General features: G+C 67.8%; 47 protein-coding genes. 7 read left to right on the top strand and 40 right to left on the bottom strand.

Annotated features, from left to right (window positions below; all coding sequences use genetic code 11):
* Positions 1 to 57 precede the first annotated feature (57 nt).
* The 20 genes from pstB to EFAMC2_RS08580 form a co-directional block, all read right to left on the bottom strand.
* Positions 58 to 861 carry a phosphate ABC transporter ATP-binding protein PstB gene (gene pstB / locus EFAMC2_RS08680; protein ID WP_154028635.1) on the bottom strand — a complete coding sequence of 268 codons (804 nt, stop codon included), beginning with the start codon at positions 859 to 861 and terminating at the stop codon, positions 58 to 60.
* Between the two features lie 3 nt (positions 862 to 864).
* Positions 865 to 2805 (bottom strand): phosphate ABC transporter permease subunit PstC, encoded by a 1941-nt coding sequence (gene pstC, locus EFAMC2_RS10390; RefSeq protein ID WP_261980219.1) that lies wholly within the window; start codon positions 2803 to 2805, stop codon positions 865 to 867.
* Entirely contained in the window at positions 2802 to 3731 is a 930-nt protein-coding gene (locus EFAMC2_RS08665) for a phosphate ABC transporter substrate-binding protein (RefSeq protein WP_410054806.1), read from the bottom strand. Before EFAMC2_RS08665 ends, pstC begins: the two co-directional genes overlap by 4 nt.
* Complete coding sequence (locus tag EFAMC2_RS08660; protein ID WP_154028631.1) at positions 3644 to 4567, bottom strand: polyphenol oxidase family protein; 924 nt, start codon at positions 4565 to 4567, stop codon at positions 3644 to 3646. Before EFAMC2_RS08660 ends, EFAMC2_RS08665 begins: the two co-directional genes overlap by 88 nt.
* On the bottom strand, positions 4567 to 5673 hold the full coding sequence (gene ftsZ, locus EFAMC2_RS08655; protein ID WP_154028629.1) for a cell division protein FtsZ: 1107 nt from the start codon (positions 5671 to 5673) through the stop codon (positions 4567 to 4569). Before ftsZ ends, EFAMC2_RS08660 begins: the two co-directional genes overlap by 1 nt.
* A 225-nt stretch (positions 5674 to 5898) precedes the next feature.
* A complete protein-coding gene (locus EFAMC2_RS08650) occupies positions 5899 to 6729 on the bottom strand; it encodes a cell division protein FtsQ/DivIB (RefSeq protein WP_261980217.1) in 831 nt (276 codons plus the stop codon).
* 370 nt (positions 6730 to 7099) lie between these two features.
* Positions 7100 to 8020: a UDP-N-acetylmuramate dehydrogenase gene (gene murB, locus EFAMC2_RS08645; RefSeq protein WP_154028625.1), complete on the bottom strand. Its 921-nt coding sequence runs from the start codon at positions 8018 to 8020 to the stop codon at positions 7100 to 7102.
* The gene (murC, locus tag EFAMC2_RS08640) at positions 8017 to 9459 is read right to left on the bottom strand and encodes a UDP-N-acetylmuramate--L-alanine ligase (RefSeq protein WP_154028623.1); all 1443 of its coding nucleotides are present in this window, start codon (positions 9457 to 9459) and stop codon (positions 8017 to 8019) included. The genes murB and murC overlap by 4 nt, the downstream gene beginning before the upstream one ends.
* Positions 9460 to 9599: 140 nt before the next feature.
* Positions 9600 to 10721, bottom strand: coding sequence for an undecaprenyldiphospho-muramoylpentapeptide beta-N-acetylglucosaminyltransferase (gene murG / locus EFAMC2_RS08635; RefSeq protein ID WP_154028621.1), 1122 nt, complete (start codon positions 10719 to 10721; stop codon positions 9600 to 9602).
* Position 10722: 1 nt separating this feature from the next.
* Positions 10723 to 12282: an FtsW/RodA/SpoVE family cell cycle protein gene (locus tag EFAMC2_RS08630; protein ID WP_154028619.1), complete on the bottom strand. Its 1560-nt coding sequence runs from the start codon at positions 12280 to 12282 to the stop codon at positions 10723 to 10725.
* Complete coding sequence (murD, locus tag EFAMC2_RS08625) at positions 12279 to 13706, bottom strand: UDP-N-acetylmuramoyl-L-alanine--D-glutamate ligase (RefSeq protein WP_154028617.1); 1428 nt, start codon at positions 13704 to 13706, stop codon at positions 12279 to 12281. The genes EFAMC2_RS08630 and murD overlap by 4 nt, the downstream gene beginning before the upstream one ends.
* Positions 13707 to 13968: 262 nt before the next feature.
* Complete coding sequence (mraY, locus tag EFAMC2_RS08620; protein WP_154028615.1) at positions 13969 to 15000, bottom strand: phospho-N-acetylmuramoyl-pentapeptide-transferase; 1032 nt, start codon at positions 14998 to 15000, stop codon at positions 13969 to 13971.
* A gap of 1 nt (position 15001) precedes the next feature.
* Positions 15002 to 16498 (bottom strand): UDP-N-acetylmuramoyl-tripeptide--D-alanyl-D-alanine ligase, encoded by a 1497-nt coding sequence (murF, locus tag EFAMC2_RS08615; protein ID WP_154028613.1) that lies wholly within the window; start codon positions 16496 to 16498, stop codon positions 15002 to 15004.
* A 43-nt stretch (positions 16499 to 16541) separates the two neighbouring features.
* Positions 16542 to 18320, bottom strand: a complete 1779-nt coding sequence (locus EFAMC2_RS08610; RefSeq protein ID WP_154028611.1) for a peptidoglycan D,D-transpeptidase FtsI family protein — start codon at positions 18318 to 18320, stop codon at positions 16542 to 16544.
* A 40-nt stretch (positions 18321 to 18360) separates the two neighbouring features.
* Positions 18361 to 18969, bottom strand: coding sequence for a hypothetical protein (locus tag EFAMC2_RS08605; RefSeq protein ID WP_154028609.1), 609 nt, complete (start codon positions 18967 to 18969; stop codon positions 18361 to 18363).
* A gap of 177 nt (positions 18970 to 19146) precedes the next feature.
* Positions 19147 to 20103, bottom strand: coding sequence for a 16S rRNA (cytosine(1402)-N(4))-methyltransferase RsmH (rsmH, locus tag EFAMC2_RS08600; RefSeq protein WP_154028607.1), 957 nt, complete (start codon positions 20101 to 20103; stop codon positions 19147 to 19149).
* 15 nt (positions 20104 to 20118) lie between these two features.
* The gene (locus tag EFAMC2_RS08595; RefSeq protein ID WP_154028605.1) at positions 20119 to 20562 is read right to left on the bottom strand and encodes a division/cell wall cluster transcriptional repressor MraZ; all 444 of its coding nucleotides are present in this window, start codon (positions 20560 to 20562) and stop codon (positions 20119 to 20121) included.
* Between the two features lie 427 nt (positions 20563 to 20989).
* Positions 20990 to 21889 carry a site-specific tyrosine recombinase XerD gene (gene xerD / locus EFAMC2_RS08590; RefSeq protein WP_154028603.1) on the bottom strand — a complete coding sequence of 300 codons (900 nt, stop codon included), beginning with the start codon at positions 21887 to 21889 and terminating at the stop codon, positions 20990 to 20992.
* A gap of 162 nt (positions 21890 to 22051) precedes the next feature.
* Positions 22052 to 23710 carry a CTP synthase gene (locus EFAMC2_RS08585; protein WP_154028601.1) on the bottom strand — a complete coding sequence of 553 codons (1659 nt, stop codon included), beginning with the start codon at positions 23708 to 23710 and terminating at the stop codon, positions 22052 to 22054.
* A 266-nt stretch (positions 23711 to 23976) separates the two neighbouring features.
* Positions 23977 to 25458, bottom strand: coding sequence for a DUF1846 domain-containing protein (locus tag EFAMC2_RS08580; protein WP_154028599.1), 1482 nt, complete (start codon positions 25456 to 25458; stop codon positions 23977 to 23979).
* A 441-nt stretch (positions 25459 to 25899) separates the two neighbouring features.
* On the opposite strand from EFAMC2_RS08580, the gene EFAMC2_RS08575 reads away from it, so the two are divergent.
* From EFAMC2_RS08575 to EFAMC2_RS08565, 3 genes are all read left to right on the top strand, one after another.
* Entirely contained in the window at positions 25900 to 26790 is an 891-nt protein-coding gene (locus EFAMC2_RS08575) for a ThiF family adenylyltransferase (protein WP_261980216.1), read from the top strand.
* A gap of 43 nt (positions 26791 to 26833) precedes the next feature.
* On the top strand, positions 26834 to 27604 hold the full coding sequence (locus tag EFAMC2_RS08570) for a TatD family hydrolase (protein ID WP_154028597.1): 771 nt from the start codon (positions 26834 to 26836) through the stop codon (positions 27602 to 27604).
* A 269-nt stretch (positions 27605 to 27873) separates the two neighbouring features.
* Positions 27874 to 28806 (top strand): SPFH domain-containing protein, encoded by a 933-nt coding sequence (locus tag EFAMC2_RS08565; RefSeq protein WP_154028595.1) that lies wholly within the window; start codon positions 27874 to 27876, stop codon positions 28804 to 28806.
* A gap of 184 nt (positions 28807 to 28990) precedes the next feature.
* Here the strand turns inward: EFAMC2_RS08565 and recN are convergent, their stop codons facing one another.
* From recN to uvrC, 7 genes are all read right to left on the bottom strand, one after another.
* Positions 28991 to 30625, bottom strand: coding sequence for a DNA repair protein RecN (gene recN, locus EFAMC2_RS08560; RefSeq protein ID WP_154028593.1), 1635 nt, complete (start codon positions 30623 to 30625; stop codon positions 28991 to 28993).
* On the bottom strand, positions 30622 to 31485 hold the full coding sequence (locus tag EFAMC2_RS08555; protein WP_154028591.1) for an NAD(+)/NADH kinase: 864 nt from the start codon (positions 31483 to 31485) through the stop codon (positions 30622 to 30624). The genes recN and EFAMC2_RS08555 overlap by 4 nt, the downstream gene beginning before the upstream one ends.
* A gap of 116 nt (positions 31486 to 31601) precedes the next feature.
* Positions 31602 to 32270, bottom strand: coding sequence for a CpsB/CapC family capsule biosynthesis tyrosine phosphatase (locus EFAMC2_RS08550; RefSeq protein ID WP_154028589.1), 669 nt, complete (start codon positions 32268 to 32270; stop codon positions 31602 to 31604).
* 15 nt (positions 32271 to 32285) lie between these two features.
* On the bottom strand, positions 32286 to 33359 hold the full coding sequence (locus EFAMC2_RS08545) for a CpsD/CapB family tyrosine-protein kinase (protein ID WP_222838576.1): 1074 nt from the start codon (positions 33357 to 33359) through the stop codon (positions 32286 to 32288).
* 3 nt (positions 33360 to 33362) lie between these two features.
* Entirely contained in the window at positions 33363 to 34025 is a 663-nt protein-coding gene (locus tag EFAMC2_RS08540; RefSeq protein WP_154028587.1) for a YveK family protein, read from the bottom strand.
* Positions 34026 to 34281: 256 nt separating this feature from the next.
* Positions 34282 to 35169 (bottom strand): DegV family protein, encoded by an 888-nt coding sequence (locus EFAMC2_RS08535; RefSeq protein WP_154028585.1) that lies wholly within the window; start codon positions 35167 to 35169, stop codon positions 34282 to 34284.
* Positions 35170 to 35207: 38 nt separating this feature from the next.
* Positions 35208 to 37364 (bottom strand): excinuclease ABC subunit UvrC, encoded by a 2157-nt coding sequence (gene uvrC, locus EFAMC2_RS08530; RefSeq protein WP_154028733.1) that lies wholly within the window; start codon positions 37362 to 37364, stop codon positions 35208 to 35210.
* Positions 37365 to 37662: 298 nt separating this feature from the next.
* On the opposite strand from uvrC, the gene EFAMC2_RS08525 reads away from it, so the two are divergent.
* Both EFAMC2_RS08525 and EFAMC2_RS08520 read left to right on the top strand, forming a co-directional pair.
* Entirely contained in the window at positions 37663 to 37971 is a 309-nt protein-coding gene (locus tag EFAMC2_RS08525; protein WP_154028582.1) for a hypothetical protein, read from the top strand.
* A gap of 180 nt (positions 37972 to 38151) precedes the next feature.
* On the top strand, positions 38152 to 39162 hold the full coding sequence (locus tag EFAMC2_RS08520) for a lipid II:glycine glycyltransferase FemX (protein ID WP_154028580.1): 1011 nt from the start codon (positions 38152 to 38154) through the stop codon (positions 39160 to 39162).
* Between the two features lie 308 nt (positions 39163 to 39470).
* On the opposite strand, the gene EFAMC2_RS08515 is transcribed toward EFAMC2_RS08520, so the two are convergent.
* The 11 genes from EFAMC2_RS08515 to EFAMC2_RS08465 form a co-directional block, all read right to left on the bottom strand.
* Positions 39471 to 40157 carry an N-acetylmannosamine-6-phosphate 2-epimerase gene (locus tag EFAMC2_RS08515; protein ID WP_154028578.1) on the bottom strand — a complete coding sequence of 229 codons (687 nt, stop codon included), beginning with the start codon at positions 40155 to 40157 and terminating at the stop codon, positions 39471 to 39473.
* Positions 40158 to 40169: 12 nt separating this feature from the next.
* The gene (locus EFAMC2_RS08510; RefSeq protein ID WP_154028576.1) at positions 40170 to 41132 is read right to left on the bottom strand and encodes an ROK family protein; all 963 of its coding nucleotides are present in this window, start codon (positions 41130 to 41132) and stop codon (positions 40170 to 40172) included.
* 259 nt (positions 41133 to 41391) lie between these two features.
* Positions 41392 to 42312, bottom strand: coding sequence for a dihydrodipicolinate synthase family protein (locus EFAMC2_RS08505; protein WP_154028574.1), 921 nt, complete (start codon positions 42310 to 42312; stop codon positions 41392 to 41394).
* Positions 42313 to 42427: 115 nt separating this feature from the next.
* Positions 42428 to 43336, bottom strand: a complete 909-nt coding sequence (locus EFAMC2_RS08500) for an acetylxylan esterase (protein WP_154028572.1) — start codon at positions 43334 to 43336, stop codon at positions 42428 to 42430.
* Positions 43329 to 44384 carry an acetylxylan esterase gene (locus EFAMC2_RS08495; RefSeq protein ID WP_261980215.1) on the bottom strand — a complete coding sequence of 352 codons (1056 nt, stop codon included), beginning with the start codon at positions 44382 to 44384 and terminating at the stop codon, positions 43329 to 43331. Before EFAMC2_RS08495 ends, EFAMC2_RS08500 begins: the two co-directional genes overlap by 8 nt.
* Positions 44385 to 44597: 213 nt before the next feature.
* Complete coding sequence (locus EFAMC2_RS08490) at positions 44598 to 45428, bottom strand: ABC transporter ATP-binding protein (protein WP_154028570.1); 831 nt, start codon at positions 45426 to 45428, stop codon at positions 44598 to 44600.
* Positions 45429 to 47528: a dipeptide/oligopeptide/nickel ABC transporter permease/ATP-binding protein gene (locus tag EFAMC2_RS08485; protein ID WP_154028568.1), complete on the bottom strand. Its 2100-nt coding sequence runs from the start codon at positions 47526 to 47528 to the stop codon at positions 45429 to 45431. It lies immediately after the preceding gene.
* Between the two features lie 4 nt (positions 47529 to 47532).
* Positions 47533 to 48489, bottom strand: a complete 957-nt coding sequence (locus tag EFAMC2_RS08480) for an ABC transporter permease (protein ID WP_154028566.1) — start codon at positions 48487 to 48489, stop codon at positions 47533 to 47535.
* A 129-nt stretch (positions 48490 to 48618) separates the two neighbouring features.
* The gene (locus EFAMC2_RS08475) at positions 48619 to 50223 is read right to left on the bottom strand and encodes an ABC transporter substrate-binding protein (RefSeq protein ID WP_154028564.1); all 1605 of its coding nucleotides are present in this window, start codon (positions 50221 to 50223) and stop codon (positions 48619 to 48621) included.
* Between the two features lie 433 nt (positions 50224 to 50656).
* Positions 50657 to 52225 (bottom strand): FAD-binding protein, encoded by a 1569-nt coding sequence (locus EFAMC2_RS08470; protein ID WP_261980213.1) that lies wholly within the window; start codon positions 52223 to 52225, stop codon positions 50657 to 50659.
* Positions 52226 to 52374: 149 nt separating this feature from the next.
* Positions 52375 to 53289, bottom strand: a complete 915-nt coding sequence (locus EFAMC2_RS08465) for a MurR/RpiR family transcriptional regulator (protein WP_187325252.1) — start codon at positions 53287 to 53289, stop codon at positions 52375 to 52377.
* 516 nt (positions 53290 to 53805) lie between these two features.
* On the opposite strand from EFAMC2_RS08465, the gene EFAMC2_RS08460 reads away from it, so the two are divergent.
* Complete coding sequence (locus EFAMC2_RS08460; protein ID WP_154028558.1) at positions 53806 to 54723, top strand: PHP domain-containing protein; 918 nt, start codon at positions 53806 to 53808, stop codon at positions 54721 to 54723.
* A 425-nt stretch (positions 54724 to 55148) separates the two neighbouring features.
* Here the strand turns inward: EFAMC2_RS08460 and hisE are convergent, their stop codons facing one another.
* Together hisE and hisI are read right to left on the bottom strand one after the other, a co-directional pair.
* Positions 55149 to 55466, bottom strand: a complete 318-nt coding sequence (gene hisE, locus EFAMC2_RS08455; protein WP_154028556.1) for a phosphoribosyl-ATP diphosphatase — start codon at positions 55464 to 55466, stop codon at positions 55149 to 55151.
* A 413-nt stretch (positions 55467 to 55879) separates the two neighbouring features.
* Positions 55880 to 56344, bottom strand: coding sequence for a phosphoribosyl-AMP cyclohydrolase (hisI, locus tag EFAMC2_RS08450; RefSeq protein WP_154028554.1), 465 nt, complete (start codon positions 56342 to 56344; stop codon positions 55880 to 55882).
* Between the two features lie 534 nt (positions 56345 to 56878).
* On the opposite strand from hisI, the gene EFAMC2_RS08445 reads away from it, so the two are divergent.
* Entirely contained in the window at positions 56879 to 57034 is a 156-nt protein-coding gene (locus EFAMC2_RS08445) for a hypothetical protein (protein ID WP_187325251.1), read from the top strand.
* Positions 57035 to 57671 lie beyond the last annotated feature (637 nt).

Here is a 57671-nt window from a genome sequence, read left to right as displayed (position 1 = left end):
AATGCGTGGGAATGTGGGATGCCTGACGTGGCGGGCCGAGGCGTGCGCCCCCTCCCGCTAGCCGAAGCGGCCGGTGATGTAGTCCTCGGTGCGGCTGTCCTTGGGCGAGCTGAAGATCTCGCGCGTGTTGCCGTACTCCACGAGACCCGCCGGCTCGCCGGCATGCTCCTGCAGGAAGAAGGCCATGTAGTCTGACACGCGGGCCGCCTGCTGCATGCTGTGGGTGACGATGATGATGGTCATCTCGTCCTTGAGCTCGGCCATGAGGTCCTCGACGCGCTGGACGCTCGTGGGGTCGATGGCCGAGCAGGGCTCGTCCATGAGCAGGACATCGGGCTGCACGGCGAGGGTGCGCGCGATGCAGAGGCGCTGCTGCTGGCCGCCGGAGAGCGCAAGGCCGTTCTTGTCCAGCTGGTCGGCAACCTCCTTCCAGAGGTTGGAGCGCTTGAGCGACTCCTCGACGATGCCATCGAGGTCGCTCTTGGAGGTGACACCCAGCAGGCGCGGACCAAAGGCCACGTTCTCGTAGATGCTCTTGGGAAACGGGTTGGGCTGCTGGAAGATCATGCCCACGCGGCGGCGCAGGTCCACGGGGTCGACGCCGGCGGCGTAGATGTCGGAGCCGTCGAGCTGCATGGTGCCCTCGCAGCGTGTGCCCTCGATGAGGTCGTTCATGCGGTTCATGCAGCGCAGGAACGTGGACTTGCCGCAGCCGGACGGGCCGATGAAGGCCGTGATGGCGTTGGGGGCCACGTCCATGGTGACCCCGGTGAGGGCGTGGAAGCTCCCGTACCAGAAGTCGAAGCCCTCGACGTGGATGCCCTCTCCGTGGTTCTCGGGCGCGTGGCGATAGACGGTCATGGCCTAGTTTCCCTTCGACTTCTGAGCGCTCTTGCGCGAGATGTGGCGCGCAAAGAGGTTGAACGCGAGAATCATGATCATGAGCAGCAGGGCCGTGCCGTAGGCGGCCTGCATGTTGATGCCCTCGTTGGCAAGCTGGTAGAGGTGGATCGTCATGGGACGGCCCGAGTCAAGCGGCGTCACGGGCAGGTTGATGGCCTGGCCCATGGTGTAGAGCACCACGGCCGTCTCGCCGATGGCGCGGCCGATGGCGAGCACGATGCCCGTGGCGATGCGCGGGAAGGCGCTGGGCAGCACGATCTTGGAGACCACCTGCCACTTGGTGGCGCCCAGACCGTAGGCGCCCCAGCGAATGTAGCGAGGCACGGCGCGGATGGCCTCCTCGGTGGTGCGCATGACGATGGGCAGCATCATGAGCGCAAGCGCCAGAGCGGCGGAGAGCATCGAGAGGCCGAAGCCCATCGCCTCGACGAACATCGCGTAGCCAAAGAGGCCCATGACGATGGAAGGCACGCTGGAGAGGGTGTCGGCCGCATAGCGGATGAAGGTCACGAGCCTGCCCTGCTTGGCGTACTCGGCGAGGTAGACGGCCGCCAGCACCGCCACCGGCGTGCAGATGAGCATCGCGAGCGCCGTGACGTAGATGGTGGAGACGATCGTGGGGAAGATGCCGCCCTCGGCGTTGACGCCGTGGGGCCAGCCAAAGATGAAGTCGAGCGACATGACCGGCAGGCCGTTCACGGCCACGAAGGCGATGATGAGCACGAGCACGAGCGTGGTGAGCACGCCGGCGGCGCGGAACACGCCGAGCATGACGTCGTTGGTACGGCCCTTGTTTGCGCCGCTCGCGCTTCCGGAGGACAGCAGGCGCTTGATGCGGGCGCGGGAGCCCTCGCGCGAAATGGTCTCGACGCCAGTCACGGGCGTCACGGAGTCTGCCGCGAGCTTCTGCACGGGCGCATGGTCGGCCGTTCCCTCGGCGTGGTTGAACGAGACGCCCACCGCGTTCACCGCACGGTCGGCGGCCTTGGCGCGACGATGCCTGGATCGGCCGCGACCCCCCTCGCGGGCGGCCGAGAGGGCACGCACGATGCCCACGAGCCCGGCCGAGATGAGGAACAAGACGACGCCCATGCCAAAGAGGGCGCTCCTGTGCAGGCCGCTCGAGTAGCCCATGTCGAGCGCAATCTGGCTCGTGAGCGTGGAGAGCGGGCTTGCGACGGACGCGGGGATGACGGGCGCGTTGCCCACCACCATGAGGACGGCCATGGTCTCGCCGATGGCACGGCCCATGCCGAGCACCACGGCGTTGACGATGCCCATCTTTGCCGCCGGGAGCACCACCTTGTAGATGGTCTGCCAGCGCGTGGCGCCCATGGCAAAGCTTGCCTCGCGAATGCCCATGGGAATGGAGCGCAGCGCGTCCATGGTGAGGGTGGTGATGGTGGGCACGATCATGATGGCAAGCACGAGCCACACCGTGAGGGCGCCAAAGCCCAGGCCGCCCGTGGCGCCGGCGATGAGCGGGCGCAGCACCACAATGCCAAAGAAGCCGTAGACCACCGAGGGCACGCCGGCAAGCAGGTCAACCGCGGTGCTCACTATGCCGGCAAGGCGCTTGCCCGCAATCTCGGTGAGGAAGACGGCGCAGCCCACCGCGAGCGGCACGCCAATTGCCAGCGCGCCCACCGTCACGATGCCCGAGCCCGCGAGCAACGCGAGGATGCCGTAGCGCCCCTCGGTGGGCGCCCAGTCGAGGCTGAAGAAGGCGGGAAGGCCAATCTGGGTGATGACGGGAATCGCCTTCCAGAAGGTGAAGACGAAGATGAGGACGACGGCCAGCACCGCCACGCAGGCGCAGGCGAGGAAGAGGTTCCTGAGGGCCGCCTCCTTCACGCGCGTGGCCGCCGATACCTGCTTGAGGTTGCTTGCCGTGTCGCTCACTGGTCGCTCCCCTCGCCGCGGCCGGGAATCGAGTTATAGGCCGGGATGTAGCCTGCGTCGCGGATGACCTGGTCCATGCCATCGGAGAGCACGTAGGAGATGTAGTCGTAGGAAGTGCCCTGCGGGTCGCCGTTCGTGAAGAAGTAGAGCTCACGCGAGATGGGATAGGAGCCGTCCTCGACGCTCTCCTCGGTGGCCTCCACCCCGTCGATGGGAAGGGCGCGCACCGTTGTGGTGGCGTAGGCGCTCTCCACGAAGCCGATGGAGATGTAGCCGATGGCGCCCGGCGTGCGGCTCACGACGTCGCGCACCTGGCCGGTGCCGGGAAGGACCGCCGCCGAGCGGTCGAACTCCGAGCCGTCCATGACGATGGAGCGGAAGGCCTCCCGCGTGCCGGAGGCCTCGTCGCGGTTCACCACCTGGATGGCGAGGTCGGGGCCACCCACCTCACTCCAGTTGGTGATCCGGCCGGCGTAGATGCCGCGGAGCTGCTCGGTGGTGAGGCCAGACACGCCGTTGGCCGGATTCACGATCACGGCGATGCCGTCGTGCGCGATGACGGTGGCAACGAGCTCATGGGAGGCCTCCTCTGCCGTGAGGTCACGGCTGGAGGTGGCGATGTCGGCCGTGCCGTTCGAGACGGCCTCGATGCCGGCGCTGGAGCCCAGGCCGCTCACGAGCACGTGCGTGCCCGTCTGCCCCTCGAAGCCCTCCGCCGCCATCTCGGCGATGGGTAGCACCGTGGTGGAGCCCGCCACGGTGAGCGTCTCCGAGCTCGCGCCGGAGCCGCAGGACGCAAGCGCCATGACCACAAAGAGGGCCGCTGCTAAAGCGGCCCCTAGAGGTAGGCGATGGCGGCGTGACGGCCGGTCTTGCCGGCTTCGGCCCGATAGGAGAAGAAACGGTCTACGTGCGTTGCGGTAGATACCCGCGCATCTGCGATCTGGCAAGGCTTCACCCCGGCGTCTACGAGCGATGAGACGATGGCGTTCGTGAGGGAAAGATACCTTAACATTCCCTTAACATGGACTATCGTACCAAACTCGGCAACAAACCGGTCGAGAAGCTCCTCGGAGACCTCGTAGTCCTCCCCCTCGATGTGCGGGCCGATGTAGACCGACACGTCCCGGGGACCGCAACCCGCCTCCTCGCAGAGCACGCGGAGCGCCTTGGCGCTGATGCGCGCGAAGGTGCCTCGCCAGCCCGAGTGGATGACGGCAAAGGCGCCGGGCGCCGCGATGACGACGGGCACGCAGTCCGCGAAGCACAGGAGCACCGGCACGCCGGCGGCCGTGCACACGATGGCGTCCGCCCCGGCCTGGGCCTCGGCACGGGCGCGCTCGAGCTCGGCGGGGGTGGCCGGTGCGGGGAGCGTAACGCCAGGGGCTGGCCCCTCTGCCACACGCCCCCTGCGTGACAAGGTGCCTGTCCCCGGCACCGCGCTGCCCGGCATCGAGGAGCCAGTCCCCGGCGTCATGCCGTTGCCGTGGATGATGACGATGTGGTCGCCGTGCACCTGCTTGGGCTCCACAAGGTTGTGCGCGATGTCGGCCGCACCGGCCGCGGCAAGCGCGCGGGCTCGGTTCTCGGCCACCGCCGCGGGGTCGTCCCCGCAGTGGCTCCCCAGGTTCAGGCTCGCGTACGGCGGCTGGGAGACACCGCCCGTGCGCTCGGTGAAAACGAGCGTGACCCCACCCGGGCGAGCATCGTCGCCGAGCAGGGCCACGCCGTCACGCACGTGCCTGGTGAGAGAAGGCGCCATTAGAGGCGGGCGCGCTTCAGGAAGTCGGGGATGTCGAAGTCCTTGCTGCCGGTGGCAGAGGCGGCGGGCTTCGACGCGGCGGAGGGAGCCGGCGTGGCCGGGGCGACGGGAGCGCGGAAGGCGTCTGTCGGCAGGGTCGGCTGGGCGTTGGCGTCCTGGAAGCCGGTGGCAATGACGGTGATGCGCACCTGGTCGCCAAGGCTCTCGTCAACTGTGGTGCCGAAGATGATGTTGGCCTCGGGGTCGACGTTGGAGGCAACGAGGTCGGCGGCGTCCGAGATCTCGGTGATGCCGAGGTCCTTGTTGCCGGCGATGGAGAGCAGCACGCGCGTGGCGCCGTCGATGGAGCTCTCGAGCAGTCGGCTGGAGATGGCCTCCTGGGCGGCGTCGGTGGCGCGGGAGTCACCGGAGGCGAGGCCGATGCCCATCATGGCCGTGCCGGAGCCGCGCATGATCGTGCAGACGTCGGCGAAGTCGAGGTTGATGAGGCCAGGGACGGTGATGAGGTCCGTGATGCCCTGGGTGCCCTGGCACAGCACGTCGTCGGCCATGCGGAAGGCCTCGAGCATCGTGGTCTTCTTCTCGGCAAGGTCGAGCAGGCGGTCGTTGGGGATGACGATGAGCGTGTCGACGTTCTCGGCGAGATTCTCGACGCCGGAGAGGGCGTTGGTGGAGCGCTTGCGGCCCTCGAAGGTGAACGGCTTGGTGACGACGGCGATGGTGAGCGCGCCCACGTCGTTCTTGGCGATGTCGGCCACGACGGGCGCGGCGCCCGTGCCCGTGCCGCCACCCTCGCCCGCGGTGATGAAGACCATGTCGGCACCGGCGAGCGCGGCCTTGATCTCATCGCGGCTCTCCTCCGCGCACTCGGCACCAACCTCTGGCACCGCGCCTGCACCCAGGCCCTTGGTGATGTCGGTGCCGATGTGGACCTTGATGTCCGCGTCGGAGAGGGCCAGTGCCTGGGCATCCGTGTTCACGGCGACGAACTCGACGCCGCGGATGCCCTCCTCGATCATGCGGTTCACGGCGTTCGTGCCACCGCCGCCCACGCCGACGACCTTGATGACGGCCAGGTAGTTGCTGAGGGTGTCGCTTGCGCTCATGGGTCCTCCTTGCGTGCGGGCGTCGCGGGTGGCGCGACTCTTGCGTTGGGTGGTGCTGGTCCTGCTGGTGGTGCGGGCTTTGCTCGCAGTGGTGCTTTGGTTCTGCATGCTCTCAAACTCTCAAGCTCAGGTTTAGCTCTACGGCAAGCGTAAAGCGGCACATAATGGCACGTTCTTGCGGGGCGAGTCAACTAAAAGAGATTGATTCCTCCCTGAATCTTCAAATCAGCTGGTCGAGCCACCGTGGCCGGAGGCGCCAGAGCCGCCTGTGGAATCGGTGCCGGCACCGTAGGAGCTACCCGACACCTTGCGATAGGTGGGCTTCGTGGGCACGCGCACGTTCACGTAGGTGAGCTGGTCCGGATAGGTGCTCATGATCTGGGTGAGCGCCGCCTGCTTGGAGGAGACGTCGGAGGGAGTTCCCAGCGATACCTCGAGGCCGCTCTTGAGCACCATCGAGATGCTGCCCGTGCTGCTCGCGTAGTAGGTCTGCACCTGCGAGGCGAGGTCCTCCGAGAAGGTGCGCTGGTAGGTGAGCACCGCCTGGATGACATCGTCTGTGGCGGCAGAGCCCTGCGAGGGGTCGACCGTGGAGGGCACCTGAGAGATAAGCAGGCATCCTAGCTCCCGGGCCTTCGCGAGCGCCGCGGCAGAGAGGTCGCCGGACTCGTCCGGGGTGACCTGCACGGGCTCGATCCAGGTGCCGTCGTCTCCCAGCGCCCACACGCTCGCGCCCGAGCCGATGAGCACCACCGCCCAGATGCCGCGCTCCTCCACCGAGATGCCAAGCGTGTCCGGGAACTCGCGCGTGACGTTGACCTTCTTGACCCAGGGGTTCCTCTTCACGTTGGCCTGGATCTGGGGCACGTCCACCGAGAGCAGGGTGGTTCCCTCCTCCACCGCGGCAAGCTTGGCGATGGAGTCAGAGGAGACGTGCTCGGAGGCCTGTGCGTCGATGCCGGTGATGGTGAAGACGGGCAGGTGGCTCATGACCAGGAGCGCCACCACCGCGACGAGGGCCACGACGCCCACGGCAACGGCGGCACGAAAGGCCAAGGTGATGCGGCTTGCCGAAGAGCCCGCCTCGAGCCGGGCCGTGCGCATCTCCGCGCGACGAGCCTCCAGACGCGCACTCCCCTGCCCCGACCGAGAACCGGAGCCCCCGCCCCTGGGCGCGCCCATGAGCGGGCGGCCCGAGGCCGTGCGCCCCGTCGTGGCGCGCCTCGAGGCCTCGAGGCGCGAGGGGGCCGCCGGGGCACGCAGGCTGCCCGACGAGCGCAGGGAGTGCGCCTCGGGGCGAAGGCTGCCGCGTGGGCGAGCGCTGGGGCGGGCCGCCGAGCCGCGAAGCCCGCCGCGGGAGCCCAGGCCCTGCGAGGCCGGTCGGGAGCCGCGCGGTGTGGCGCCGAGCCCCTGGCGCTTCGTCGCCCTAGGACGCGAACCCGAGGAACTTGACTTCCGGTTGGAGGTCGACACCTTCGACCTCCCTCACCTTGTCATGCATGGCGCGCATCACGGCGAGCACGTCGGCGGCCGTGGCGGCTCCGTTGTTGACGACGAAGTTGGCGTGGGTCTCGGAAACCTGGGCCCCGCCCACGGCATAGCCCTTCATGCCGCAGGCCTCGAGCATCTGGGCGGCGCCCCTGGAGCCGGCGGGGTTGCGAAACACCGAGCCGCAGCAGGGCTTTCCCATCGGCTGCGTGGCGCGCCTGCGGGCAAGGCGGTGCTCCATGTCGGCGGCAATGCTTGCGCGCTCGCCCCTCTCGAGGAAAAGCGTGGCCTCGAGGACGATCTCGCCCAGGCCGAGCCCGCTCCAGCGGTAGCCCCACTCGATGTCGCCCCCGGCATGGCGCCTGAGCCCCTCGCCGGGCACGAAGGTGACGAGCGTGGAGATGCGCGGGCCTATCCACTCGCGGCGGGTGCCGGCGTCCATGGAGACGGCGCCGCCCAGCGTGCCGGGGATGCCGCAGGCAAACTCGAGCCCCGTGAGCGATGCCTTCATGGCGGCGTTGACCACCTTGGAGAGCGGCGTGGCGGCGCCGGCCGTGATGGTGGCGTCTGCCGCGCAGACCTCGATGCGCGAGAACTCGCGGCCAAGCACGATAACGCAGCCGTCGAAGCCATCGTCGGCCACGAGCACGTTCGAGCCCTTGCCCATGAGGACCCACTCGACATCCTGGGCCGTGAGGACCTCCACCACTCGTGCGATGGCGGACGGCGTGTGGCACACGGCGAGCATGGCGGCAGGACCGCCGATACGGTAGGACGTGCGGTGCGCGAGGCGCTCGCCCCGCGTTATGTCTGCGTCGACCGCCCCGGAGAGGGACAGATAAGCGTTGGCCAAGCTCACGCGCGCGTGTCCTCCTCGCCGGCCTTGGCGTCGGCCTCCTTGCGGGCCTCGACGAAGGCGGGGCCAACGAGGGTCACGTCGCCCGCGCCCATGGTGATGAGCAGGTCACCGGGACGGAGCTCGGAGACGAGGGTCTTGGTGAGCTCGCGGCGGCTCGGGACGTAGCGGACGTCTGCCACCTTGCCCTCGGAGACGACCTCACCCACGACGGTCTTGCCGGAGATGCCGGGGATGGGCATCTCGCCGGCAGAGAACACGTCCATCACGAGCAGGACGTCGGCGTTGTCGAAGGCCGGGCCAAAGAGCGGCGCCAGAGCGGCGGTGCGACTGTAGCGGTGCGGCTGGAAGACCACGACCACGCGGTCGTAGTTGAGGTCGTGGGCGGCCGAGAGGGTCGCGGCGATCTCGGTGGGGTGGTGGCCGTAGTCATCCACCACGGTGATGCCGTCGATGTCGGCCACGTGGGTGAAGCGGCGGCGCACGCCCTGAAACTCGGAGAGCGCACGGGCGGCCTTCTCGACGTCGAGGCCGAGGACGTCCGCGCAGGCGATGGCGGCCGTGGCGTTGAGCATGTTGTGGCTGCCGGGGTTGGACTTGATGGTCACCTTGACCTCGCGCCCGCCGGGAAGGGCCACGGTGAGGTGGCTCTCGATGGTGTGGTGCGTGGGCTCGGGCGTGCAGGCGTAGTCGAACTCACCGTCGCCGGCAAAGCCATAGGAGACGAAGCGCTTGCCGCTCTGACGGGCAAGCTCGAGGTTGTGAGCCTTCTCGCCGCAGATGACGACCGTGCCGTCATCGCCCACGGTCTGCATGAACTGCACGAAGGCGCCCTCGACGTTCTCGAGCGAGCCGTAGTGGTCCAGGTGGTCGGCCTCGATGTTGGTGATGACCACCACGTTGGGGTCGAAGTGGAGGAACGACCCGTCGGATTCGTCGGCCTCGGCCACGTAATAGGCGCCCTTGCCGCTGTGGGCGTTGGTGCCGTAGCCCTCGACGATGCCGCCGATCAGGAAGGACGGGTCAAGGTCCATGTGGTCGAGCATCGTGGCCACCATGGAGGACGTGGTGGTCTTGCCATGGGTGCCCGAGACGGCCACCGTGGTGTGGCCGAGCGAGAGCACCGGCAGCATCTTGGCGCGCGGCCAGACCTCGATGCCCAGCTCGCGGGCGCGGATTACCTCGGGGTTAGTCTCGGGGATGGCCGTGGAGACGGCAATGACGTCGGGCTTGACCTCGTCGATGGTGGCGGCGTCGTGGCCCACGAAGACCTTGATGCCGGCAGCCTCGAGCTCGCGAACGTAGCGGGAGCTCTTGAGGTCGCTGCCCGTGACGGTGCAGCCGCGGCCATGGAGCACGAGCGCGATGGCGCTCATGCCGGCACCTCCGATACCGACGATGTGGACGCGACTGAACGGCAGGTTCTGGGCGGTGGTTGCCATGTGATGGCTCCTCGAGGTCGATCCGGCGGCGTCCCGTGCGCCGCGCACATTCAATCTCACTACTTTAGCCCAAGGCGCCGCGGTGCGCGCCCCCATGCATCAAAAGGGCATGCACCGCGGCGCCTGCGCAAGGATGGCCGCTAGCCGCGGACGACGCCCTCGAGCTGGTCGGCGAGCTTGGCCGCCGCCTTGTCCTGCGCCAGGCCCGAGGCAGCCTCGCGCATAGCGGCCCGGCGCTCGGGGCTCTCAACGAGACCCACGAGCTCGTCGGCGAAGCGCTCGCCCTTGACGTCCTCATCCTTGAAGAGCACGGCGGCGCCGGCATCGGTGAGGTAGCGGGCGTTGGTGGTCTGGTGGTCTGCCGTGGCAAAGGGGTACGGCACGAGCACGGCGGGCACGCCCAGCGCCGCAATCTCGGCGATCGAGGAGGCTCCGGCGCGCGAGAGAACGAGGTCCGCAGCAGCCAGGACGTCTCCCATGTTGTCGATGTAGGGCATGACGCGCCAGCGCTTCTGCTCGTCGGGCGTGAGCGCGAGGGCATCCACCGTGGCCTCGAAGCCGTCCTTGCCCGTGGAGTGCACCACGTAGAGGCCATCTGTGGCAAGCAGGCGGTCCTTGAGGCCGGCCATGCCCTCGTTGATGGTCTTGGCGCCGAGCGAGCCGCCAAAGACGAGCAGCATCGTGGCGTCGGCCGGGATGCCGAGGGCCTCGCGGCCGGCCTCGCCGCTCGCACAGATGACGCTCTGGCGCACGGGGTTGCCCGTGAGCACCACGTGCGAGGCGTCGCCCTCGCGCGCGAAGACCTTCTCGGCGGCGGGCACGGAGATGCAGACGCGCGCTGCGTGCGGCGCCATCATCTTGTTGGCGAGGCCCGGCACGGAGTTCTGCTCGTGGAGCAGGTAGGGCACGCGATGGGACTTGCACCACCGCAAGAGCGGCACCTCCACGTAGGCGCCAAAGCCGATGGCCACGTCCGGCGCCCCCTGGGCCTTGAAGCGACGGCCGAGGGCGCGGCCCGCGGCGGCCACGCGCGCGAGCGACGAGAGGGCCGTCCAGGGACGAGAGCGGTCGAAGCCCGTGACCTCCACCGGCACGAGCTCGAAGCCGGCCGCCGGCACGAGCCTGCCCTCGAGCTTGCTGGGCCGGCCGTAGAAGGTCACGTGGTGCCCGCGGCCGCGCAGCTCCTCGGCCAGCGCCAGCGCCGGGTTGATGTGACCGGCCGTGCCGCCGGCGGCAATTGCCACCTCGAGTGACTTGGCCATGCTATCTCCTCCTCGTCGGGCGACGCGAGCCGCCCCTCGACTGCCTCTCGAACCTGCCGTTGCGCGCGGCGGCGCCCATGTGCACCTCGGGACCCTGGTCTTGGGTCCTCAGCCTGTCTGCGGCAGACGGCCCCAGGTCGATGCGGTCCCTGCCCGCGCCGGCGCCGCCCTCCACCACGCGAAAGCCCCGACGGGCCTCCTCGGGCGAGGAGAGCGGCACGGAGCCGCCCCGCCGGAAGCCGCCCTGGAGGGGCACGGACGATGGGCGGGACGCAGACGACGGACGGGCAACGGACGTGCCGCCCGTCGCCGGGGTGCCCAAGGGAAGGCCTCCGTAGCCACGCCTGGGCCTGGCCGCCCCCATGCCCGTAACGTCCTCAGGGGCCTCGGGTGCGAGCGTCATCGCGCGGCGGCGCGCGTCGTGCACCGTCTCCGGCAGCGCGGAGTGGCGCGAAACGTTCACGAGCAGGCCCACCATCATGAGGCAGCTCATGATAGACGAGCCGCCGTAGGAGAGGAACGGCATGGGCTTGCCGGAGAGCGGGGCGAGGCCCGTGACGCCCATCGCGTTCAGGAAGAACTGCACCGCGAGCAGGGTGGTGGTGCCCAGCGCTATGAGCCTTCCGGGCAGGTCGCTCGCGTTCTTGGCAATCTGGTAGCCAAAGTAGAGGAGCGCGGAGAACAGGGCGAGCACCGCAAGGGTGCCCACGAGGCCAAGCTCCTCGCCAACGATGGCAAAGATGAAGTCGTTATGGGCCTCGGGCAGGTAGGAGTACTTCATGCGGCTCATGCCCAGTCCCGAGCCAAAGAGCCCGCCCGAGCCAAACGCCATGAAGCCGCGCGTGAGCTGGTAGCCCGCGCCGTACGGGTCGCTCCACGGGTCAAGGGCCGTGAGGATGCGCTGGCGGGAGTAGTCGTCGCCGAGCGAGGCGCCAAGGAAGAGGATGACACCAACGGCGCCAAGGGCGAGCACGGCGGCAAAGGGAACGATCCTCGCCGACACGAGCATGGCCGCCAGCACCACGACGATGATGCCCGTGCTGCCCTTGTCGGGCTGGATGAAGATGAGCGCGAGCGGTGCCCCGATGCAGAGCAGCACGTGGCCCACCATCGAGGCCCCCGACGTGAAGCGGTCCTCCCGGAAGTCGTCCATGAGCCAGGCCCCGGCCACGACGAGCGAGAGCTTTGCGAACTCGGACGGCTGCAGGCGGACGGGGCCGATCTCGATCCAGCGCGTGGCGCCGTTGGCGCCCGAGCCGGCGACCTTGACCGCCAGCAGCATGAGAAGCGTGGCCATCATGAGGCCAAAGAGCGCGCGGGCCCTCACGGCGTGGTAGTCGATGGCGGCGACGAGCGCCGCCCCCGCGAGCCCCATCACGATGAACAGCGCCTGGCGCTTCACGTAGTACGCCGCGTCACCCATCTCGGAGAAGGCCTCCGCGGACGAGGCGGAGAAGATCATCACGAGACCGAAGCAGGTGAGCACGGCAGCTATGGCGATGGTGAGGAGCCTCGGCCGCATGATGCTTGCCGGGACCCCAGAGACGGACCTGGAACTCACGCGCGCTCCTTCTTGGCGATGCGGGCGGCCACGAGGCGCTTGAAGACGTCGCCGCGCTCTTCGAAGCCGCTGAACTCGTCAAAGGAGGAGCAGGCCGGCGAGAGCAGCACCGTCTCGCCGGGGCGGGCGGCCGCCATGCCGGCGTCGAGCGCCTGCTCGAGGTGCGCCGCCTCGAGAACCTCGAGCGAGCCGCCCTGGGCGCGAAGGGCCTTGGCCATGCGCGCTCCGGCCTCGCCGAAGCAGACGGCCACGCGACAGGTGCGCGCGACGTCTGCCGCCATGTCGGAGAGGTCCGTGCCCTTGTCGTGCCCGCCGAGCAGGATCACGATCGAGCCGGCCGGGAAGGCCGTGAGCGCCTTGCTCACGGCATCGGTGTTGGTGGCCTTGGAATCGTTCACATAATGGACGCCCGCAGACTCGCCACACGGCTCGATGCGGTGCTCGAGCGGGCGGAAGGCCCTGAGGCCCGCGCGCACGTCCTCGGCGTCGACGCCGCAGGCGAGCGCGGCGGCGGAGGCGGCCAGCGCGTTCTCGACGTTGTGCTCGCCCTTGATGGAGAGCGCCTCCTTGTTGACGAGGCGGGTGTCGGCGCCGTCGATGCGCACCACGAGCGTGCCGTCGGTGTCCTCCCAGGCACAGCAGGCCTCGTCCGCCCGGGGGCTCTCCCCCGCCTGAAGCAAGCGGCAGACGCGCAGGCCGCGCGCGCGGGCGCGCCCTGCGATGGCACGGCAGAAGTCATCGCCATCGGAGATAACCGCGAGGTCGCCCGCGTCAAGGTTCCGGAAGATGCGCTCCTTGGCGGCGGCGTAGTTCTCCATGGTCTTGTGCCAATAGAGGTGGTCTGGCGTGACGTTCAGCAGCACGGCCACGTGGGGGTGCAGCTCGCGCGAGCCGGCCAGCTGGAAGCTCGAGAGCTCAGCCACGAGCCACTCGCCCGGCGCGCGGTGCGCCACCTCGCCGATGGCCATGCGGCCGATGTTTCCCACGGCCTCGGCCGCCAGGCCGCCCGCGCGCAGAAGGTCGCGCGCGAGGGTGGTCGTGGTGGTCTTGCCGTTGGTGCCCGTGATGCCCACCCAGCGCTCGGGGCTCTCGCGCCACGCGAGCTCGGGCTCGCCGAAGATGGCGTCGCTCGCCGCGTCGGCGCTCCTGCAGAAGTCGCTGAACTCGGAGATGCCGGGGCTCGCGATGCACGTGTCGTAGTGGCCCTCCACCTGCTCGGTGCCACAGACCACGCGGACGCCGGCACGCTCGAGCTCCTCGGTGACGGGACCGGGCTGGCTCTTGGCGCCGCCGTACAGCACGACCGAGCTCACGCGCCCGCCCTGGACGAGGCCGGCCATGTAGCCGGCGACGGCGTCGCCCGTCTTGCCCAGGCCCAAGACCAGCACGTCACCGTATGTGCGCACCCTTGAAGTGTCACTCATGGGAAAGCCCCCTCGACTCAGTTTTCGTACGCCCCATCCTATCGCCCCGCGCCGCCGCGCGATGCCCCGTCAGGCATGCTCCAAAGAAAAAGGGGCCGCCTCGCGCGAGGCGACCCCGTAGGCCACAAATCGATGCCGCGCCCCATGCGCGATATGGCGACGCGTCGTCACCCGACGGCTCCAGCGTCACCGGCGATGCGGCGGCGGGGCGCCGGCGCACGACTGGACAGCCACGCCCAGGCGCCGAGGGCTCCAAGCGAACCTAGCGCAGCTGGAAGTAGAGCGCAAACCCCACCGCGGCGAACATGGCGCTCACGATCCAGAAGCGAATGACCACCTTCGTCTCGCTCCAACCCTTCTTCTCGAAGTGGTGGTGCAAGGGGGCCATGAGGAAGATTCGCTTGCCGGTGAAGTGGAAGCTCACCACCTGCATCATCACCGAGAGGGCCTCCACGATGAACAGGCCACCCATCACGAGCGAGGTGACCTCGGTCTTGGTGAGCACGGCCAGGGCGGCGAACCCGGCGCCCAGGGCCAGCGAGCCCGTGTCCCCCATGAAGATGGAGGCAGGGTAGCAGTTGTGCCAGAGGAAGCCCACGCAGGCACCCGAGCAGGCGGCGGCAAAGACGGCGAGGTTGATCTCGTCGTAGCTGAAGGCCACCATCGCCATGACGAGCATGACCACCATCACGGTGCCGCCGGCGAGGCCGTCGAGGCCGTCCGTGAGGTTCACGGCGTTGGAGAGGCCCGCAAGCAGCAGGAACACGAAGATGACGTAGAGCCACGGCACCCGGACGCCCCAAATGGTGGTGGTGAGCACGCCCAGGTCGATGGAGAAGCCGCCCGGGAACTCGATGGCCGGTGAGATGCCCACGCAGTTCACGGCCACAAGGCAGAAGGTGACGGAGATGACGATGAGGCCGACCATCTTCTGCGAGGGCGTGAGGCCGAGCGAGCGCCCGTGGCTCACGGACTCGATGTCGTCCAGCAGGCCCAAAAGGCCGGTGGCGATGGTCGCCACCACGCACAGGATCATGTCGGGCGTCCACTGGGCGAAGAGCACGCAGGTCACCAGCACACCCGCCAGGATGATGACGCCGCCCATCGTGGGCGTCCCCTGCTTCACGAGGTGCGTCTGCGGGCCGTCCGCTCGCACCTGCTGGCCGATGCCGTCCTTGCGCATGAGCCTGATGAAGGGCGGCATGAGCAGGGCTGTGATGAGACCCGCCACGATCAGGGTGACGAAGACCTGGTAGGTGGGGTACTGGGTGCCAATGAGCAGTTGGGTGAGCATGCTAGCTCCTCACCGCCTTTACGAATCGGTCGAGGTACGCGGCACGGGAGGCCTTCACGAGCACGAGGTCATTGGGCTCGAGCACGGGCGCCACGACCTCGATGAGCGCCTCGACGTCTGCCACGCGGACGATCTTGTCCTCGGAGAAGCCGAGGAGCCGCGCCGCGCGCTCCATGTGGTCTGCCCGGTCCGTACCCACTATCACAAGCAGGTCGATCGGCTTGGCGGCAGCGTAGGCGCCCACGAGCTCGTGGAGGCGGTCCTGCTCGGCGCCCAGCTCGCCAATCTCGCCGAGAATGGCGACACGACGGCCACCCTGGGCCACGCGCATGCTCGAGAGCGCGTCCAGCGCGGCGGCCGTCGAGTCGGGGCTCGCGTTGTACGAGTCATCGATCACGCGGCAACCGCACGCGGCGCGCACGACCTCCTGGCGCATGTGCGTGCTCTCGAGCGCCTCGAGCGCGCCCGCGCAGGCCTCGGGCTCGACGCCAAGGTGCAGGGCGGCGGCGAAGGCGAGCAGGAAGTCCGGCACCACTTGGGCGCCCGTGAGGCGGAGTGTCTCGCGGAAGGTGCTGCCGGCGCGGCCAGCCCCGAGGTCGGCCTCGAGGGTGACGTCGAAGCTCGGGTGTGCCTCGTCGTCCAACGCCACGTGGCAGGCGCGGACACAGGAACCCTCGCCCGGGCCCACGAGCGTCACCGGGACGTTGGCCGGGGCGGCAAAGTGCTCCACGATGAAGGGGGTGTAGTCATTGTCCGCGCACAGGAACAGGCGTGGCTCGGGCGCCACCGTGCTCTCGGGGGCGCAGGCGAGCGGCGCCGCTATTTCGCCCTTGGCCCGGGCGATGTTCTCACGCGAGCCCAGAAGGCCGATGTGGCTCGTGCCCACGTTGGTGATGACGCCCACGCGCGGGCGGGCCACCTCGGCCAGCCGCGAGATCTCGAGCGGGTGGTTCATGCCCATCTCCACCACGAGCACCTGGGCATCCTCGGGGGCTTCGAGCAGCGTGATGGGCACGCCGATGAGGTTGTTGTAGTTGCCGGCCGTCGCATGCACGCGGTACTTCGTTGCCAGGGCTGCCGCAAGCATGTCCTTCGTGGTTGTCTTGCCCACCGACCCCGTGACGCCCACGACGCACCAGTCGTGGCGCGCGCGCCACCAGGCGGCAAGGCGAAGCATGAACTCGCCGGCGTCGTCCTCAACCGGGGCCTGGGCAGCTCCCTCGGCCACGCGGATGACGGCGCAGCCGGCGTCCTCGGCGCAGGCGAGCAGCTCCGGGGTGGGCTCGCGCGTCAGCGCCACCGCCGCGGCACCGGCGCAGACCGCCTTGGGCGCAAAGTCATTACCGTCGACGCGCTCTCCGGAGAAGGCCACGAACAGGCCGCCCTCCCCCACCTTGCGCGAGTCGATGGCGACGCCGGCCAGGTGCCGGTTGCCGTCACCGGAGACGAGCGTGGCTCCCGTGGCCGCGCATAGGTCTGAGACAGTGCACTCAATCATTGATAGCTCTCCCGTCGATGGGCCGTCCGGCCGTGCCCCGCGGCTACTCGGCCTTGACGCCGAGGTCCGCGAGAGCCTCACCCATGATAGCCGAGAAGTAGGGCGCGGCCGCCGTAGCGCCGTGCTGCGAGGTGCCGTAGATGCCCACGTACACGAGTGCCTTGGCGTCGTCTGCGTTCGCGAATCCGATGAAGGAGCTCAGGAAGAGGTCCTTCGCGTAGCCGCCCTCGCTGGAGGCCTGCTCGCCCGTACCGGTCTTGCCCGCAACGGAGTAACCCTTCACCTGGGCGTTCCTGCCCGTGCCCGAGGTGACGACGCCCTCCATGTCACGCGTGACCGCGGCGGCGGCCTCCTCCGAGACGGCGCGCGAGCCCTCGCCCCAGTCAACGGTCTTTCCACCCTGCTGGACGAGGAAGTGCGGCGTGGTGAGCACGCCCTTGTTGGCAACGGCCCCCACCGCGCGCACGAGCTGGATGCTCGGGAACGCGATGCCCTGGCCAAAGGCGGTGGACCCCACGGTGGCTCCGGTGTAGTCCTCGCGCTTGGTGACGAGGCCGGAGACCTCTCCGGGGTAGTCGATGCCCGTGGCCGAACCGATGCCACACCTCTCCAGGCCCGAGGCGAGCTTGTCCGCGCCGATTGCCTGGCCCACCATGGCGGCGCCCGTGTTGGACGAGCGGCGCATGATCTCGTAGGGCGTCATGTCCATCGTGTAGTCGCGGCCGTCGTCGTCGGTCACGTAGTCGTCACCCACCTTGACCTTGGCGGGAACGGTGAACGTGGAGCTGCCGTTGATGGTGCCCGTGTCGTAGCCGATGGCCATGGTCAAGATCTTGAAGGTGGAGCCGGGCTCGTAGGAGTCGGACACGCTCGCGAGCTTGAGGGCCTCGTTCGTGAGGGTCGAGGGGTCCGTGGGGTCATAGAGGGGCGTGGAGGCCGCGGCGAGGATCTCGCCGGTGCCGGGGTCGGTCACCACCACGTTGCCGCTCTCGGCCTCGGAGTCGCCCACGGCCTGCGTGAGCTGCTCCTCGGCAACCTGCTGGATGCTCACGTCGAGCGACACGATGATGTCCTCGCCGTCCTTGGCCTCGCTGATCTGGGCGGCGCCGCCGGCCACCGGCGTGCCGTCGAGGCCCCGCTCCATGACCACCTCGCCATCGGTGCCAGAGAGGACGTCGTCGTACTGGAGCTCGAGGCCGGAGAGGCCATGGCCATCCGCGCCGATGAAGCCGAGCACCTGGCCGCCCGTGGCGCCATAGGGGTAGACTCGCTTGGTGTCCGCCACGGAGTAGATGCCGTCGACCTTCATGGAGGAGAGGTCGCTCAGCACCTGCGTGGCGGCATCGGTGTCGGCCTTCTTCTTGAGGTAGGCGAAGGTGGTGTCCTGCGAAAGGACGTCCATGTAGGTGGAGGCGTCGCCACCAAGCTGGCTGGCAAGAAGGTTCGCGACGTCCTGGCGCTTGTCCGCATCGACGGCCTTGGGGTTGCAGTACAGCGTGCGGCACTCGACGCTCGAGGCGAGCACGTTGCCGTTGCGGTCGTAGATGGTGCCTCTTCGCGCCGACACCGTGACGGTGCCCGTGTGGACCTGCTCGGCCTTGGCGGCAAGGTTGGGGCCGTCGATGACCTGGAGCCACACCAGGCGGCAGGCAAGGACCGCGAACAGCACGAGGAGGAGCCCCGGGATGGGCAGGCCACCGTGGCCGCCGCGCCTCAGGCGGGCGTCGCGGTCCCTGGCCTCGTCGTAAGACGAGCGGGCCTGGTCGCGCGAGCCGTAGCGACGGCGGCGACCCTGGTTGTGTCTTCTGTCTTGTCTAGGCATAGGAAGTGAGTCTACGCGACCCAGAACGGCATGGCCGCGCTTAGCCGATCGAATCCATCGTCACTGCATTGGAACCGGCGGTGGAGCCGTCGCCGTCGGTCTGGGCGACGTTGCCCAGCGAGGCAGCGGCGCGGGCGGAGGTGTCGGTGCCCGCAGAGGCATCGGAGCTCGCGGCCACGTCGCCAGGGGTGGCGTCGGAGTCGGAGCTGGACTCTGCCCCGGAACCGTCGGCCGCAGGGGCCTCGGTGGAGCCGGCGACCATCTGCTCGGGGTCATCGGCGGCGACCATGCCGTAGGACTGGGTCGCGATGCGGCCGATGCGGGTGCTGCTGGAGAGCACCGAACGCTCTACGCGGAGGTCGCCCTGCGTGGAGCGGGCATCCTTGATGTCGGAGCGAATCGAGGTGTTGTCGGCCAGCACGCTCACGGCGGCGGAGTAGATGCCCACGCGGGCAATGCCGAGGAGCGCAAGGGCGCACACAACTGCCGCGAGCACCCTCAGGCGCGTGACAAGCTGCGAGGAGACGCCGCGACGAGCCTGGGCGTCAAGGCCCCTGCCCTCGAAGACCTCGAAGGAAGGCGCGGAGTTTTGAGCAAGCGCCCCCTCTCCGGGAGCGTCGAGACGGTAGGCCTCGGAACCCTGGTACATGAGCTTCATCCCCGTTGTGCGAAGTAGCGTGTGTGTGATGCGGTGGTGGTGCGTTTAGGCTGCGGTGTGGTGCGTGTGGGTGCGTTGGTGGTGCCTGGTGGTGTGTTTGCGCTGCGAGGGTGTCGCGGCGGTGGTGCTATGCAAAGACGGCGCGGGGCCGAGGTTGCCATGGGTGCGCTAGGCGTCGAGCTTGACCGCCACGCGCGTCTTGGCGCTGCGGGCGCGTGGGTTGCGCTCGAGCTCCTCCTCGCCCGCCACGAGTGGCTTGCGAGTCTTCACGCGAATGATCGGCACGTGTCCGCACACGCAGACCGGCAGGTCTGGCGGGCAGGTGCAACCCTGGGAGAACTCGTGGAAGAGGTGCTTCACGATGCGGTCCTCAAGCGAGTGGTAGCTGATGACGCAGATGCGGCCACCGGGGTTTGTCCAGCGAACCGCCGCCTCCAGCCCCCGCTCGAGCACCTCGAGCTCGTGGTTAACCTCGATGCGCAGGGCCTGGAAGGTCTTGCGCGCCGGGTGCCCTCCCTTGCGGCGTGCCGCCGCGGGGATGCCGGCCTTGATGGCGTCGACGAGCTGCAGGGTCGTCTCGACGGGTTCCTTCTCCCTGCGGCGGCACACCTCGCGCGCAATGCGCGGGGCAAACCGCTCGTCACCATAGACGGAGAGAATCCGGGCGAGGTCGGCTTCGTTGTAGGTGTTGATGACCTCTGCTGCGGTTAGGGTGTTGTTGCCCGGATCCATCCTCATATCGAGGGGCGCATCCTCGTGGTACGAGAAGCCCCTCTCGGGTATGTCGAGTTGCGGGGAAGAGACGCCGAGGTCGAACAGGAAGCAGTCCACGCCGGGAACCTCGGCCTTAACCAGGAGCGTGTCCAGGTCGCCGAAGTTGCCCTTGAGGAAGTGGTGCCGGCCCTCCGGAACCTCGCGCTCGAAGCGCTCGGTGGCGGCGGCCAGCGCCATGTCGTCCTGGTCGATGCCGATGGAGAGGCCGTCGGGCGCCACGCGCTTGGCGAGTTCGACCGTATGACCAGCCCCGCCCAACGTGCAGTCGCAGACGACATCCCCGGGCTTGGGGTCCAGCTCCCGCAGGACCTCCCCCAGCATCACGGGTACGTGCCGATATTCGTCTGTCAATGCCCTCACCCCTCGCTAGTCCTCGTCATCCAGCAGAGCGTCGAGGTCATCCTCGAGCTCGGCCTGCTCCTCAGCCCACTTCTCCGTGTTGTAGACGGCGATGTGGTCCGCGTCGCCGACAACGACGACCTCGCGTCCGAAGCACAGCTTCTCAAGGTCGGACTCGGGCATCTTGCCAAGCGCCACGCGCCCGGACTTGTCGATGTCCACCGTCACCGTCTTGGCGTTGAGCGCCAGGCGGAGCTTTTTGTCCTTCTTGCTGCGCGGGTTGAAGCCCTCTGGAAAGCAGCTCTCCACCCACTCCCTGTGCCCCTCGGGGGTAAAGCCCCACAGCGCGCCCTTCACGAGGATGAGACAGACCTTGTTTCCGGACTCCTTGAAGTCCTCGCGATAGTCGGCAGGAAGGGTGATGCGACCCTGGGCATCCATGGAAACGGTCTTGGAGCCCGTCAGGTACATCTACTCACTCCCCCTCGGCGTCGCGTGCCGGCGTCCCGGCCTGCTCGTCCGCGCTTGCGCGCGACGCGCCCACGAGTCCGGTCGGCCCCGCTGGCGCGTACAAGAATACTAAGGCCCTCGGAGTGACTGGGCAACCCTAAATCCGACTATTTGCCCCTATGGGCCACTCACCGAAACCTAGAGGCCACTTTGGGCAAAGACGGTGTCTCTAGGACTTGTGGGAACATGCGTTTGCAACACAGGTGATGGTGGCAGGGGCATCCAGGGGCGCCCAGGGAGAGGATTTTGTAAGCCTCAAGCAACCCTCAAGCTTTTGAGGAAATCATGAAGCCGCAGCTAGAGATAGGTATTTGTAGCAACGCCCCAGCTCAGGGGCCAAACAAGCTCCACCCTTGCGAGACCACCCGCGCACGGCCGGCCCTTCAGGTCACGAGTGCGCGCGCGGGTGCGCCTCGAGGTACACCTCTCGTATGTGCGTGCGGTCGAGGTGCGTGTAGAGCTGCGTCGTGGAGATGTCCGCATGGCCAAGCAACTCCTGCACCACGCGCAGGTCTGCCCCACCCTCGAGCATGTGCGTCGCAAAGCTGTGGCGAAGGGTATGGGGATGCAGGCCCTCGATGCCCACCACGACCCCTGCGCGCGCCACGATGGCGTGGACGCTCTGACGGGAGAGGCGGCGACCTCGGTTGTTGAGGAAGACGGCGGAGGTGGAGACGCGCGGGTTCACGAGCTGCGGGCGCCAGTGCTCGAGGTAGTCCTCCAGCACGACGGCGGCGGTGCCCACGATGGGAACGATGCGCTCCTTGTCGCCCTTGCCCAGCACGCGCAGCACCTGCTCGTCAAAGAGCACGCGCCTGAGGTCGAGCCCGCAGAGCTCGGAGACGCGCAGGCCGCAGCCATAGAGCACCTCGAGGATCGCGCGGTCGCGCTGGCCGGCGGGCGTCTCGGGGAGCGGCTGGTCCAGCAGGGCGTTTGCCTGGTCTTGGCTGATGACGCTGGGAAGGCGCGCGGGCTTCTTGGGCAGCGGCAGGTCTGCCGCGGGATGCGACGTGGTGATGCGCTCGCTCACCATGAAGCGGTGGAAGCCCTTGATGGCGGAGATGGCGCGCTCCACGCTGGAGACGGCCATGCCGCTCTCGCGCAGACGGTGAATGTGGGCCTCGATGCGCTCGCGGGTGATCTGATCTGGCCGGGTGACGCCCTCCCTGCCAAGGCCGGTAAGGTAGTTGCGCAGGTCACGGCCATAGGCCAGCACGGTGTTGCGCGAGCACCCGCGCTCGACGGCAACGTAGTTCAGGTATTCCTTGAGTGCGCGCGCAAGATCCACGGCCCGCCGCCCCAATCCGCAACCAACTGCCAACCCGTGCCGAGGCACGAAAACGCCCCGGGCCAACGTGTGCGCCGGGGCGTAAAATTCTACGCTTTTTGATTGGGCCGCTCTGTCGCCCGTGGCGAAAGCTCTGGAAGAACAGGGCGGTCGGCGCGGGCCCTAGGCCTCCTTAGCCGGCGCCTCCACGTCGTGACGGTTCACGCCCTCGTGGTTGGCGATGGCCGCACGCACGAACTCGCGGAACAGCGGCTGCGGGTGCGTCGGGCGGCTCTTGAACTCCGGGTGGAACTGGGCGGCAACGAACCAGGGGTGCACATCCTCGGGAAGCTCGACCATCTCGACGAGGCGGTCGTCGGGAGAGACGCCGGAGAAGGTGAGGCCGGCCTCGCGCAGGCGATCACGGAAGGCGTTGTTGACCTCATAGCGGTGACGGTGACGCTCGTAGATGAGGTCCTCGCCGTAGGCCTCGTGGGCAAGGGTGCCGGCGGCAACCTTGCACGGGTAGGCACCGAGGCGCATCGTGCCGCCCTTGGCCGTGACGTCCTCCTGGTCCGGCATGAGGTCGATGACGGGATATTCGCAATCAGGCACGAACTCGGTGGAGTTGGCGCCGGGCATGTCGGCGACGTTGCGGGCGTACTCGCAGACGGCCACCTGCATGCCAAGGCAGATGCCCAGGAACGGGAGCTTCTGGGTGCGGGCGCGATGGGCGGCGAGGACCTTGCCCTCGAGGCCGCGGATGCCAAAGCCGCCCGGAACGAGGATGCCGTCGGCGCCGCCGAGGACCTCCTCGACGTCGGACTCGTCGAGGTTCTCGCCGTCAATCAGGTTGATGTTGACGTGGCGGCCATAGTAGACGCCGGAGTGGTGCAGGGCCTCGATGATGGAGAGGTAGGCGTCGGGCAGCTGGGTGTACTTGCCCACCACGGCGATGGTGGTGGTGTCCTGCTTGGCGTTGGCGGCGTGCATGCGGTCGGTGAAGCCGTACCACTCGCTCATGTCGCTCTCGCGCGGGTCGAGGCCGAGGCGCTCGCAGACCTTGAGGTCGAAGCCCTGGTCGGCGAGGTGCTTGGGCACGTCGTAGATGGAGGCGCAGTCGGAGTTCTCGAAGACGTGGTCGGCGTCGACGTCGCAGAAGCTCGCGATCTTGGCGCGGATGGGCTCCTCCACCTCGTGGTCGGAGCGGCAGACGATGAAGTCGGGCTGGATGCCGAGGGCACGCAGCTCCTTGACGGAGTGCTGCGTGGGCTTGGTCTTCACCTCGTGGGCGGCGGCGATGTAGGGCACGAGAGAGACGTGGATGAAGCAGACGTCGCTGGCGCCCTTGTCGCGACGGAACTGGCGCATGGCCTCGAGGAACGGCTGGCTCTCGATGTCGCCGATGGTGCCGCCGAGCTCGGTGATGACCACATCGGCGCCGGTCTGCTCCTCGATGCGGAAGAAGCGCTCCTTGATGGCGTTGGTGACGTGCGGGATGACCTGCACGGTGCCGCCGAGGAAATCGCCGCGACGCTCGCGCGTGATGAGCGACTGGTAGATGATGCCCGTGGTGAAGTTGGAGTTGCGCGTGAGGTTCTCGTCGATGAAGCGCTCGTAGTGGCCGAGGTCGAGGTCAGTCTCCTTGCCGTCCTCGGTCACGAAGACCTCGCCGTGCTGGAACGGGCTCATGGTGCCCGGGTCAACGTTGAGGTAGGGATCGGCCTTCTGCATCATGACCTTGTAGCCGCGGGCCTTGAGAAGGCGGCCGAGCGAGGCGGCCGTGATGCCCTTGCCAAGGGAGGAGACGACGCCGCCAGTGACGAAGATATGCTTGGTCATGTGGTTGTACCTGCGCTTTCCCGTAAAAGAACCTAGTGTCTCTACGGGAAATTCATTCTAGCACCACGCACGCGCCCCCGCTGCGCTTGCGCCGTTTTTTCATACGCCGCAAGCCAAGGTCGGCGACCTACCACCAGAAGGGCGCCCCGGCACACGCCACGGCAACGTCAACAGAGCCGACCCCGGCACGTCCCGAACGCGAGGCCAAGGGACTTGCGAAGCAAGTGACCGAGCGGACGGGATGCGCCGGGGTCGGCGGCGGATCATCACCTATGGTAGATGCCGGCGCGCTCGTACTTGGGCTCGCAGCATACGTTGATCCCGAGCTTCTTCAACAGCTCCTCGTCGGTCGCCGAGATGATCACGGAGAAGAACGCGTCGCACCCGCGCAGCTCCTCGAGCCCTGTCAGCACGCACGCGGCAACCGGGCTCGTTGCGCTCGTGATGGAGAGCGCCATGAGGGTCTCGTCCGGGTGCAGGCGCGGGTTTTGGCTGCCAAGGTAGTGCGTCTTGAGACGGCTGATGGGCTCGATGGCCTCGTCGCTGATGACCTCGAGCTCCATGTCCACGCCGGCAACCTCCTTGAGCGCGTTCATGATGAGCGAGCTCGCCGCACCGAGCCGCTCGCTCGTCTTGCCCGTGACCACCGAGCCGCCGGGCATGACCATGGCGCCCACCGGAGCCCCCGTGACCTGCTCCTTCGTGAGTGCGGCCGAGCGCGCGGGCGAGAAGTTCTTGTCCACGCCCGCCTTCTTCATGATGAGCTTCAGGCGGTCCACCAGCTCGTTGCCCACGCCGGTGCGCCTCACCTGCACGGCCGCCTGGAAGTAGCGGCGCACGATCTCCATCTTGCTCGCCTCGCGGCAGGCCTCGTCGCTCGAGATGGCGAAGCCCACCATGTTGACGCCCATGTCCGTGGGGCTCTGATAGGGGCTCTCCCCTAGGATTCGCTCCATGAGGGCATGCACCACGGGATAGGCCTCGACGTCACGGTTGTAGTTGACCGTGGTCTCGCCATGGGCCTCGAGGTGGAAGGGGTCGATGATGTTAGCGTCGTCCAGGTCTGCCGTGGCCGCCTCGTAGGCCACGTTGACGGGGTGGTTGAGCTGCAGGTTCCACACGGGGAAGGTCTCGAACTTGGCGTAGCCCGCCTTCGTGCCGCGACGGTGCTCGTGGTAGATCTGCGAGAGGCAGGTGGCGAGCTTGCCGGAGCCGGGGCCCGGCGCGGTCACCACCACGAGCGGGCGCGTGGTCTCCACGAACTCGTTTCTGCCGTAGCCGTCCTCGGAGACGATGAGGTCCACGTCGTGCGGATAGCCCTCGATAGGATAGTGCAGCTTGCAGGGGATGCCGAGGGTGTCGAGGCGGCGACGGAAGACATCCGCAGCCCCCTGCCCCGCGTACTGCGTGAGCACCACGGCGGCAACGGCGAAGCCCTTGGCGCGGAAGAGGTCCACGAGGCGCAGGACGTCCTCGTCATAGGTGATGCCCAGGTCGCCGCGCGCCTTGTTGCGCTCGATGTGGTTGGCGTTGATGGCGATGATGACCTCGACCTCGCTCGAGAGGCTCTCAAGCATGCGGAACTTGACGTCCGGCTCAAAGCCGGGCAGGACACGGCTCGCGTGGTAATCATCAAAGAGCTTGCCGCCAAACTCGAGGTAGAGCTTGCCGCCAAACTGATCGATGCGCTCCTGGATGCGCGCTGCCTGCAGCTCGATGTAGCGGTCGTTGTCGAATCCGGTGCGCATGGCGGCTCCTTGTGGGGTCGTGGCGTATGGGAACGGGGACGGCTCGGTACCTCGGTAGTGCGGTCCAAGGCCCCTGCAGAACGGCTCGGCACTCGGTAGCATACAGGCAAACGAAAAACCAAAGGCCCATCGTTTTCCGTGGCCTTACGACCCCCTCGACGGCGCCAATTCTTGCCCTTAGGGAGGGAGTAAGTCGAGTTTTCTATTGTTTTCCACGGCCTATGGTGCCTCCGTCCGACGTAAGACGAGAAGGCATTCGCAAAATCGCAGGTAGATAAGGTGTTAGAACTCTACCGCCTCACACTGACCCCGAGAGGTCTCCGAAAAACTATAGATAGCAGCACTCCCTCGACACAAACCGGGGTTTTGGGCGTCGATCGCGTCCGAGGACACAAATAGGTAAGGTCTGTGGCAGCAAAGCGTGCCGAGACAGGAGGACATGTGACCCAGACTCAAGAGCCCGCCGCTCACGACATCCCCGTCGGAACCCCCACCTTGGACGAGCCCGCGGACACCGGACGCGCCACAGCAGAGACGACGCCCACCGCCACCATCCAGACCCGCCTGCGCCCGCTCTACAGCGAGGGCGGCCTGGCCAGGCTTGCCGGGGCGCGCGTGCTCGTGCTGGGTCTTGGAGGCGTGGGGTCCTCCTGCGTCGAGGCCCTCGCACGTAGCTGCGTGGGCGAGCTCTACCTCGTGGACCGAGACGTGGTCGACCCGAGCAACCTCAACCGCCAGGCACTCGCCTTCACGAACACCCTCGGCCAGCGCAAGGTAGACGTGATGCGCGGCATGATCGCCCACATCAACCCGAGCTGCCACGTGGAGACCCGTTGTCAGTTCGTCTCGCGCGAGAACCTCCCCGAGCTGCTTGCCTGGGCCGGCGCCGAGGTTGACGCGGAGGGCAACGTTGTCGGGGCGGGCAAGATCGACTACGTCGTGGACGCCATCGACACCGTGAGCCAGAAGCTCGCGCTCGCCGAGGTCAGCTGGCGCGCCCGCATCCCCCTCGTGAGCAGCATGGGCGCGGCCAACAAGCTGCACCCGGAACTCTTCCAATTCGCCGATGTGCGCAAGACGCGCGTCTGCCGGCTCTCGCGCACCATGCGCAAGGAGTGCGCAAAGCGCGGCATCCGGCACCTTGAGGTGCTCTACTCCCCCGAGGAGCCAGTCCGCCCGCACGAGGTGGCGGGCTCGTCGCACGGCGGGCTCCCCAACCTGGGAACGGCCTCGTTCATGCCGCCCATCGCCGGGCAGATGGTGGCTGGCCGCGTCGTGCGGGCGCTGCTGGGCTTCGAGCCCTGGCGCTGGGCGCAAACGACGGAAGCGTAGCGCCCACGGTCGGGGGCGCAGCGATTCCAAGGAGCGATGGGACATGAGCAGCCACGTGGAAGCGACTATCTGGCACGACATGCACTGCCACCTGGACTTCCTTGCCAATCCGGGAGCCGTCGCGCGGGAGCTCGCCTCGCTGGGCGTGGACGCGCTCTCGGCAACCGTGACGCCGGATGGATTCGAGCGCGCGGGCAGGAGCTTTGCCGGCGCCACGAACGTGCGCGTGGGTGTGGGGCTCCATCCCTGGTGGGTAGCCGATGGCACCTGCGGGCCCGGGGATGTGGCCCGCGCCGCAGAGCTCGCGGCCGCCAGGCGCTATGTCGCCGAGGTTGGCCTCGACTTCGCCCACGGCCGCGACGCCTCGGCCGACGCGCAGGTAGCCGCCCTCGACGCCATCCTCGCCGCCTGCGAGGGCGGCGGCCACGTGCTCTCAATCCATGCCGTGCGCTCGGCCGGCGCCGTGCTGGACCTCCTCGAGGCACACGGTACCTGTGCCAACAACGACGCCATCCTCCACTGGTTCTCCGGTACCGGCAACGAGCTCGCCCGCGCTCGCAAGATGGGCTGCCTCTTCTCCGTAGGGCCGCGCATGCTCGCCACGCGTCGGGGCCGCGAGTACGCCCACCAGATACCCGTAGGCCGGCTCCTCCTCGAGACCGACCTGCCCGGATCGCCCGAGGAGGGAGCCACCCTGTCGCCCACCGCGATTGCCGAGGGGCTTCGAGGCGCCCTCGACGTCATCGCGAAACTCCACGGCGAGGACGCGCCCCCGAAGATTGCCCGCCATTCCGCACGCCTGCTCGGCCTGTAGGGTATCTGGGCCCCACGGAACTCCCCCGGCCCGCAGGACCCACCGGCGCCCTCCAACTCGCGGGCCACCCGGCTCGCGACGCGGGCGCCCCAACCCACAAGGTCGCCCAGGTCGCGGTGCGGGTCCTCAAACCACGCCGCGCCCATCCCCACGACGCCCCGCTTGCCGCTCGCCAATCGGCCAACGGCGTCAGGGAAGCGTAAGGCGCGAATACGGCCCTCGCGCGGGCGGGTAGACTGGGCATAATGACCCCTCGGAAGGGAGCACTCATGTTCTTTGCAAACATCATCGTTGCGCTCGTTGTCCTGCTTGTTGTCATCTGGCTGCTGTCCCAGGCGTTCTTCGTGGTCAAGCAGCAGCACGCCGTCATCATCGAGCGGCTTGGCAAGTTCAATCGCATCGTGTACGCCGGCTTCAACGTCATGATTCCGTTCATCGACCGCCGAGCCGCCACCATCAGCCTCCGCACCATGAAGAACGGCTTCAACGTTGACGTGAAGACGCAGGACAACGTTACCATCGACCTCGAGATCTCGGCCCAGTACCGCGTCGACGGGCGCCGCGGCGACTCGCCCGCCGAGTCGGGCGTGTACAAGAGCTTCTACACCCTGCAGAACCCCGCCGAGCAGATGCGCGACTTCCTCACGGACGCCCTGCGCAGCGCCATCCCCGTCTACACGCTTGACGAGGTCTTTGCCAAGAAGGACGACATCGCCCGCGACGTCAACGAGACAGTTGCCGAGCAGATGGAGGGCTACGGCTTCCAGCTGGTCTCCACCCTCATCACCAAGATCGCGCTGCCGCGCGAGGTCGAGGACTCCATGAACCAGATCAACGCCGCCCAGCGCACCAAGGCGGCGGCGCAGGACCTCGCCGAGGCCGACCGCATCAAGCGCGTCACCGAGGCAAAGGCCGAGGCCGAGGCGATGGAGGAGAGCGGCAAGGGCATCGCCAACCAGCGCAAGGCCATCGCCCAAGGCATCAAGGACTCGCTGGGCACCATCCAAGAGAGCGGCGTCTCGGGGGCCGAGGCCAACGCCCTGTTCATGTTCACGCAGTGGACCGAGATGATGGCCGACTTTGCCAAGAGCGGCAAGGGCTCCACGGTGGTGCTGCCGAGCGACTTCCGCGAGAGCGCGAGCATGTTCGAGCAGATGATCGCCGCCCAGAGGCAGAGCGAGGGCCAGAGGAGCCGCGAGTAGTTTCACCCGTAGCCCGGTTGCGCGCCGGCGATCGGCATCGATAGGCAGGCGCGCCGGCCCGCAATCAGCCCCATGCCTGCCGTGCAATCGACAAAGCATCACGCAAAGAGGGACGGTCGCCGAGAGGCGGCCGTCCCTCTTTGCGACGCGAGACCCGCGTCGCGCGGACACTCTATATGCGCGCCTAGCGAGCGGCGCCCTCCCCCAGAAGCTCGCGGGCGTGCTCGAGCGAGATCTCGCTCGTGTCGCCGGAGAGCATGCGGGCAATCTCGGCCACGCGTCCCTCGCCGTCAATCTCGGTCAGCGAGGTCTCGGGCACGCCCGAGACCTCGCCCTTCGAGACGAGGTAATGGCGCTCGCCACGCACCGCCACCTGCGCGAGGTGCGTCACCACGATGACCTGGTGCGTCTTGGCAAGGTCTGCGAGCACCGCCGCGAGCGAGCGCGCCGTGGAGCCGCCCACGCCGGCGTCGACCTCGTCGAACACGAGGGTGTCCACACCGTCCGCCTCGCCAAGGACCACCTTGCACGCCAGCATGACGCGGCTCACCTCGCCGCCCGAGGCGATGCGACGCAGTGGGCGGGCCGTGAGGCCCGTGCCGGGGCGATACATGAGCTCGACGCGACTGGGCCCCGTCGCGCCCCACTGGGCGCGGGGCAGACGCTCCACAGACACCTCGAGCACGGCCGTCCCCATCTCGAGGCGGGCCATCTGCCCCGTGACGGCCTCGGCGAAGCGCGGCGCCGCCTCGCGGCGCACGGCATCGAGCTCGTCGGCCGCCTTCGCGAGCCTGCGTTCGGCGGCCTCGACGGCCTTTGCCGCGCACCGCTCGCGCTCCCCCGAGTCTCCGGAGGCCTCGACGACCTCGCGAGCGCGCTCGCGCCGGGCAAGCACGTCGTCCATACCGGGGCCAAAGGTACGCATGAGGCCCTGGAGCGCCGCCATGCGCTGCTGCATGCGGTTGAGCTCCTCGGGGTCGAGCTCCACGGAGTCGCGGTAGCCGCGCAGCTGGGAGCCGGCGTCCTCGATGTCGATCAGCGAGCTCTCGAGGGTGTCTGCCAATGAGCCCAGGGCGTCGTCGTAGCGCGCCGCCTCGCGCAGCGCCTGCACGGCCGAGGACAGAGCGTCCGCGGCGCCTCCGTCACCAGACACGGCCTCGCGGGCGGCCTCGCTCGCCCGGAGCAGCGCCTCGGCATGCTCGGCCCGCGGCAGTGACTCCTCGAGCTCCTCGAGCTCCCCCTCCTGTGGGTCGACCTCGTCGATGCGCCTGAGCTCGAAGGCCGCCTGCTCGAGGCGCTCGGCACCAGACTGCGCAAGCTCATGCACGCGCGCAAGCTCCTCGGCGGCATCGCGGGCCTCCCCCAACGCCGCTCGGTAGCCCTCCAGAGCCGCAGACGCCGCCTCTCCGGTCCAGGCGTCGAGCATCGCGGCGTGCGTCGCCACGGAGAGCAGGCGCTGGTGCTCGTGCTGGCCGCAGAGGTCGACCGTGGCACCCACCTGCTCGGCCAGCTCGCGCACGCTCGCCATGCGGCCGTCAATCTCCACGCGGCCGCGGCCACCCGCCTCCACGCGCCGGCGCACCACGTGGCCTTCATCGTCATTAGGGCCCAGGTAGACGCGCCCCTCCACAAGCAGGTAGTCGTCGCCCTCGCGGACGGCGCCTGCGTCGGCGCGCTCGCCTACCAGGAGCTTCAAGGCACTGAGCAGGGCCGTCTTACCGGCGCCCGTCTCACCCGTCAGCACCGTGAGGCCGGGCGCGGGCTGGATGGTCGCGTCGCGGATCAGGGCGACGCTCTCAACGTGGAGCTCGTCAATCATTGCTTTTTCCTCATGCCCCCATAGAAGACGCGCGAGACGGAGTCATAGAACCCGCCGGCATCGGAGTCGAGCAGGATGATGTCACCCGCGCCGCGCCGTACCGTGCAGGCCGCGGTGGAGCCGCCCTCGGGGCAGGTCACGAGCCGGCCGTCTACGAAGACGCTGCTCTCCGCCGGGCGGTCCGGCGAGAGCTGGAGCTCCACCACGTCGGAGGAAGACGTGAGGAAGGCGCGGGCGAGAATCGTGTGGGGCGCGATGGGCACGCAGACCATGCCGTTGAACTCAGGCGTCACGATGGGCCCGCCGGCAGAGAGCGCGTAGCCGGTGGAGCCCGTGGCGGTGGACACAACGAAGCCGTCGCCCCTCAGGCGGTCGATGTGGTTGCCGGACACCGCGACGTCGAACTCGATCATGTCGCCCAGGCCGCCGCGCGTGAGCGCAAGTTCGTTCAGGGCAAAGTGGTGGGTGTCGCGCTTGAGGCCACCACCGCAGTCGAAGGTGACGTCCACGTCCAGCGTGGCGCGACGGCTCTGGTGCATCTCGCCGGCAAGCGCCGACGCCACGGACCTCACGACCTCGTCCGACCCGGCGCCCGTGAGAAAACCGAGATGACCGAAGGACAGGCCGAGGATGGGAATCTCACGGTAGCCCACGATCCGCGCGGCGCGAAGGAGCGTTCCGTCGCCACCCAGCGAGACCACGAGCGCGCAGCCCTCGGGGTCGCAGACGCGGTTGGGCTCGCGCTTCTTGTCGTGCGCCCACGCCACCTCGACTCCCTCGTGGGCAAGCCACGTCTCCAGGACGGCGGCCGCCTGAACGGCATCGAGCCGAGAGTAGTTGGGGACCAGCAAGATCTTCACGCGGCGCTTCCCTTCACGCGGAGACGTGCAAACAGGCGTCGCCGCTTGCGGGGATTGGACGCCCCGGGGGCGAACGCCTGTATCATACGCACCTGAGTGTAGCACCGAGTGGCAGCCTAGCGGAGGTGGGCACCCCGCGTCCGATACTTGGCCCGCGCCTCAGCGAGGTAGCGATAGTGCTCCGGGCGATGCGCGTCGCTGGCGATGTAGGAGTAGAGGTTCGCGTCGAACAGACGCTTGGCAGGCCTGTGCTCGTGGCCGAGCCTGCCGCCCCTCACGAAGTCCGCCGAGGCCTGGAGCTTGCAGCCAAGCTCAACGAGACGCTCCGCGAGGCGGATGTCCTTCTGGATGGCGCGGTAGCGCTCGGGATGGGCGATGATGACGGTGTAGCCAAGGGCCTGGAGCTCGTAGATGTAGCGCTCGTACTCCTGGAAATCATCCGGGGTGGCACCCGTCCTCAGCTCGAGGAGGAAGGTCGTGGCAGTATCGTCCGGCTCGAGCACGCCACAGCCCAGGCGCGGGGCCCACCCCATCCCCAGGCTCCGCAGCTTCTCGATGTTCACCTCGAAGCCCATCGTCATGGGCATCTCGGGCGCCGAGGCGCGAAGCTCGCGAAACGCCGCCCACATGGCCTCGTAGTCGAAGTATGGGTTGCGGCAATGGGGCGTGCAAACGATAGAGGTGACGCCCGCGGCCTGGGCGGCCTCGAGCATGTCCATGCTCTCGGCAAGGTCGCGGGCACCGTCATCGACACCGGGGAGTATGTGGCAGTGGATGTCGCGCATGGCGGCCGCTGCCCGCTAGCGGGTGTAGGGGTTCTTGGACGGCACGTAGGGGCCGCCGGAACCCTGGCCGGCGCGCTGCGAACGCGTGCCCTGCTGGCCATAGGCCGGAAGCGGGGCCTGGGCGCGAGAGGCGGGAGCCTGGGGCCTCGCGGGCGCGCCGGGCGCCGAGGAGCCGGAGGCGACCGTCACGTAGCCATGGGCGGAGCCGTTGCGCGCGGCACTCTGCTGGGCCGCGATCACGAACGCGCCCGTCTCGGAGGGAGAGACCTTGCGCGCATGCTCGGGGGCGACCTCCGCGGCCTCGTACCCGGGGATGTCCTCCGCGGCCTCGCGCTCGGGGATGCCCCCCGCGGCCTCGTGCTTGGGGGTGCCCTCCGCGGCCTCGTGCTCGAGGGCGTCCTTGGGTGCAGCTACGGCGGGCTTGGAGCCCTCTGTCTCGTGATAGTAGTAGTCGTAGTAGCCACTCGAGCTGAGCTCGCAGCAGTTCAGCACGGAGCCCAGCACGTTGGCGCCGGCCTTGCGCAGCTGCTCGATGGCGTCGGCCGCCACCTCGCGCTTCACGAAGTTCTCGCGCACCACGAACAGTGTGCCGTCCGTGAGTGTCGCCAGCTCCGCGGCGTCGACGAAACCACCCACCGGCGGGGTGTCGAAGATCACGAGGTCGTAGTCTGCGCGCAGGTCGCGCACGAGCTTGCGGAAGCGCTTGGACGCAATGACGTCGGGCGGGTTGGGAATGCCCGGCTCCACGTCGAGGAAGTCGAGGTTCTTCTGGTGCGTGGGCGTCATGGCGTCGTCGAGCGACACCTTGCCGGAGAGCACCGCGTACAGGCCATGCGCGCCGCGGACGTCGATTTGGGCGGCCATGGAACGTTGGCGCATGTCGCACTCGACAAGCGCCACGTGCCTGCCGCCCGTGGCGGCGGCGTTGGCCAGGGCGGCGGCCACGGTGGTCTTGCCCTCATTGGGGCGGGAGCTGGTGACGGTCACCGTCTTGATGGGCGAGTCGATGGACGCGAAACGAATGTTGGCGAGCAGCGTCTTGGCGGCGTTCTGCATCGCGGACTTGTCGGAGCCCTTCTTGCGCGGCATGGCCTACCTCCCCGTCTTGGTCAGGGGGATACGCCCGATGACGGGGACCCCGAGCGTCTCCTCGGCGTCATCCACGCCGCGGATCTTCGTGTTCACCATGTCGACGAGCACGATGCCCGCCACGGCGACGAACAGGCCGCCGAGGAAGGCGACGGCCGTGTAGAGCTTGCGGTTGGGGCCACTGGGCTCGGTGGGCGTCTTGGCCTCGTCGATGACGTTGACGCCCTGGACGCCCATGGACTCCTGGGCCACCTTGGAGATGGCGGCGCCCACGGCGTTGGCCACCTGGGAGCACTCGCGCGGGTCTTTGCCGGTGACGGAGAGCTTGATGACGCGTGTGGTGGACTCGCTCGAGACGCTGATCTTGAAGGCCTTGAGGTCGGTGATGCCCAGCTGCGCGGAGGCGGCGTCGAGCACGCTCTCGCTATCGGCAAGCGAGGCCACGTCGTTGGCGATCATCTGGCCGGCGTTGAGGTCGGAGTACAGGTTGGACGACGTGCCCTGCGTCGCCCCCTTGGCTTGCACGTAGAGCGTCGTGTCGGCTGTGTAGGTGTTGGACAGGAGCAGGAAGCTCACGGCGGCCATGGTCGCGGCGCAGGCAACCGGCAGGGCGATGACCACCCCGAGGTGCTTACGCATAAGGTGGAGAAGGTCCAGCAGAGTCATGCTTCGCGAATCCCCTCTCGGGGGAATCACGCATGCCCCCACTAGGTTTCTTTGCTGAGCTAGCATACAGCACGCCCCGCGGCATGCCCCCGAAGAATGGCCCGCGCACCGGTTTTTGCGGTGCTTGCACACAAGCTCGCCTGAACGGCGGCGGCTCCAGCGAATAGCTCATATAGGAAATCGATGACGGAGGCCGACGGCCGCCTAGCGCGGGCCCGCGTGCCACCAGGCCAGTGGGCCCGTGAGGCCGCTCGGGCTAACGACCCCTCGTGTCACCCATGAAGAACAGCGCCACGGTGCCGGGGCCGGTATGCGAGCCGATGACCGTGCCGATGTCGTTGATGGTGACCTTGCCCGCGAGCGCCGGGAACTGCGCCTCCACAAGGTCGCGGACGTGCTCGGCGTCCTCGCGGCATGCGCTCATGGAAATGGCGCACTTGCCGGCGTACGCGGCGCCACCCTCCGCGTGCTCGAGCATCCGGGCCACCACGTCCTTGGCCGCCTTGCCCTTGGTGCGGATCTTGTCGCGCGGGATGAGCTTGCCCTCGTCATTCATGTTGAGCACGGGGCAGATACGCAGGGCCGTGCCCACGAATCCGCTCACCCTCGAGACGCGGCCCCCGCGGATGTAGCTCGTGAGGTCCGTGGAGAAGAACCAGTGGTGGACGTTCAGGCGGTGCGCGAGCGCCCACTCGTAGGCCTCGTCAAGGCTGGCACCGGCGTCGCGGAGGTCCGCCACGTAGTCCACGAGCATACCGTAGCCCGAGCTCGCTCCCAGCGAGTCCACCACGCGAACGCGCCGACCGGGGTAGGCCTCCTCGAGCTGCGCGGCCGCCACGCAGGCGGAGTTGTACGCGCCGGAGAGGCCGCTCGAGAGCGTGATGTGCAAGACGTCCGAGCCCAAGGCCACGATGGGCTCCCAGAGCTCGAGGTACTCGCCCACGCCCACCTGCGAGGTGGTGGGCTCGCCGCCCGCCTTGACGGCGGCGTAGAAGGACTCGGGCGAGATGGACTGGTAGAGGTCGTCCAGGTGGTCCACCCCACCCTCGTTCCAATGGAAGCAGGCATACGGGATGCCGCGAGACTCGAAGAAGTCCCGTGGACGGTCTGCGGTGGAGCAGCAGGTGAGCGTGAAGGTGGGCATCTGGACCTCGCGATGACGTGGAAACCCCCGGTCGGGGCCTACGCGCCCGATTGTACCGCCGACCTGTCCGCGCCCTCCGCCTCGCTCCCGCGAACGGACGTCGCCCCGGCGGCAGCCCCCGCGGCGTCGGGCGCGCCATCCGCGGCCAGACCCTCGGCGGTGCCGCCCGTCTCCCCCGCCTCACCAAGCGCGCGGGCGCGGCCACGCCCCAGCTCCTCATCCCAGGCGCGCAGGGTCTCCCAAATCTCGTGCGCCACCTCCGCCGGGATGCCTGGCACGGCGGCAATATCGGGCTCAGTGGCATCGCGCAGGCGCTTCATGGACCCAAAGGCACGGCGCAGGGCCCGCTTCCGCTTCTCCCCCACGCCCGGAATCTCGTCCAGGATCGAGACGGTCATCGCCTTGTCGCGGAGCTCGCGATGGAAGGTGATCGCGAAGCGGTGGGCCTCGTCTCGCACACGCTTCACCAGGTAGAGCGAGGCAGAGCCCGAGGGCAGCACCACCGGCATATCGTCCCAGGGCACGAAGAGCTCCTCGTCGGACTTGGCGAGACCCGCCATGGGGATGTCGATCCCCAGCTCGCCCAACTGCTCGATGGCAGCCGTGAGCTGCGGCTTGCCACCATCGAGGATGAGCAGGTCGGGCTTCTTGCCAAAGCGCTCGTCTGCCATGCGCTCGGGGCTGTAGCGACGGGCCAAAACCTCGCTCATGGACACGAAGTCGTTGGCCTCGTCCAGCTCCGCCCGAATCTTGAAGCGGCGGTACTGGCCCTTGTCGGGGTGCCCGCCCGTGAAGACCACCATCGACGCCACCGTATGCTTGCCGTGGATGGTGGAGATGTCGAAGCACTCGATACGCATGGGAGGCTCGTCGAGGGCGAGCGCGCTCTCGAGCTGGAGCAGCGCCTGGTTGGTGCGCTTGTCCTCGTAGCCGGTGCGCAGCTCGTAGCGCGCGAGGTAGTGATGGGCGTTGTTGACGGCCATCTTGGCGATGGCGGCCTTCTGGCCGCGCTGGGGCACGTGGAGCTCCACCTTGCGACCGCGCCGGGCGCCGAGCCAGCCCTCGAGCGTCTCGGCGTCACCCAGCTCGCAGGGCACGCAGACCTCGAGCGGGATGTCGCTCGTCTGGTCGTAGTAGCGCTTCACGAAGCCGCTCGTGAGCTCCTCCTCGCCCACGTCGAGACCCTTGTCCAGCACGAACTCGCAGGTGCGGCTCACGCGGCCCTCACGCACCACGAACACGCAGGCGCCCGCGATGGTCTCCTCGCGCCAAAAGCCGATGACGTCGACGTCCTGCGCGCTCGAGAGCACGACGCGCTGCTTGTCGTCCAAGCCGTCGATGACGGCGAGCCTGCGCTTGACGCGCCCCGCGCGCTCGAAGTCCAGATTGGCGGCGGCCTCGGCCATCTCGCCCTTGAGTTGATTCACGAACTCCGCGCGATGCCCGGAGAGGAAGCGCTCCACCTGTGCCACGTGGCCCGCGTACTCCTCGGGCGTGATGCAGCCCGCGCACACACCTGGACCGCGGCCCACGTGGTAGTCGAAGCAGGGCCGGCCGTGCTCGGCCTGGGCGAGGGCCACCACGTCCGTCTGCTCGGGATGGGCCTGCACCTGGCGGCGCACGCGCTTCCACTCCGCGCAGGTGCCGATGCAGAGCGGCATTACCTTGCGCACCACGTCGATGGTGGCGCGGGCGGCACGGGCATCGGTGTAGGGGCCAAAGTAGCGCGTGTCCGCACGGTGACGCTCGCGCGTGTACTTGATGGCCGGAAAGAGGTCGCCCTTCGTGATGGCGATGAAGGGGTAGCTCTTGTCGTCCTTGAGGTCCACGTTGAAGGGTGGCCGGTACTGGTGGATGAGGTTGATCTCGAGCACGAGCGCCTCGTGCTCGGAGCCCACCACCACGTAGTCGAACGAGCGCGTGGCGGCCATGAGGCGCGGCACCATGGGCCGCTCGTCGGTGAGCTGCACGTACTGGCGCATGCGGGCGCGCAGGTTCTTGGCCTTGCCCACGTAGAGAACCTCGCCCGCCGCGCCCTTCCATAGGTAGCAGCCGGGGTCGGTGGGCACGCGTGACACCTGCTCGGCGATGCTCGGGGCGTGCGCGGCCTCGTTGCGGGCGGCGGCGCCTGGCGCGGCGGCCTCGACCGAGGGAGGCGCAGACACGGCGGCCGTGACACCTGCTGCATCCGCCATAGTCACGTTCGCGGAAGACTCTGGCATGGCGGGCGCGACGCCGGCGGCGTCCGGCGCGCCGCTCCGGTCCACGTCCCCCGCGCTCGTTTCCGTCTGACCCACTCGCTCGTCCGCCACCTGGCACCGCCCCCTTCGTTGTTACCAAATAGTATCAGCGAGCTGTCAAATCACCTTGTGAGTACTTGCCATTCTCCCAACGAGTGCTATCGTTCACCGACGGATAAATACCGTTTACCGATTTTGTCTTGTTCGATACGCAATGCGCCAAATCAGTACGTCTCAAGAGTAAGGAGACATCATGGCTGGTCTTACCACTACTTTCGAGGGTTCCGACAAGCGCTGGGAGCAGTCTCTCGTCGCGGGCGAGCGCACCGAGGTGAGCGTAGGCCACACGCAGGCCATGGCCGCCGTCGAGGGCGTCTCCAAGGGCATCGTGGGCGTCGCGGTCTCCGCGTGCCTGCTCGCTGCCGTCTACGCTGCCCTGCAGGGCGGCATGCTCGAGTCCAGCGGCCTTGCCGCCACCATCGCCATCGTCCTCGCCGTCGCCGGCATTGTCGTGAGCGTCATGGACGGCCGCCGCATCATGCGCGAGGCCCGCGAGCGCTAGAGCTTCGAGGGTAACGTGGTAACGAGCGGGTTCATCACGTGCCCTACACAGTTTCAGGTTCTTACAGCCCGCAAATAGCCAAGGCCCGTATCCTTTCTCCTTGTGAGACCGAGGGTGCGGGCCTGTCTTTATGCCAATTTGGACAACCGTGCCAAACCCCAGGGACTTGGAGGCCACGAGATGCAGGTGCGCGACATCACGATCGACGAGCTCGAGAAGAAGGCAGCCGAGCTCGGGCTTGGGCTGCCCATTGAGCAGACCGAGCCGTGGGCCCGTTACCAGGCAACCATCGACGGGCGCACGCCCTGGGGCTGTGTTGAGTTCGTGGGCGAGGGCGAGGGTGGCCAGCCCAAGACGCTCGCCCTCGCAAGCCTCTTCGACCACAAGACCCACGGCTACCACTACCTGCGCTCCAACCACGCGCCGGTGTGGGTGGAGGCCCCCTCCCCCGAGCAGGAGGCCGAGGCCATGGCGGCGCTTGCCGCCCACGTTCGCAAGCGCGACTCGAAGCAGACCTTCGCGCGTCTGTGCGTGGCGGCAGACCTGCCCGCCTGCGAGCCGACCCTCTCCGGCATCCCCTACGACCAGACCGTCGTCATCGACGTCACCGGCGGCGACGAGGCCATCCTCTCTCGCATGAAGCCTCGCGGCCGCCGCGACGTGCGCAAGGCCCTGCGCGAGAGCCCGGTGGAGTGCGCCGACGAGACCGAGCGCGCCGCCAAGAGCTTCGAGGAGTACTACGACGTCATGCGCGAGACCGGCGAGCGCGACGGCTTCCATCCCGCGCCCTGCAGCGACTACGAGGACATGATTCGCATCCTGGGCTCCGAGCACTGCCGCGTCTACGCCGGCCGCATCGACGGACGCGTGGTGACGTGGTCCATCGTCACGATCTTTGGCGAGCGCGCCGTGCGCTACTACGGCGCGAGCAGGAACGACACCATGCGCAAGCACGTCACCGACAAGCTCGTCTACTTCGAGTGCTGCGACCTGGGCGCCAACAAGGCCGTGACCGGCTACGACATGATGGCCATCGGCAGCGAGTTCTCGCCCAAGCTCATGGGTCTAAACGAGTTCAAGACCAAGTTCACGAAGCAGGTGACCCCCGTGGCACCCGACCGCGACTTGCCGCTCAAGAAGCTGTTCTACAAGGCCCTCGTGACGGCAAAGCGCCTGCGCGACCGGAAGTAAGGGCCGCCGAGGGCCGCAGATGCGGGCGATGGCTGCAGATTGCACGCTCGCAACGTCAGGATTGGCCAAAACCTCGAGCCCGAAGCCATATGGGTCTTGCGCGGTCGATGCTATGGCCGAGAGAACGAGTAGGGGGTGCGTCGTCCAAGGCGACGCACCCCCAACTGCCATCCATCCAGCGCTGTCATCCATCCGGCACCGCCATCCATCCGGCACCGCACCGAGTTGCCATCCGACCGCTGCCACTTAGTCAGCGCTGGACCGTCTCGCAGCATACCTGCCGGTAGCCCGGCCCCGCATGCACCAACCTACTTGATGGCGTCCACGAACCAGCTCGTGATGCTCGTGGGGTGGGTAATGGCCGTGCCCACGACACACGCCCAGGCACCGGCGCCCATGGCGGCCTGCGCGTCGGCAGGCGTGTGGATATGTCCCTCGCACACCACTGGGAACCCAGGGAACTCACTCACGGCCTGACGAAGAATTGGCAGGTCAGGACCATCGTCAAGCGTAGTGTCGATAGCGGGCTTGTTGTGCGAGAGCGTTGTGGAGACGAGGTCTGCGCCGGCCGCCACGCCGCGGCGGATGTCCTCGATGGTCATGCAGTCGGCCATGATGAGGGTGTCGCACTGGGCCCGCAGGTCACGCACGGTCTCCTCGAAGGTGCGACCGTCCGGACGCGGGCGATCCGTGGCGTCGATGGCCACGACGTCGGCACCGGCGTTCACGCAGGCAATCGCGTGGCGCAGGGTCGGCGTGATGTAGACGCCCTCGTGCCCCTCCTTCCACAGGCCGATGACGGGAACCTCGACGCGGCCCTTGATGGCAGCAATGTCAGAAAGGCCCTGGCAGCGGATGGCCGCCGCCCCTCCCAGCTCACAGGCGCGCGCCATCTGGGCAATGGTCTCCGGGTGGCGCAGCGGCTCGCCTGGATAGGCCTGGACGCTCACGACGAGCTTGCCCTTGAGCGACTCGATCAACGGATTCACAGACATGGGACTCCCCTTCTAGCTGAGCTCGGCATACCCGGGCTTGACGAGGTTCTCGGCCGCGCCGATAAGCGGGGCGTTGCCGCCCAGTTCGCCATCGACTACGGGCGTCTTCTGGACGGGCGGCATAGCCTGGCCGAGGAAGCTCTCGCGCATGGCACCTGACCAGTTAGGACCGCACTGCGCCACGGAGCCCGAGAGGATCACGCAGGTGGGGTCGAGCATGTTGCACATGCTGCCGAGCACCTCGCCCAGGGCGTGGCCGGCACGGGCCTCGGCGGCCTTGGCAGCCTCGTCGCCCGCGGCGGCACGACGGTCGATCTCGGCGCCGTCCATGGGCGTGCCGTCTGCTTGAGTAGCGTCGCCGCCAAGGCGCACGTACTCGTCGATGATGCCGGGGCCAGCGGCGACGGGCTCGAGGTGGCCGGTGGCGCCGCACGAGCACGGCACGCCCGCGGCGGCTGGGCAGCAGACGTGCCCGATATGACCGGCCTCGTCGTGTGCGCCAAGCATGATCTGGCCGCGCTCCACGAAGGCGCCGCCGATGCCCGTGCCCACGGCAACCACAAGGCAGCTCTGCGCGTCGCGCCCGCCGCCCCAGCGAGCCTCGCCCAGCGCGTGGGCGTGGACGTCGTTGAGGACGCGGCAAGGAAGCCCAAACTCCTTGGTCACGGCCGCGCCGAGCGCGGTGCCGCCCCAGCCGGGCATGAGGTCGTTCGCGAACGTCACGTCGCCGGTGCGCGGGTCGATGACGCCGGCGCTGGAGATGCCCACGCCCGCAACCTCGCCCTCGGCGCGGGCAAGGGCCCCGCGTATGGCCTCGAGCACGCGGGCCAGCACCGCGCGACCGCCCTCCATCGCCGCGGTGGGAACCTTCTCCACGGCCTCCACCACGGGGGCCTCGCCGCCCAGCGTCACCACGCCGGCCGCGATCTTCGTTCCGCCGATGTCCACCGCGACGACGCGCTTCGTCTCCGCCATCTTTGCCTCCCTGAAGCCTTTGGCGGCACAGCCGCCTCTTGTTGGTATAGGGGTAGGGCCGGCCGCCTGGAAAGACTGGCCGGCCCCGAGCGTGCCATGTGGGGAGCGGCCACAACTCGCTCCCCGATTATCAGAAGACTTGCAAAAGGGACTGTTCCGCATTGCATGCCAAAGGGCGTATCCCACACAGCATGCCCTCGGACCCCCCCCATCCTTCCCTTTCAGGAAACTTGCAAAAGGGCCTGCCCCCAATGACAAGCTAGAGGAGGCCGGTGTCAGTGAGGACCTTCTTGATGGCCTCGACGTTGGCGCCCTCGAGCGGGCGGACCGGGCGCGGCATCTGGTTGGTCTCGAAGATGCCCATGAGCCACAGAGCCGTCTTGAACGCGCCCACGCCGCCGGCGTAGCCGGTGACGCCGCTCGTGCAGTCGAAGATGTGGCTGATCTCGTTCAGGCGGTCCTGCTCCTTCTTGACCGTGGCCCAGTCGCCGGCCTGGTAGGCCTGCCACATGCGCACGTAGCCATAGGGCTCGACGTTGGCGAGACCCGGCACGGAGCCGTCGGCGCCGGAGAGGTACGCGCCGTCGACCACGATCTCGTGGCCGGTGAGCAGGCTCATCGGATGGCCGTTCTTCTCGTTCTCCTGGACGAGGTAGCGGAAGGAGATATCATCGCCGGAGGAGTCCTTGACGCCGGCAAGCACGCCCTCGGCACCGAGCTTGGCGAGGAGCTTCCAGGGAATCTTGGTATGGACGCAGACGGGGATGTCATAGGCGAAGATCGGCAGCGACAGCTCCTCGTGCAGGATGCGGAAGTGGTCCTCGATCTCGGTGGTGCCGCCAAGGGCGTAGAACGGGCAGGTGGCCACGATGGCGTCCACGCCGGCCTGCTCGGCGTACTTGGCGTGCTCGATCACGCGCTCGGTCTCGGTGTCGATGCAGCCCATGAAGACCGGCACGCGGTGGTCGACGATGCGCATGGCCTCGTCGATGATCTGCTTGCGGCGCTCGTCGGTGGAGAAGACGACCTCACCGGTGGAGCCCATAAAGAACAGGCCGTCGACGCCGGCGTCGATCATACGGTTGATGACGCGCTCGAACGAGGGGACGTCGAGCTGGTGGTCGGCCGTGTCGGGGACGACGACAGGCGGGATGACACCGGAGAACTTCTTGGTAGCCACGGGATTTACTCCTTTGTTCCATGGCCGCGCGAGCGGCCGCTTATTGGTGCGTGATGCGTTGGCGCAAGGCCGCCCCCCCAGTATGGACCGGCGGGCCGCGTCCTGCGCGGTAAATCTAGCGAACGAGAAAGCCGACGAGCTCGTTCTCGAACTCGTTGATGCGCTCGTGCGCGTGGCGCGGGTAGCAAACCTGTCTCACGCTCGCCGCCGCCTGCGCCGAGGACACGAGCTTGGCCTGGCCCCGTGTGGGCGCCTGGTCGTCCATGAGCCCCGTGCCCACGAGCAGCTCGCCACGCAGAAGCGAGGCCAGGTTAGCGGCATCCGCGTAGGAGAGGGCCCGTGCGAGCGCCCCTGCCCCCGAGCGCGTGGGGTCCGAGGCGCGGAAGCGCCGCGTGATGCCCGCGAGCGGCCCGGCCGCGACAGGTGCGTCCAAATCGATGCCAGCCGGCAAGGGGTTGCAGGCCGCACAGCGCCAGGAGGTGTCACCCAAAAGGGCGGCCGCGGCCACGGCCGCCGAGCCACCGAGCCCCTCGCCCCATGTGCTCACGCGCGCAAGGTCGATGCCGGGTAGGGCAAGCGCAGCCGCTGAGACGCGCAGGGCGTCTGTGTAGGCGCCCGCGAGCGCGAGCCCCTCGGGCGCGGACTCCCAGCCTGCCGAGGCATCGAGGGACTCCCAGCCAAGCGAGCGGGCGTCGAGCATCACCACGGCGACGCCGAGCGCCACGAACCGCGTGAGGTGATGCCAGCCGCGCACGCCCTGGTACCAGTCGGGGAAGGCAAGCACGAGCGGCACGGGCGCGTCCGTAGCCGGCCTCACGTAGCGAGCACGCAGGGTACGCGCGCCCGGGGCAGACACCACGAGCTCGGCGTAGCGCGCCGAAGGGCTCGCGAACTCCAGCGGAGACAGCCCAACGTCGCCCTCGCCCAGCAAGCGGGCGCTCGCGGCGCGCAGCTCCCAGAACTCACGGAAGCCCGCCGGCAGCTCGCATCCGAGCGAGGCCTCGGTCAGGGACGAATCACTCATCGCGCTCGCCTCCCCTCAGGCCCGCGTTGAAGAAGTCGATGATCATGTCGTCGAACGCCTGGATCTCCTCGTGGCCAAAGTCCGGGAAGAGCACGCGCCGCTTGGGGCAGTCCAGGTTGTTGTAGACGGCGCACTGGGTAGGTGGCGGGCACACGATGTCGGCGAGGCCCGTGCCAAACAGCACCTCGCAGCGCACGAGGTGCGCAAAGCTCACCGAGTCGATGTAGGCGAGCTTGCCGAAGACCTCGCCTGTGCGCTCACCGGCCGGGTCGAACCAGCGGGCGTAGTAGCGAAGGCCTTCGTAGGCAATGTCGTCCGCCTCGAGCTCGAAGACGCGACGGTAGTCGGAGAGAAACGGGTAGAGAATCGCCGCCCGGCTCACGAGGTCCGCATTGAGCGCCGCGCACGCGATGCCAAGGCCGCCGCCCTGCGAGGCGCCGTTCACGTAGACGCGCGAGAGGTCGATGCCCTCGAGTTCGCGAATGATGCGGCACAGGATGCGGATGTCCTGGTGGCAACGCACGTAGTAGAGGCCTGCCGGGTCCCCGTCGAGCCCCGCCACGATGTGGCCGGAGACGGTGGTTCCCTCGTAGCCGCCCACGTCGTTGCCGGGACCGCCCTGGCCCGGGCAGTCGAACGCGAGGATGGCCATGCCCATGCCCACGTAGCTCATCTGCTCGAGCCAGCTCCTGCTCGTGCCGGGATAGCCGTGGAACTGCAGCACGAGCGGCATGCCCTCGAAGGGTTCGCCCTCGTGCGCCTGGGAGAGTGCGAGCTCGCCTTTGGGAACGAGGTACTTCGCGTGGAGGCGCGCACCTCCCATGCCGCGGAACCACAGGTCATAGAGCTTGCAGGAGGCGCCGGCGATGGCCTCGGGCGAGATGTTCGCCCCGCCCATGGCCTCGGTGGCAGGCACGAGCTCCCACTCGAGGGGCTCCGAGTCTGCCTCTTGGATCCGGGTCGCCCAGAACTCGTCGAAGTCCGGAGGCACCGGGGTCGAGCCGCGATACCCGGCAAGATCTTCAATCTGGCCTCGCGTGTATGGCACGACAGCTCCCTTCTCCCCCATCTGGCGAATCAGCCCCGCCACGGCCGCCATCCCATTTGGCTCATTCGCCCTCCTGAATGAGTCAAACGGGATGGCGGCCACTGGGCCAAGGTGACTCATGGGGAGGGAAAGGGGCAGGCGCACATGCGAGCGGGAGGGTGCGCCCGCCGGCCGAGGGGGATGAGCCGGCGGACGCGGGATGAATCGGCTCAGCTACTTGCCGAGGTTGGGATGCAGCAGCGATGGCGCCGCGCCCAGGAGCATCTTGGTGTAGTCGTCCTGCGGGTTCTCGAAGACCTGCTTGGCCGGCCCCTGCTCCATGATCTGGCCGTGGTTCATGACGATGATACGGTCCGAGATGTAGCGCACGGTCTGGATGTCGTGACTGATGAACATCATCGACAGGCCGAGGTCGCGCTTGAGGTCCGTGAGCAGGTTCAGGATCTGCGCGCGCACGGACACATCGAGGGCCGAGGTGGGCTCGTCGGCTATGATCGCCGAGGGGTTGAGCGACATGGCGCGGGCGATGGCGACACGCTGGCGCTGACCACCGGAGAGCTGACCGGGAAGGGCGCGCAGGGCGCTCTTGGGCAGCCCCACAAGGCCGATGAGCTCGTGGATGCGCTTCTCCTGCTCGGCATCTGTGCCAACCTTGTGCACCAGCAGCGGGTCAAGCAGCTGGTCGCGCACGGTCATGCGCGGGTTCAGGGCCGTCGCCGGGTCCTGGAACACGACGGAGACCACGCGGCCGATCTTCTTGCGAAGGTCCGCGCTGCGCCTCGTCACATCCTCGCCCTCGAAGTACACGTGGCCAGAAGTCGGCGACTGCAGGCCACACATGACGTTTGCCGTCGTGGACTTGCCGCAGCCAGACTCGCCCACGATGCCGATCGTCTCGCCCGGCATGAGCTTGAGCGTCATGTCCTTCACGGCGTGCACCTTGTTGGGGTGCAGCAGCGACCCCGTGCGGGTCTTGAACGTCACGGAGATGTCGTCCAGGAAGATGATGGGCTGGTTGGGGTCCTTTGCCTTGACGTCTGCCATCTACCTCACCTCCCCTTCGGAGCTGGCTTGCGTCCCGGCGGCGACGGCCGCTGCAAACGCCTCGTCTTCGGTCTGGTGGCACTCGAGGAACGGATTGAGACCGTTGGCCTTGAGATAGTCATCGGGCAGCTCGGCGAAGCAGTGGTGCGTACCCGCGCCCAGCTGCTTGATGACCGGATGCACGTCCAGGCCAACCATGGGATGGCTGGAGCGCGGCGCGAAGCGGTCGCCCTTGGGGAAGTCCTCGGGCGAGGGCACCGAACCCGGCACCTGGTGCAGGCGCGTGCCGTCCTTGGCGCCCTCCTCGATCGAGAGCACCGAGCCCAAAAGGCCGCGGGTGTACTCGTGGATCGGGTTGGTGAGCAGCTCCTTGGTGGGCGCCTGCTCGATGATCTGGCCGGCGTACATGACCGTGATCTCGGAGGCCACCTCGGCCACGAGGGCGAGGTCGTGCGAGACGAAGATCATGGCGAAGCCAAGCTTCTTCTGCAGGTCGTTCAGCAGCTTGATGACCTGCTTCTGCACGGTCACGTCGAGGGCCGTGGTGGGCTCGTCGCAGATGACCAGCGACGGGTCGCGTGTGAGCGCCATGGCGATGAGCACGCGTTGGCGCTGGCCGCCGGAGAGCTCGTGCGGGTAGCTCTCGAGCGTGCGCTTGGGGTCGAGGCCCACGAGCTCGAGCAGCTCCTCAGCGCTGCGCGTGCCGCCGCGGCTCGTCAGCTGCTTCATCTGACTGGAGATGAGCATGGAGGGGTTAAGCGAGGACAAGGCGTCCTGGTAGACCATGGCCAGCTCGTGGCCAAGGAGCTTTCGGTGCTCGTCGCGGCTGAGCTTCACGAGGTCCTTGCCCTTGTAGAGCACCTCGCCGGTGATGTTCTCGTTGGGGTCGGTGAGGCCCATGATCACCTTGGTGGTGATGGACTTGCCGCAGCCGGACTCGCCCACGAGCGCCATGCACTGGCCCGGGCGCACGGAGAAGGACACGTTGTCGACGACCTTCACGTCACCATGGCTCTCGAAGCTGATGCAGAGGTTCTTGACCTCGAGGATCGGCTGCACCGAGAAGTCGGGCACGTGGCGGTCCGTACGGGCGAGCTCAACCTTGCGCAGCGCGGAGAGACGACGCTCCAGCGGGGCGGCCTGCTCCTTGTAGGCGCGCACCGGGTCGGAGGCGAGGATGTCGTCGGCACGGCGGCTCTCGGAGTTCTCCGTGTCCACCGGGGCGCCGGGCTTGGCGGCCATGGCGTCAGTGAGGCCCTCGGAGAGGATGTTGAGCGCGAGGCACGTGATCATGATCGCGAGGCCGGGGAATACCGCCTGCCACCAGCGGCCGGCAAGAACGCCGCCGCGGGCGTCGGCGAGAATGTTGCCCCACGTGGCCGTGGGCTCCTGGATGCCGGCGCCGATGAACGTCAGCGAGGCCTCGAAGATGATGGCGTCTGCCACGAGCGTCACGGTGAAGACCATGATTGGCGCGATGCAGTTGCGCAGGACGTGGCGGATGAGAATCCACGGGGCGCGGGCGCCGGAGACGATGACCGCGCGGACGTAGTCCTCGCCGTACTCGGAGACGATGTTGGCGCGCACGATACGGGCGATCTGCGGCGTGTACATGAAGCCGATGGCGAAGATGATCGAGGGCACGGAGTTGCCGAGGATCGTCACGAAGACGGCGGCGAGCGCGATGCCCGGGATGGACATGATAATGTCCAGGATGCGCATGACGACCTCGGAGACGGCCTTGCGGCTCACGGCTGCGATGGCGCCGATGACCGAGCCGCAGACGAGTGCCATGGCCGTGGCACCAAAGCCAATGATCAGCGAGTAGCGGCCACCGTAGAGCATGCGGCTCAAGATGTCACGGCCCTTGTCGTCGGTGCCAAAGAGGAAGCCGCCGCCCGGCGCCTGACGCGCCGTGAAGATGTCGACGGGGTTGTGTGGGGCGAGCAGGGGCGCCAGCACGCTGGCCAGCACGACGAGCACGAGGATGGCGAGCGAGACCTTGCTCGACATCTTCATGTTCTTGAGGCCGCTGAACTTGAGACCCTTCGCGGCGGCCTGCTCGAGCTTCTGGGTCTGCTCCTCACGAATTCCAGCCATGTCCCTACACCGTCCTGATTCGCGGGTTGATCAGGATGTACAGCAGGTCAACCACGATGTTGATGATGATGAAGGACAGAGCCACGACGATGACGACGCCCTGTACGAGCATGGTCTCGTTGCCCTGGATGCCCTCGAGAATCGCCATGCCCATCCCCGGCAGGTTGAAGATGACCTCGATGACGACGGCACCGCCCATGAGGTAGCCGATCTTGAGGCCGAGGGTGGTCACGGGCGTGATGAGGGCATTGCGCAGGACGTTGCGGGCGATGACGATGCGCTCGGGAATACCGGCGCCGCGCGCGGTGCGCACGTAGTCCTTGTCAAGCTCCTCGACCATGGCGGTGCGCACGATGCGCGTCATCTGGCCGGTGAGCGGGAACGCCAGGGCGACGGCGGGCATGATCATGCGCGCCAGGTAGCCGCCCGGGTTGGTGAAGAAGTTCGGCAGCGCGCCGGAGGCAGGCAGCACGTGCATGTAGGATGAGAAGAGCAGGATGAGCAGGACCGCGAGCCAGAACGACGGCGTGGCGAGGCCGCCGATCGAAATCACGCGAATGAGCTGGTCCGGCCATTTGTCTCGGTAGAGCGCCGCAATGACGCCCAGCAGGAACGAGACGACGGCGCCGATGATGAGCCCGATGAAGGTGAGCTGCATCGTGACCGGCAGCGCCTTGGCGATGCGGTCGCCCACGGAGTACTGCGCGGCGCCATAGGTGCCGAGGTCTCCCTGGACGAGGCCACCAAGGTAGCGGACGTAACGGACGGCCCACGGGTCATCCAGGCCGTGCTCCTCATGGTACTGGGCGACTGCCTCAGGGGTCGCACTCTCGCCGAGGGCGTTGTACGCCGGGTCGACCTTGGAGAACGACATGAGGAAGAACACGAGGAACGTGACACCCAGCGCCATGATCGGCAGCGCGATGAGGCGGCGCCCAATGAGGCGAAGCAGGTTGTTCACGGTCTCTCCCCTCTCTCACTCGATTGCTATGCACGCGATTCAACAAAGAGGGGCCCGAGCCCACGTGCGCTCGGGCCTCCAGACGCAAGGCCTCCGGTCATCCCACCGAGAAGCCTCCCGACGATGCCATTACGCCTTGGCGGTGCAGGCGTCGATGAAGTTCATGCCAGTGGTGCCGATGCCCTTGAAGTTCTTGATCGAAGTGCCGTCGGCAGCGGCGGTGTCGCCCCAGTAGGCCGTGGAGGTCTTGACCTGCAGCACCGGGTAGAGCACGACGTTCTCGGCGAGGATGTCGAAGCACTCGTTCCAGGTGGACTGCTGCTCGTCGCCGGACTGGCCGAGGGCCGTGGTCATGAGCTCGTTGAGCTTCTTCCACTCCTCGGAGGTGCCCCACGGGCAACGGGTCTTCATCCAAATGTTGTCACCGAACCACCAGTTGAGCAGCAGGTCCGGGTCGGCGCCGAAGCAGGACGGGTCGCCGGGGGCCAGCAGCAGGTCGTACTCGTTGCCGCCCTGGTCGATGGCGGCGTAGGTGGCGGCGGAGGTGTCGGTCACGATGTTGACCGTGAAGCCGATGGCGTCGAGGTCGTTCTTGACCTGCGTGGCCATGGCCTTGACCTCGGTCTGGTCCGTGGTGCGCAGCTCAATGGTGCCCGGGGTGATGCCAGACTCGGAGATGAGCGACTTGGCCTTCTCCTGGTCATAGGTGTAGACCGTGGAGGCCTCGTGGTAGTTGGTGAAGGTCTCCGGCAGGTAGCAGGACGGCGCGGTGGCCATGCCAGCGAAGGCGTTGGAGATCATCTGGTCGTAGTTGAGGGCGTACATGACGGCCTGGCGGACCTTGACGTTGTCCCACGGGGCCTTGGCCACGTCGAACATCAGGAAGCGGGTGCCGAAGCCCTGAACGGTGTCGATGTTGCAGCCGGCGCCCTTGAGGGTGTCGACGGCATCGGCGCCGGCGGCCTCCATGACGAGTGTGCTGCCCTCCTGCTGGGCGGTGAGGCGCGCGGTGGCGTCCTTCAGCACGGAGTAGTGGATCTTCTCGTCCTTGGCCTTGTGCTCGCCGTTGTAGTTGGGATTGGGGACGAGGACAACCTCGGAGTCGGAGATGGTGTCATACATCCAGGGGCCGGAACCGATGGGCTTGGCGGTCATCTCGTCCTTCGTGGCACCGTCGGGCACGACACGGACGACGGCCAGGCGCTCCTTGAGCAGCGAGAAGTTGGGGATGGCGGTCTTGACGGTGACCGTGGTGTCATCCTTGGCCTCGACAGAGGCGATGGGGGCGAGCATCGAGATATAGATGTTGCCCTCGGCCGTGGACTGCTTGAAGGAGTAGGCGACGTCCTTGGCGGTCACGGCTTTGCCGTCGGAGAACTTGGCGCCGTCGCGGATCGTGACCTCGAAGGTGGTGTCGTCGACCTTGGTCGGGTCTGCCGCGGCAAGCTCGTTGAAGGTGCTGTAGTCGTGTGGGTCGATGCCGTAGAGGCCCTCGACGACGTGCCAGTTGGTGCCAAGGGCAAGTGCGGAGGACGTGCTGGACGGGTCGTAGTTCTGCGTGCTGTACGCAGCGCCGGCCGTAATGGTGCCGCCACCCTCGGTGCCAGCGGAACCGCTGCCCGCGCTCGTGTCATTGCCACCGCCACCGCAGCCAGCCAGGCCAAGGCCCGCGGCCGCGATACCAGCCATGCCAAGGAACGAGCGGCGAGAGATTCCGTTGTTTCCAGTCTTCATAGCCAACACTCCAATCAGCCGACGCGATCCGTCCCCCGTATGGGCGGTCGCTGCATTCCCGACCAGTCGTGCTTCGGTCGTCTCTATCCTAATTGGGAAAAGTTCCCAATCTGGTCCTCAAACCGGTGGGTGGTAGGTATTGTTCGCCGAGTTGAAATGTCTATGAAATAGTGGTCACTTCTGCGTCTATTTTGCTACCACTGGGCAAATTATCCCGAATTCTCGGCCCGCTTAGCTGTGTTTTGAGGTAATAGGAGCAGGCCATTGGCATGGCATGGGACTAATTCCCGGTAGCGTTCCAACTTGTAGCACCCAGGTAACCGCACGCGTCTCGACGGGATCGGAGGCGTGGGGCACAAGAGCTTCCCGGCGCCTCTGCGTCAGCGGAGGGGGTGGGCCGCCCAGCTGAGGCGTTCCGGCGGGAGCGGAGGCGCTAGACCCCGGCGTCCGCGCGGTAGTGGGAGCCGAGGCTCTCGCTCCGGGCGCGGGCCGCCTCGAGAACCGCACGGGCGCAGGCGAGCTGGGCACGAAACCCGAGCGAGCGGGCAAGCTCGTGGCCGCAGGCCGCCTCGTCCGAGGGTCCGTCGGGAACAAGACCCTCGTCCAGCTCCCCCACCACGGCGAGCGCGGCCGCAAGCCCGGCCTCGTCCCTCCTCACCATGGCGGTGCGGGACATGGCCCCCTTGAGCCTCCCCGGGGCACCGGGGGCCACGGGCGCGAGGGCGTCCACTGTCGCAGACGCGGGCGGCGGGGGTGCCACCTCGCACGCATGAGCTGCCGAGACACCGGCGATGTGCCCGAACACGAGGCAGTTTGCCGAGGACAGGCCGCCGAGACGGTCCGCACCGTGCATGCCGCCCGCCACCTCGCCCGCGGCAAAGAGGCCCGCGAGCGCCGTGGACGCGTCTGACGCGATGCGCACGCCGCCGTTTGCCGCATGGGCAAACAGCGCGATACGTGCGGGGTCGCCCACGGCGAGGCCCCGCTCGCGCGCAAGCCAGTCGAAGTAGGTGCGCACGAACTCCGGCATGCGTGCGGCAAGCGTCGGGTCATAGGAGACCCACGCACCATCCGGGCCGGCATCCGCGATGGCCAGGTCCACCTCGCGCGACGCGAGCCGGCTCGTGAAGGGACCGTAGCCGCTCCTCATGTCGAGCAGCTCGGCCGCACGGCCCGCATTACCCCCGAGCAGCGGCGTCCCGTCCGCACCCGCGAGACTCGCCCAGCGGAAGGTCTTCTCGTTGAACACGGTGCCAAGCGCCCGCCGAGGCCACACATAGCCCGGCATCATCTGCATGAACTCCATGTTCACGAGCTCGCAGCCAGCCTCGAGCGCGAGACCCTGGCCCACGCCGGCAACATCGGGCGTACAGAGATGGCGGCCAAACAGGGCGCCGTACCCGCCGGTCGCGAGCACCACGGCGCGCGAGCCCACGAACCCGAGGCCATCCGCCGTGCTCAGGACGGCTCCGCAGGCGCGGCCGTCCTGGCGGGCAATCCTCACGGCCGAGGCCCCGGGCAGCACGCGCACGCCAAGCTCGTCGAGCGCACGGCCAAACGAGGCGCGCACGCTCGGCGCCTCGACGCCGTGCCAGCTGCGGTGCTTGTGGTCGAAGCAGGGAATGTACTCGCGCTGGGACGCCCGGGCAGGCTCCCGGAGCGCAACGCCCATCTCGCGAAGGCGCGCCACGGCGGGCGTGATGCCAGAGACGAGCGTGCGGACCAGGGCGGGGTCGGCCACCCCACAGCCCACGCGCTCGATGGTCGCCTCGAGGTCCGCCTCGTCGGCCTTGCCGTCCGGGCCCACGAGGCCCAGGCCCCAGGTTCCCGGATAGAAGCTCGAGCCCGAGAAGCGCGGGCCCGCGCAGACGAGCGTCACGCGCGCGCCCTCCCGCACGGCGGCAACCGCGGCTGCAAGGCCCGCGAGGCCACAGCCGAGCACGAGCACGTCGCACTCCCCCGACTTCGGCACGGAGAGCGTCCGGTCCCTTGCCCAGCCCAAGGCAGACCGCCTCGTCACACTCGGCATGGCGGACCGATCAGCCGCCCGTCCCAAGGCCGGCCCGGCCGCCGCACGAGCCGATGCCGGCTGACCCGTCGTTCGGCCTGGAACCGGCCGCCCTGCCTCACACCCCATGGAACGCGCCAACCCTAGAGCAGGCGGGCGGCGAGCGCCTCGGCGCTGGCGTCGCGGTTTCGCAGGGCAGCGTCACCGGCAAGGCGGCAGTACTCCCCCGCCAGCAGGTCGACGGCAAAGAGCATTGAGGTCTTGGCGATGATACTGCCTCCCTCGAGCGGCGTCTCCCGTCCTCCGCACACGAGGACCTCGTCCGCGAGCTCCGCCGCCGGCGAGGAGGCGTAATGGGTCACGAGCACCACCTTCGCCCCGCGCCTGCGCGCCGGAACCAGCACGTCGGCCGCGTCACGCGTGGCTCCGAGGAACGAGACGAACAGGATGGCGGATGTCTCGTCCAGAAGGCTCGCCGTCATGATCTGCAGGTGGCTGTCGGCCACGTTGTGGAACTTGGGCGAGATGGTGAGGAAGTGGCTCCAGGCGTCCGCGGCAATGAGCTGGCATCCGCCGTGTCCCAGGCAGAAGACGGAGCTCGCGTCCAGGAGCATCTGGGCGGAGCGCTCGACGGCGGCAAAGTCCATGGTCTGCAGGGTCTGGCTCATCACGGCCACGTTGGCGGCCAGCAGGTCTCGGGCGCGCTCGGCGGCGGGCAGCAGGGTCGTGGGCTCCACGCCGGCAGACACCTTCGCCTGGGAGGCCCGGATGCGCGCCTCGGAGCGTGCCGCCTGGGGAACCTCGAGCACCATCTCCTCGTCCCGGTCTGCCACGGAGTGCGCCAGCGCAAGCTTGAAGCGGCTGTAGCCGTCGAAGCCCAGGGCGGCGCAGAAGCGCGAGATCGTGGCCTTTCCCACGTCGCACGCGTCCGAGAGCTCGGAGATGGAGAGGTACTGGGCCTCGTCCTGATGAGCACGTAAGTAGTCGGCCACCTTCTTGTACGAGGGGGTGAAGCCCGCGTACTCGCGCTCGATAGTCTGCATGATGCCGGATGCCATGGATGCTCCCGCCTGTTGGTGGGGACGAGTTGCGTGCGCAACGGGCGTGCTTGCGGTGCCCGGCCTAAGGGCCGAGGCCGCAGATGCCTGCCCGGGGCCAAGGTCGCAGGTGCCGGGCCGGGGGCAAGGTCTCAAGTGCCTGGACCGGGACTGAGGCAAAACCGCCGGACAAGAGTTCCGTTCCCGAAACCATGGTCCCACGGAGACGCGCCCGTTTGGAACATTTTCCCAAACTGTATCGCGTCGGTCATCGTGCGTTGACGGCGCGCCCGCGAACGGTACCCTTGCGGGGAGCAGGCGGGCGTCACGGCGCCATCGCCCGGGCTTACGCATGGCGCGCCGTTCGCGTTTGATTGCCGCTATCCACCAAAGGCCTGAGCCGATGCGGCAGATGCCGTCCGGGCTCAAGGGGCCCGGGCCAGGCGCGACGGGCGCCATCCAGGCTCAAGGTGCCCGGGTCACCACGACAGGAGCCGCCCGGACTCACACCACAAACCTCCACAGTTTGGAGTTCCCATGACCCCCATCGTCGACTGCCACACCCACACCAACTTCTCCGATGGCGAGCCCTCCTTCGAGGAGAACGTCCGCGCCGCCGCCGAGGCGGGCTGCTCCGTCCTCGTCTCAACAGATCACCTCACGCTGCCGGCGAGCATGGACCCCAAGCTCGAGTGCCAGGTGCCCGAGGCGCGCCTCGCCGAGCATCGCGCAGCGTTCCTTGAGGCAGAGCGTCTCGCTCACGAGCTCACGGCCGCCACCGCAACGCCGCTCGAGCTCGTCTACGGCTTTGAGTGCGACTGGTACGAGGGCTGCGAGGAAAACGTTGCGCGCTGGGCGGCAGGCGCCGTGGTGCGCCTGGGCAGCGTGCACTGGGTGGGAGACCCGGGCAACGTGTGCGGCGGCGCGGCGGGTTCCGCCGAGGCTGTGGGCACGGCGCAGGCCGGGCTTCCCGGTTCCAGCGCAGGCTGGATCGACGACGGCAGCGACAAGCATATCTGGGAGGAGCTTGGGGCCGACGAGGTCTGGCGCCGCTACGCCGCCAGCTGGTGTCGCGCCTGCGAGAGTCCGCTCGAGTTCAGCTCCATGGCACACCCGGACCTCGCCGTGCGCTTCGTGAACGAGGACTTCGCACCCACAATCGACCTCGCGCCGCTCTGGGACGAGATGGCCGCGTGCGCCCATGACACGGGCCGGCGCGTGGAGGTGTCCACGGCAGGGCTCCGAAAGAGCGTGGGGGCCTACTATCCCTCCCCCGAGCTGCTGATCCGCTTCCATCGCGCTGAGGTGCCCATCACCGTTGGCAGCGACGCGCACCGTGCGTGCGACGTCTGCTGGGGCATCCGTGACGCCTACCGCTACGCAACCGCGGCGGGCTACCGCGGCATGGAAGTGCCCCACGCCGACGGCTCCTGGGAGCACGTGCCGTTCGAGTAGGCAGCAGGGCGCGCAAGGGCGCTGGGCAGACGGGCGGACCGCACACCCCGGGTATGTGGCCGTCAACCAGATTGCACAGCCACCGGTCAGCCAGGCTGGCAACCAAATTGCGCGTCCGTGGTCAGCCGAGCCGACAGGGGCCGCACGCCCCCGGGCAGCCAGGCTGACAACCAAATTGCGCGCCTGCGGTCGGCCGAGCCGACAGGCGGACCGCACACCCACGGGCAGCCAGGCCGTCAGCGCGAAAGAAAGCGGGGCAAAGCACATCACCCCCACAAAGTGGGAGCCTCGTCCTATTAAGGGATAGCGAGGCTCCCAAACTGTGGGGTGTGATGTGCTTTGCCCAACCGTGCGAACGCCCCGCCATGCCTCGGCGGGGCGTCAGGACCCGGCTTCCGAGCACTAGGGCTCGACCCTCCGCGCGCCTACTTCATGCGGGCGTTGAGCTCGCCGGCAAGCTCGTTGAGGGTGATGCCGTAGCGCTCCATGGTCACGAGCAGGTGATAGACGAGGTCGCCGCACTCGTAGCGAATGTGGTCGTGGTCGTTGTCCTTACAGGCCATGATGACCTCGCTGGACTCCTCGGCAAGCTTCTTGAGCAGCTCGTCCTCGACGTCGGTGAGCAGCTTGGCCGTGTAGCTCGTCTCCGGCGACGCCTCGCGGCGGCCGTGGATGGTGGCGGCCAGGCCCTCCAGCGTCTCGCCGATGTTGCCGTCCTTCACGTTAGCGGTACGAACTCCCATGATGTGTCCCTCCGGTCTGCGGCGCGCGGGCGCCGACGTTGTCTGTTTCTTGCGCGGGGCGCCTCGCTGCGGCCCCGCTATGGCCCACCTTCGTGCGGGGCACCTCGCAGCAGTCCCGCTCTCTCGCGCGTCGTATGCCTGCCGCCCATTCGGCGACGATCATCGGCGCACCCCTATTCCTCGCGGCACGCAAATCCATAGGCTCAGCTTGCCATATTCTGCGTCGTACTCAATGCGGTCAGACGAGTTGGGCATTTGAGCGGCCGCCCCGCGCCCGATAGAGCCGACAGGGCGGGGCTTTGCGCCGCTGTCACGAGCTGCCCCCTCGTACCCAACCTTGGGCAGCCGGCCCCCGCCCGATAGAGCCGGGCGGAACGGCCTTTGCGCCGCTGTCGCGAGCCGCCACCCTGCTCCTACCCGATCTGCTTGAAGAAGCAGCTGCGCGAGCCGGTATGGCAGGCGGGGCCGGGCGAGTCGACCTTGGCGAGGAGCGTGTCGGAGTCGCAGTCTGCCCACAGCTCCTTGAGCTGCTGCATGTTGCCGCTGGTAGCACCCTTGTTCCACAACTCCTGACGCGAACGGCTCCAGAACCACGTGGTACCCGTCTCAAGCGTGAGGCGAACGGACTCCGCACTCATCCAGGCAACCATGAGCACCTCGCCGGTATCGAACTGCTGTACGACGCACGGGATGAGGCCCTTGTCATCGAACTTGAGCGCAGACGGGTCAAAGCCCTCCCGTAGGTTCTCGTAGTGCGAAGATGCCTGGCTGTCGGAAGGCGCCGGGTTGCCAGAAGGCGGCCGACTGTTGGAAGGTGCTTGGTTGCCGGAAGACGCCCTAACGTCGATGCCGGATGTCTTCTCGCTGTCGATTCCCATGGTCCCTCCCTGTCGGCGGCGTTCGGCCGCGCCACCACAGACTTGCTAGGTCATGTTGCGCACTTTAGCACACTAAAGTGCCGGGCGAAAGCGTCAGGAGCGAACCAAATAAGTCGGATGACATCGCGGTCGTCATACGTGTGTACATTCGTCCGCAAACTGAGCCTTTCAGATTGGGACGATCAAATGTCACCGCAGACGGCGCCGCACGGATATCTCGCCATATCGACAAGGTGCCGAAGGAGAGCTCGCTCGGCCTCGACTCAACGACGCGTCAGCCACGCACACTCAACCCCCTCGCGGGGCCATCTCCATCGGGCGCCCCGCAAGAATGGCGGTCGGCCCTCCTTCGAAGCGCCTCGTCGCGACGCCTGAATAGGGCCTTCCTCGAAAGTGGTTACGAGACGAATGCCATCACGACGAGCGGACAAGCTGAAGGAGCTCGAAGCTGGTCTTGTAATGACTCGCCAAATTGTAATGACTCGCCAAATCGGACGGGTTCCGGGGAGGCACTTCAAAGAAGGGTGGCAGACCATGGGCGCCGGAATCAGGGGATGCGTCTTCGTGATGCTTGCAGTCCTGCTCTCGAGCGTGGTTACGGCCGTCGTGGACTGGCCGCCGCTCGACCTCATAGCACTCCTTGGCTACAACTTGCTCGCACTCCTCGCCTCGGACATCTTTCTTCTCTGATTGTTTGTAAAGTCGTTTGAGGTCATCCTGCTGTGGACCGCGGATTTGTAGACCAGGCCCAGATGAGGCCATAAGGCCCGGTGACCGGGAGGCACGGTTGGCTGGGAGGCACGGTTGGCCGGGAGGGTGAAGTCGTCCAGGAATCACGGCGGTTGCGATGCCGGGGCTGGCCGAGGGCAAGTTTGTCCACAAAAGACGGCGGTTGCGGAGCCGGGGCTGGCCGAGGGCAAGTTTGTCCACAAAAGACGGCGGTTGCGATATCGGGGCTGACCGGCGCAGAACAGGTCCGTCTTGGCCCAAAATCGCCCGTACCCTCAGCTGGGTGGTCTGGCCTTACAAAACGCGCGCTCCCCAAACCTGGCCAAGGACAAGGCTGTCCACGAATCAAGGCGGTTGCGGAGTCGGGGCTGGCCGAGGGCAAGTTTGTCCACAAAAGACGGCGGCTGCGACATTGCGGCAGGGCAAACAGCGCCAAGTTCCTCCCCGTGAGGCCAGATCAATATAAGAGCCAATAATCTGAATGATTGAGAGCTGCCTCTACCTGCGATTTTATAAACCTGCTCACCATGCGAGAGCAGGCAAGGGGCTCCCGGCCTTCCGCAGCACAAGACAGGGAACCGTGCGGCAGGCCCCGCAA

This window comes from Olsenella uli (genome assembly GCF_901212655.1).
Taxonomy (GTDB): domain Bacteria; phylum Actinomycetota; class Coriobacteriia; order Coriobacteriales; family Atopobiaceae; genus Parolsenella; species Parolsenella uli_A.
The sequence above is the reverse complement of the archived record's forward strand: the minus strand, read 5'-3'. Positions and strand labels throughout refer to the sequence as shown.

Coding starts and splice junctions, on each gene's coding strand:
- pstB (WP_154028635.1), bottom strand. CDS start 861: ATGACCGTCTATCGCCACGCGCCCGAGAACCACGGAGAGGGCATCCAC.
- EFAMC2_RS08660 (WP_154028631.1), bottom strand. CDS start 4,567: ATGGCGCCTTCTCTCACCAGGCACGTGCGTGACGGCGTGGCCCTGCTC.
- ftsZ (WP_154028629.1), bottom strand. CDS start 5,673: ATGAGCGCAAGCGACACCCTCAGCAACTACCTGGCCGTCATCAAGGTC.
- murC (WP_154028623.1), bottom strand. CDS start 9,459: ATGGCAACCACCGCCCAGAACCTGCCGTTCAGTCGCGTCCACATCGTC.
- murG (WP_154028621.1), bottom strand. CDS start 10,721: ATGGCCAAGTCACTCGAGGTGGCAATTGCCGCCGGCGGCACGGCCGGT.
- murD (WP_154028617.1), bottom strand. CDS start 13,706: ATGAGTGACACTTCAAGGGTGCGCACATACGGTGACGTGCTGGTCTTG.
- mraY (WP_154028615.1), bottom strand. CDS start 15,000: ATGCTCACCCAACTGCTCATTGGCACCCAGTACCCCACCTACCAGGTC.
- murF (WP_154028613.1), bottom strand. CDS start 16,498: ATGATTGAGTGCACTGTCTCAGACCTATGCGCGGCCACGGGAGCCACG.
- EFAMC2_RS08610 (WP_154028611.1), bottom strand. CDS start 18,320: ATGCCTAGACAAGACAGAAGACACAACCAGGGTCGCCGCCGTCGCTAC.
- EFAMC2_RS08605 (WP_154028609.1), bottom strand. CDS start 18,969: ATGTACCAGGGTTCCGAGGCCTACCGTCTCGACGCTCCCGGAGAGGGG.
- EFAMC2_RS08595 (WP_154028605.1), bottom strand. CDS start 20,562: ATGTACCTGACGGGCTCCAAGACCGTTTCCATGGATGCCCAGGGTCGC.
- EFAMC2_RS08585 (WP_154028601.1), bottom strand. CDS start 23,710: ATGACCAAGCATATCTTCGTCACTGGCGGCGTCGTCTCCTCCCTTGGC.
- EFAMC2_RS08580 (WP_154028599.1), bottom strand. CDS start 25,458: ATGCGCACCGGATTCGACAACGACCGCTACATCGAGCTGCAGGCAGCG.
- EFAMC2_RS08570 (WP_154028597.1), top strand. CDS start 26,834: ATGAGCAGCCACGTGGAAGCGACTATCTGGCACGACATGCACTGCCAC.
- EFAMC2_RS08565 (WP_154028595.1), top strand. CDS start 27,874: ATGTTCTTTGCAAACATCATCGTTGCGCTCGTTGTCCTGCTTGTTGTC.
- recN (WP_154028593.1), bottom strand. CDS start 30,625: ATGATTGACGAGCTCCACGTTGAGAGCGTCGCCCTGATCCGCGACGCG.
- EFAMC2_RS08550 (WP_154028589.1), bottom strand. CDS start 32,270: ATGCGCGACATCCACTGCCACATACTCCCCGGTGTCGATGACGGTGCC.
- EFAMC2_RS08545 (WP_222838576.1), bottom strand. CDS start 33,359: ATGCCGCGCAAGAAGGGCTCCGACAAGTCCGCGATGCAGAACGCCGCC.
- EFAMC2_RS08540 (WP_154028587.1), bottom strand. CDS start 34,025: ATGACTCTGCTGGACCTTCTCCACCTTATGCGTAAGCACCTCGGGGTG.
- EFAMC2_RS08535 (WP_154028585.1), bottom strand. CDS start 35,169: ATGCCCACCTTCACGCTCACCTGCTGCTCCACCGCAGACCGTCCACGG.
- uvrC (WP_154028733.1), bottom strand. CDS start 37,364: ATGGCGGATGCAGCAGGTGTCACGGCCGCCGTGTCTGCGCCTCCCTCG.
- EFAMC2_RS08525 (WP_154028582.1), top strand. CDS start 37,663: ATGGCTGGTCTTACCACTACTTTCGAGGGTTCCGACAAGCGCTGGGAG.
- EFAMC2_RS08520 (WP_154028580.1), top strand. CDS start 38,152: ATGCAGGTGCGCGACATCACGATCGACGAGCTCGAGAAGAAGGCAGCC.
- EFAMC2_RS08515 (WP_154028578.1), bottom strand. CDS start 40,157: ATGTCTGTGAATCCGTTGATCGAGTCGCTCAAGGGCAAGCTCGTCGTG.
- EFAMC2_RS08510 (WP_154028576.1), bottom strand. CDS start 41,132: ATGGCGGAGACGAAGCGCGTCGTCGCGGTGGACATCGGCGGAACGAAG.
- EFAMC2_RS08500 (WP_154028572.1), bottom strand. CDS start 43,336: ATGAGTGATTCGTCCCTGACCGAGGCCTCGCTCGGATGCGAGCTGCCG.
- EFAMC2_RS08490 (WP_154028570.1), bottom strand. CDS start 45,428: ATGGCAGACGTCAAGGCAAAGGACCCCAACCAGCCCATCATCTTCCTG.
- EFAMC2_RS08485 (WP_154028568.1), bottom strand. CDS start 47,528: ATGGCTGGAATTCGTGAGGAGCAGACCCAGAAGCTCGAGCAGGCCGCC.
- EFAMC2_RS08475 (WP_154028564.1), bottom strand. CDS start 50,223: ATGAAGACTGGAAACAACGGAATCTCTCGCCGCTCGTTCCTTGGCATG.
- EFAMC2_RS08465 (WP_187325252.1), bottom strand. CDS start 53,289: ATGGCATCCGGCATCATGCAGACTATCGAGCGCGAGTACGCGGGCTTC.
- EFAMC2_RS08460 (WP_154028558.1), top strand. CDS start 53,806: ATGACCCCCATCGTCGACTGCCACACCCACACCAACTTCTCCGATGGC.
- hisE (WP_154028556.1), bottom strand. CDS start 55,466: ATGGGAGTTCGTACCGCTAACGTGAAGGACGGCAACATCGGCGAGACG.
- hisI (WP_154028554.1), bottom strand. CDS start 56,344: ATGGGAATCGACAGCGAGAAGACATCCGGCATCGACGTTAGGGCGTCT.
- EFAMC2_RS08445 (WP_187325251.1), top strand. CDS start 56,879: ATGGGCGCCGGAATCAGGGGATGCGTCTTCGTGATGCTTGCAGTCCTG.